Raw genomic sequence first — 55735 nt, 5'->3', positions numbered from 1 at the left:
TGCATATCGAGCAGGGGCCGGTTCTTGAGCAAAATCAGGAAGACATTGGCATCGTCACAGAGGTTGTCTCGCTGTCGCAGATAGAGGTGACCGTGACCGGCGCGGCGGGCCATGCGGGAACAACTCCCATGAATGCCCGAAAAGATGCGATGGTCGGGGCAGCAACTGTTATCGCTCGGGTTCCTGGTATCGTTGCAGAGGTTGATCAAGCAGCTGTCGGCACTGTCGGGCGTATAGTGGCTCAACCAGGTGGTGCGAATGTCATTCCTAACAGTGTCACTTTCAGCGTCGATATCCGGTCTCCGCGGGCGGAAAACGTTGCCGAGATCAAGGACAAGCTTCGCACAGAGTTGAAGCAACTTTCTGATAGCGGTCTTATATTCGTGATCAACGAGAAGATAACCATTCCGTCCACGCCAATGGCCGAAGAGATTCAGAAACAGTTCACTAAAGATGCCGATGCTAGTGGAATAAAGTGGCGTTGGATGCCCAGTGGTGCAGGGCATGACGCTATGATCTTATCGAAGATCACGCAGACGGGATTGATCTTCGTTCCGAGCCGTGATGGCATCTCTCATGCGCCTGAGGAATGGACCGACTACGATAAGCTTGCGAAGGGGATTGAGGTGATTTTTCGAACCGCCAAAGCTCTTTCTGAGTGAAAAATATGCATCACTTTAAATTGCGAGATAATAGAAATATGTTGGCTATCTAGGCGGGGCGGCCTTCTTTAGCGGGTAGGGCGCGCACGTACTGGTCGGCTTGGTTGTAGGCCGCCTGCATGGCTTTATCCCACCCTTTGGTTTCAAGCCCTTTGCCGGTTTGCTTGGCTTCCAGCACAAAGGCGCCGCGTTTATATAAATCAATAATACCGCGGTTTTCGCTGCCATCGGGGTTTTGAATATCCACCCGGCGCTCAAAGGTGTAGGCGTTCTCACTGTTGTCTTTGCAGGCGGGCTCGGGCGTGGGCAGCTCAAGCAGTGTGCAAAGCTGTGCAAGAAATAGCTGATAGTTAGCTTTTCGGTCCCGATGGTGTGCTGCCAGCGCTCAATAAACACATTAACGACATCATTGCTGGCAATGGGGCTGGCGCTTCAAGCATCAACGGGGTTCCTTTGAGGCAGGGGTATGGGGCCGAGTTAAGCAGGGTTAGATGTTAGCATGTTTAATGAAAATGACGGGATGGCCTGAGCATTTCAGAGCCTCGCTAAATAATCGTTGACTTCCTAATATGTTGGTCTTATAAACGCCAGACAACCCCTTGCTTTAGGCCCCCATGTTCCTCCTGATCTCGATTGCCACGCTTTCGATTGCCCTCTCTTTTCTATGTTCCATCCTTGAAGCAGCGCTACTCTCTATTACGCCTAGCCATATCGCTAAGCTAAAAGAAGATAATCCGAAATTACACGCCTCGCTGACGAAGCTAAAAACGAATATTGACCGGCCACTGGCGGCTATTTTGACGCTCAACACGATTGCCCATACCGTGGGCGCAACGGCGGTGGGTGCCCAGGCCGCGGTGGTGTTCGGTGAAGCCTCAATCGCCCTGGTGTCTGCGGTGATGACGATGCTGATTCTGGTGCTTTCGGAGATCATTCCGAAGACTATTGGCGCGACTTACTGGCGTGGTTTATCGCCTTTTCTGCCGCGCTTTTTGAAGCCGATGATTCTCTGCTTGCTACCCTTTATATGGATGTCGGAGCAGATTACGCGCCGGCTAGGTAAGTCAGAGCACGACGTTGATCTGCGCGATGAAATTAAAGTGCTGGCTCGGGTAGGTCTTGAAGAAAATGTTCTGGATGCGGACGAGTCGCGCACCATTATTAATGTGCTTAACTTGCACGATATTGTTGTAAACAACGCCATGACCCCGCGCACGGTGTGTCAAACGGTGCTGCCGAACATGACGGTTGAAGTGTTTGACGAGCAGTATGGTAAAGCGCCGTTTACCCGCTTCCCGGTGATGGATAACGGCGAGCAGGCCTTTGGCTATGTGCATAAATCAGACATGTACCATGCCGATGACACTAAAACCATGCGCGAACTGATGCACCCGATTGGCAGCGTGGATGTATCGCAGAATGTAGAGCAAGTATTTACATCGATGTTGAAAGATCACCTGCACATGCGCGTGGTTTACGATGAGCACGGCACCTTTGTCGGTTTGATTACCTTAGAGGATATTATTGAAACGATCCTCGGCCGGGACATTGTGGATGAGACCGACCACGTCGATAACCTGCGCCAGTATGCCAAACAGCGCTGGTTAAAGCGCATTAAAACTGAAGATAAAAGTAAAAAATAACCAAATAAACAGACGGTTACATGTGTGGTGTTTGTAATGACGGTGCTTTCGAGCACCGTTTTTCTATGCTGGATACGGTGATTGAGAGCCGAGGGATGCGCGCTAGTCGAAAACATCAGGAACCCTGTAAAGATATTGACTGTCTTAGCGCTAAATGTTCTATATTAGGTGTGTTGAAAGATCTATAAAGAATTAAGGTGCTAAATACCCCTAAGCTAAATGTCTACTAAGGAGTAGCGCATGTCATTACGTATCAATGCAGTTGTCCCGGATTTTAAAGCGGACTCTAGCCAAGGCCCGATCAGCTTCCATGAGTGGATTGGCGACAGCTGGGCGATCTTGTTTTCACACCCTAAAGATTTTACGCCAGTGTGCACCACCGAGTTTGGCGCCGTTGCGCAGCTAAGCGCTGAGTGGGAAAAGCGCGCTACGAAAGTAATCGGTGTCTCGGTGGATAGCGTTGAAGATCATAAGCGTTGGGCGACAGATATTGAGACCTACAGCGGCAGTAAAGTCGGTTTTCCGATCATCGCTGACGACAGCCTAAATGTTTCCAAACTGTTCGATATGCTGCCCGCAGAAGCCTATTTGCCCGATGGCCGTACGCCAGCAGATAGCGCCACGGTGCGCTCAGTATTTATCATTGGTCCGGATAAGCAGCTAAAGCTGTCAATGACTTATCCGATGTCAGTGGGGCGTAACTTCGCAGAAATTCTGCGTGCGCTAGATGCATTGCAGGCCACAGCTAAACACGGTGTTGCTACGCCAGCCGATTGGACCGTGGGCCAAGATGTCATTATTCCGCCGAGCGTTTCGGATGAAGATGCCAAGCAGAAGTTTGGTGAGTTTAGTGCCGTGCTGCCGTATTTGCGTAAGACTACTCTGCGCTAACGAGTTGTGGCGCTGTGTTAACTATAACGGTGGTACTGCGTTAAACGACAACGTATTGTGCGCGTCTACTTCTTTATTGATCGCTCACCGGGCTTGTGCTGTCCATGGAAAATACGTTGTTGTTAGGATTTTTAGGTAGTTTAGTCGCCGGCCTTTTAACCGCCGTAGGGGCACTACCGGTGTTGCTTGGCAAAACGCCTAGTCGCGGCTTTCGTGACCTGGCGTTGGGCTTTGCCGCCGGGGTTATGCTGGCGGCGTCGTTCTTTTCGCTGATTATTCCCGCACTGGATGCTGCCGAGATCTACTACTCCGGCGGCCCGGTGCCGGCGGCGATTGTCTGTATTGCTATCTTGCTCGGTATGGGCGCTATCGCGCTGCTGAACGAGCATTTACCTCACGAGCATTTTGCCCAAGGTCGAGAAGGGCCAGAAGCTGCATCGCTGCGCCGGGTCTGGCTGTTTGTATTCGCTATTACTATCCACAACTTGCCAGAAGGTATGGCGGTAGGGGTTGGTTTTGGTGCTAATGGGCTGGAAGGCGGTATGCCGCTGGCCATCGGTATTGGGCTCCAAAATATGCCGGAAGGCCTTGCCGTCGCGGTTGCCTTAATGGGGGAGGGTTACTCGAAGTGGCGCTCCTGGTCGATTGCCGCGCTGACCGGTCTAATCGAGCCCATTGGCGGCCTTTTCGGCGCGAGTATCATCAGCGTTTCTCAAATTCTGCTGCCCTGGGGCCTAGCGTTTGCCGCCGGCGCTATGCTGTACGTCATCAGCCATGAAATCATTCCTGAAACGCACCGTTGCGGCCATCAGAAAAAAGCCACCTTTGGATTGGCAATGGGCCTCGTCATTATGCTGTTTTTGGATGTATGGCTGGGCTAGTTAAGCGTTAGCGTAAAACATCGGCACCGCCGTGTGGTCCCGCTTGGTGGCATAGGCGGTGGTCGCTGAGTACATCAATAATATGGCAATGGCCAATATTGCCTCCTTCGCACTGATGAATCATGCGAGTGAGCTCATCGCGTACCGCGGTCAGCCTCGCGAGCCGCGCCTCAACCTCGGCTAAGTGGCGCTTTGCCAGGGTGTCCACTTCTTCGCATGGCATCGTGGGGTGGTCTGCCATTTGTAATAACTCGCGTACCGCCTCAACTGAAAAACCAAAGTCACGGGCGTGACGAATGAACGTCAGCCGGCGGATGGCGGTGGCTGTATAGCGGCGCTGATTGCCTTCATTACGAGGCGCTGAAGGCAGCAGCCCGATACCTTCGTAATAGCGCACCGTTTCGGGCTTACAGCCTGACTGGCGTGCCAGCTCACCAATACCAATATATTGCTCTGCATTCGCTGGTGGTGGATTTTGATCTGCCATTGCTTGACCCTCTAGTCGCTATAGGTATTAAGCTCTTAAGATAGACGAATCTGGAGCACCATGCGATGAGCGACATTCCACTAGCTAAAAATCAACCGTTCACCTTACGCGTGCAAGGCATGGACTGCGGTGGCTGCGAGCGTAAAGTGGAGTCAGCGTTAAAGCGCTTACGTTACGTTGAGTCGGTCTCAGCGAGCGCCGTGGCGGGATCGGTTCAGTTGACCGCTCAAGACGGCGACGTTTTATTGCGCCAAGAGATTGAGTCTACGATTACGGCCTTGGGCTACCGCATTATTGACGAAACGAGTGCGGCTCATGACGCTGGGGAAGCTACTCCTTGGTGGCAGTCGCCCAAAGGGCGTTTAGTGATCGTTAGTGGTGCCTTGCTGACGCTGGCTTGGGTGCTGAAGTTTGTGTGGCCTGATTTAGGCACATGGCCCTTTGTCGCCGCGACCGTTGTTGGCCTTGTGCCGATTGTGCAGCGCGCGTGGCAAGCGCTCAGATTAGGCAATCCTTTCACTATTGAAATGCTAATGAGCATTGCCGCGCTGGGGGCATTGGCGATCAACGCCGCCGCCGAAGCCGCAGTAGTGGTGTTTTTGTTTGCGGTGGGCGAGATGCTGGAGGGTGTTGCCGCTGCCCAGGCGCGGCGCAGTATTTCTGCGCTCTCAAAGCTGACCCCTTCTACCGCGCGCCTATTAGAGCAAGGTGAAGCGCGTGAGGTCTCCGCTGCCTCTCTTGTGCCCGGCCAGCGGGTGCAAGTCCGCCCTGGCGACCGGCTGCCCTGCGATGGAACAATTGTCGATGGCCGTTCGCATATCGATGAGTCGCCGGTGAATGGAGAGTCGATGCCGCGAGAGCGGGAGCAGGGCGAGTCAGTGTTTGCCGGCACCGTAAACCTTGATGGCGTGCTAGAAGTTGAGGTAACCCGCAGCGCTGAAAATAACACTATCGCCCGCGTGATTAAGCTAGTGGAAGAAGCTCAGGCGGCTAAAGCGCCGGTCGCGCGCTTTATTGATCGCTTTGCCTTTTTCTATATGCCCGCTGTCGTTGCCGTGGCGCTGCTGGTTGCGATTGTGCCGCCGCTTGTCTCGTCGATGCTCTGGTCAGAGTCTATTTATCGTGCGCTAGCCCTGCTGCTAATAGCTTGCCCGTGCGCGCTGGTGATTTCGACGCCTGCGGCGATTGCTGCGGGGCTGTCGGTGGGCGCAAGAAACGGCCTACTAATGAAAGGCGGCGCGGTACTGGAACAGCTAGGCAAGCTCAAGCGGGTGGCGTTGGATAAAACCGGCACGCTTACCGCAGGAATGCCCACTGTCACTGATGTGGAAGGGCTTGAGGCTGACAGTAGTGGTGCCGATGTTCTACGCCTAGCCGCCGCGCTTGAGCAAGGGTCGAGCCATCCGCTCGCCGTTGCGATTGGTAACTATGCTCGGCATCAAGGTGTACAGGTGCCCGCGGTTCAGGCGGGGCATGCCCTATCAGGGCAGGGCGTTGCCGGGCAGGTAGAAGGGCGAGAATTAATGCTGGTTAGCCCGCGCTATCTGCAGCGTTTTGCTGCCCGCCCCAGTGGTTGGGATGCGCGTATTGAGGCGCTGGAAACCCAGGGCAAAAGTCTTGCCGTACTGCTGGAGAATGAGCAGCCCTTAGGCTTAATCGCCTTGCGTGACGAGCCTCGCGAAGATGCACGCAGCGGCCTTCAAGCGTTAGAGCGCCTGGGCGTGTCTGTCGTTATGCTCAGTGGTGACAATGCCCGCACGGTGGCCGCCATCGGTGAGCAGCTGGGAATTGAGGCCGAAGGCGAGCTGATGCCTGAAGATAAGGCTCAGCGAGTGCGTCAGTGGCAGGCCCAAGGGCTGGGGCCGGTCGGTAAAGTAGGCGATGGTATTAACGATGCGCCGGCGCTCGCCGCGGCTGAGGTGGGCATTGCCATGGGCAGTGGCACCGACGTGGCGCTTGAAACCGCCGATGCGGCGCTGCTTAAAAATCGTGTAAGAGGGATTGCCGAAATGATCTCACTCTCACGCGCGACCATGCGTAACGTCAAAACCAATGTGGTGCTGGCACTGGGTTTTAAAGCATTTTTTCTAGTCTCTACCGCGCTGGGTATTACCGGGATGTGGGTAGCCGTTATGGCTGACACCGGGGCAACCGTTCTGGTTACCCTCAATGCGCTGTACTTATTGCGTTATCGTTTTAACGACATTAGCTAGCGCTAACGTACTCCACTAGCGCTTGGGCGAGGAAGTCGGTGGCGCTGCGTTCTCGCCCATGTTTGCCTTGGGTGCAGTGAGTGGGAATTGCTGGTAAGATTTCGCGGTCTATCCATAGGTACCCACAAGTACCATGGACAGGGGATAGGCGTTTTCTTAGCAGCCAGGCATAACGGTAATGACCCGCTCAAACATGACCCGCCTAAAGATAGTATTGGCGCTACCTACATCAGGGCTGATGACTCCGCCCTAGGTTTCCCTCCCCATGCGATACGCCCCGGCAAATCTTGCTGTTACGGCGTTGCGGCAAGCTATTGTTTTTTTTCCGCCTAATGGGCGGGTTTCAGTATTCGATTCCGTCGTTAATGACGTTGTAACCCCAGCGAGCGACGTTTGTTGTGCGCATATTGCGGCGTCACTTCGGCCAGCGGATCGGCTTATCTAGTATTTCAACGGTGGACTCCCATGGCTCTTTTTCGTAAGCAAGAATGGTTTTCCAATATCAAAGGCGACACGCTTTCGGGCATCGTGGTCGCTCTCGCGCTTATTCCTGAGGCAATTGCTTTTTCCATTATTGCCGGCGTCGATCCTAAAGTGGGTCTTTACGCTTCTTTCTGTATCGCGGTGGTGATTGCATTTGCCGGCGGTCGGCCGGGGATGATTTCAGCGGCTACCGGCGCCATGGCGCTTTTAATGGTAACGCTGGTGAAAGAGCATGGGCTTGAATATCTGCTGGCGGCAACGCTGTTAACCGGCGTGCTGCAAATTGTGGCAGGCTACCTAAAGCTTGCCGATCTAATGCGCTTTGTATCGCGCTCGGTGGTCACCGGGTTCGTCAACGCGCTGGCCATTCTCATTTTTATGGCGCAGCTGCCTGAGCTGACTAACGTGACGTGGCATGTCTACGTCATGACTGCCGCGGGCTTGGGCATTATCTATCTGTTCCCTTACTTGCCGATGATCGGCAAAGCAATCCCGTCTCCGCTGGTATGTATTGTGGTACTTACCATCGTTTATATGCTGACTGGCATGGATATTCGCAGCGTTGGTGATATGGGTGAACTGCCGGACACCTTGCCCATATTCCTGTGGCCAGACGTGCCGCTAACGCTAGACACGCTGTGGATTATTTTACCTTACGCGCTAATGCTGAGCGTGGTGGGCTTATTGGAGTCGATGATGACCGCCACTATTGTCGATGATTTGACCGATACGCCAAGTAATAAAAATCGCGAGTGTAAGGGGCAAGGGCTAGCCAATATTGGTGCCGGCTTGATGGGCGGAATGGCCGGCTGTGCGATGATTGGTCAGTCGGTGATTAACATTAAATCCGGCGGTCGGACTCGGCTGTCTACGCTGATTGCTGGCGTTGTGCTGTTAATGATGGTGGTATTTCTAGCCGACTGGGTCTCGCAAATTCCCATGGCCGCGTTAGTCGCGGTCATGATTATGGTCTCTATCGGAACCTTTAGCTGGGAATCGATTCGCGATCTTAGCAAGAATCCGATAAGCACCAATATCGTTATGCTGGCGACCGTTGCCGTTACGGTCAGTACGCATAATCTAGCTATCGGCGTATTTGTGGGCGTACTGCTGGCTGCGCTGTTCTTTGCTAATAAAGTCGGCAATATTCTGTATGTCGGTTCCAAAGAAACGAAGGTCGGCAGGTCGCGCGAGTATCAGGTCGTGGGCCAGGTGTTCTTTGCTTCTTCAGAGCGCTTTACAAATGCATTCGATCTCAAGGAAAGCATTGATAGCGTTACGATTGATCTTTCTAGAGCGCATTTTTGGGATGTGACCGCTGTGCAGGCGCTTGATCGGGTTGTCATTAAGTTTCGCCGAGAGGGTACAGACGTCGCGCTTGTTGGGTTGTCTGAAGCAAGTGCAACCGTCGTTGACCGCTATGCTATTCACAACGATCCGGTAGCCGTTGAGAAGCTGATGGGCGGCCACTAAGCCAACAGGGAGAACACAATGACTGATCAAGTAATGGCCGCCATTGACGGCTCGTCGTTTTCCGAGGGCGTTTGCGACTATGCCGTTTGGGCGAGCCAAGCGCTGGCATCGCCTTTGAACCTGCTACACGTAGTCGACAATCATTCCCCGGTGACCGGCAGCAAGGATTTCTCAGGTAATTTACATCTTGGCGACCGCGAGCGATTGCTGGAAGAGCTTTCGGCGGTTGATGAGCAGCGCGCTAAAGTGAATCGTGAGCTGGGTCAACAAATGTTAGCGAGCGCCAAAGCGCGGGCGATTGACGGTGGCGCGGCGGAGCCCGTTACTCGGCAGTTGAACGGTACGCTGGTCGACACTCTCGTCGGCCTGGAACAAGAGATGCGCCTACTCGTGATAGGTAAATGCGGCGCAGCGGGCCATTCTGCGAGCGGGCACTTAGGCGCTAATCTGGAGCAAGTAGTGCGTGAAATGCACCGACCAATTCTGATGGTGCCGAAAACCTATCAGCGGCCCGAAAAGATATTGATGGCGTTTGACGGCAGCAAAACGGCTCGTAAGGGTATCGAGATGCTGGCGAAAAGTCCGCTATTTAACGGCATTGCCTGCCATATTTTGATTGTTGGCGCAGACACCGCAGAAAATCGCGCTCAGTTAACCTGGGCGCAGGCTACGCTGCGTGACGCGGGCCATGAAGCGCAAGGGGCGATCCGCCCGGGTGAAGTGAATAAAACCCTGCAGGGCTATGAAAAAGAGCACGGCATTGATCTGCTCGTCATGGGCGCCTACGGCCATTCACGCCTTCGACATTTGTTGATAGGCAGCACCACAAAGGCCATGCTGCGTGGCAGCCGCATTCCCATTTTAATACTGCGTTAAAGCATTCTTTTTAAGCCGGCCTTCGTATGCGTTGGCTGGTTTTTTTATGCCCGCTATTTGGTGTCCGGCAACAGTTTACTAGGCACCCAGCGTAGGTAGGCCACCATGCCAAACAGTTCTACCAACGATTGAAATACAATTACCACGACCGCGGCCTGCCAAGCATTAGGCAGCGACAGCGCGATAGGTAGCATGACAAAAGAGTTGCGCGTACCGAAGCTAAAGACCAGCGTTCTGGCGCTCGCGATTGGCAGTCTAAATAGGCGGCCAAGCCCTTTACCCAGCAGTGCCGCAAAGGTTAAAAAGCCTATAAAAATAAACACAACCTGCAATAGCACTGAGCTTAGTCCAATCACCGTATTAATCTGCGAGGCCGCGATAATAAACACCACGAGCGCCAGAAGCGGCACCGGCAGCAGCCCAAGATATTGAACGGCACGTTTGGCGATAGGGTGGCGCTGGGCGATATGCCCGGTTAGCCAGGCTAGCACTAACGGTAGGAGGATAAGACCGAAAAAGGCACTGAGCAGCGGTTTAGAAAGTGCTAGCTGGAACCACTCACGGCCTAAAAAAAGCCACAGATACGCAGGCAATGCGATCATTTGCACCAGCAGCAACAGCGGCGTGGCGGCGACCGCTTTAGCGGTATCGCCCTTGCCTATATGTGTGAAGGTAATAAACCAATCGGTGCAGGGCACCAGTAGCACCAGCAGCATGCCCGCCAGCACGGCGGGAGAGAGCGGAATCCACATCACGATAAGGGCTAAAAAAGCGGGAATAGCAACAAAATTACCGATCATCAGCGCTGTCATAAAGCGCTTATCTTTTATACTGCGGGAAATGTGCAGCAGCGGGATTTGCGTGAAGGTGGCGTAAAGCAGTGTGCCCAGCAAGGGCCACAGCAGTGGCTCAAGGGGCCTGGCCGTGTTTGGCGTGGCGATGCCAAGTGCTAATCCTAAGCCAATAAATAACAGATATAGCCAGGACTGGTGCCTTTCCATCTGGTCGCGCATTACGAGCGGCGCCCTTGTGATGACATACGCTCGCCCAGTAGCGCCGCCCCGAGCCAAAGCGGAACGCTCACCGCTACATAAAGCAAGGCCAACGTAACATGGTGTGTTTGGATAAGATGAAGGGTTTCCAAACTGAACAGTGAAAAGGTTGTGAATCCGCCGCAAAAACCCGCAATAAGAAAGGGTTGCCAGCGTGCAATACGTCCATGTGAACGCCGAGTAGCGGTCGCTGCCAGCCAGCCGATTAACCAAGAACCCGCAACATTAACCACCAGTGTACCCAGTGGAAAGTAACTGCCCAAGGTGGCCAGCGCGCTGAGTGAGACAGCGTAGCGCAACGCACAGCCAAGGCCACAGCCTAGCCCAACCGTTAAATAGCACATCAGCATGGCATTCATATGCTGCCTCCGGCTAGCTGCCAGCCGACGTACACCCCGGCTAACCCCAGTAGCACTGTAGCCACAATATTAACGGCGGCTTGAGCTACGTTGCCGCGCTGCCAAAGCTCAAGCGTTTGCAGACTAAAAGAGGATACCGTGGTATAGCCGCCCAGTACGCCGACCACTACGACCAGCCATAGCGAGTTGTCGGCTGCAGCGTCCGGCAAGCCAAGCGTGCCGAGTAGCCAGCCAGCGGCGATTGAGCCACTTAGATTGACGGCCAGTGTGCCCCATGGAAAAGCGCTGCCTAAATGCTTAGCGAGAAAGCTGGAAATAGCAAAACGCCCCATGCCGCCAACGGCACCGCCCAGTGCCACCAGCAGCATGTTTACGATTGCCTGCCCCATACTGCCTCCTTAGCCACCTAAACTGTTAGATGGCTAAGTTTAGCATGCGCATACCGCTATATATGCAACGGCTGATATAGAGCATGGCGCTAACGCCTGCAGGTGAAAAATAACTAAGCCAATTCACGCTCAGCTTTATGAGAGGCGGCCGTATTGGCTGGATTGGCCGCTAGATTGATACCTGAAATCAGTGCTTTCAGCGAAGCGCTGACCGTATCGCTATCTTCGGCAACGGCGCAGACCCGCTGACCATCGATATTCAGTTGTACAAAGGCAATGGCGTTAGCCTCACTGCTGGCGCCCAGCGAGTGTTCGCTGTAATCAAGAATACTCACGCTGCTACCCGAGTGGGTTTGCCACGCATCGGTGAAGGCTGACATGGCACCATTGCCTTTGCCAGAAAGGCGTAGCGGCTTGTCACCCTCGCGCAGCGTGACTTCAATGCCTTCTTGCTGGCCTTTAGAAAGGCGATAATCGCCCAGCGAGAGCGGCGCTTCCTGGGTGAATTGATCGAACATTACTTGGCGAACCATGGCGCTTGATAGCTCACTGGCGCGCTGTTCACTTTCCTGCTGCACATAGGGAGCCAAGGCCAACATCATCCAGCGTGGCAGGTTAATGCCATAATCGCGCTCAAGCAGGAACGCCATGCCGCCTTTACCTGACTGGCTGTTGACGCGAATGACCGCCTGATAATCGCGGCCAATGTCGTGAGGGTCGATGGGCAGGTAGGCCACTTGCCACGGCTCGTCGGGCTTTTGGTGCTTTAAGGATTTGCGGATCGCATCCTGATGACTGCCTGAAAAGGCGGTGTAAACCATCTCACCCACCCAGGGGTGGCGTGGGTGTATCGCAATGCCCGTACATTCGTTGACTACCTGAATGATTTCATCAGGGTTAGACAAGTCAAGCTCAGGGTCAATGCCCTGGCTGTAAAGGTTCATCGCCAGCGTGACGATATCCATGTTGCCCGTGCGCTCGCCGTTACCCAACAGCGTGCCTTCTACACGTTCAGCACCGGCTAGCAGGGCGAGCTCGGCGGAGGCCGCTGCACCGCCGCGGTCATTGTGGGTATGTACAGATATGATCACGCTGTCGCGACGACTGATGTTCTGGCAGAAATACTCAATCTGATCGGCATGGTGATGAGGGCCCGCCACTTCCACCGTGGTGGGAAGATTGAGAATGCACTTGTTATCAGGCGTTGGCTGCCATACATCCATTACCGCTTCGCAGATCGCCAGCGAGAAATCGATCTCAGTGCTGGAGAAGCTTTCCGGGGTATATTCAAAACACCACTGAATATCAGGGTAGCGATCGGCATAGGTTTTAACCCACGTAGCTCCCTGAACGGCGATATCGACAATGCCCGCGCGATCCATTTCAAATACGCGTTCGCGCTGAATAGTCGAGGTCGAATTATACAGGTGAACAATGGCGCGTTTTGCGCCCACCAGTGAAGCAAACGTCTTTTCAATTAAGTGTTCACGACACTGAACCAGTACCGCAATAGTGACATCGTCAGGAATTTGGTCTTCATCGATTAGCCAGCGCACGAAGTCGTAGTCGGGCTGGCTAGCCGAAGGAAAACCTACCATGACCTCTTTGATGCCTACTTTTACGATCTGGTGCCAGAGGCGTTGCTTCTGCTCAACGGTCATCGGTTCAAGCAGCGCCTGGTTCCCGTCGCGTAGATCTTCACTCACCCAAATCGGCGCATGGTCAAGATCACGATCTGGCCATTGGCGATTGAAGGCGGGAACGCGGGGGGCAGGGCGATATTTGCGATGATCGAAAGCAGACATAGTGATCTTCCTGAAAGTAACCGTTAAATGGATATCGGCTGCGGGTAACGTAAGCCGTTGTTCATCAGTGCTAAGCATCACGGGGGTACTGAAAAGCCGCACTGACGTCGTGACTGCTTTTGGCAGCATACACAGTGTAAATGATCTGCGCCGATAGTTTGTTGCGAAGATGTGTACGTAGAGAGGATAATTGGCAGCTTATATCTTTAAATAATGCTTATTTGGCAGGAGATGCTGGTTATGGCCGTGACGCCGCTTGCTCTGGATCGTTTTGACCGACATATATTAAATATTGTTCAGCAGGAGGGGCGTATCAGTAATCAGGAATTAGCCGATCGTATCGGACTTTCGCCCTCGCCCTGTTTACGCCGGGTGCGTGCGCTGGAAGAAAACGGTTTGATACGCCAGTATCGCGCAGAAGTCGATGCGCGTCAGCTTGGCTACCAGCTAATGGCGCTCTTACATATTTCCATGGACCAACACACGCCTGAACGCTTTGATAACTTCGAACGCCACATCCGTGAGGTTCCTAACGTCATTGAATGTTTGATCATTACCGGTCAAGCCGCTGACTTTCAGCTCAAGTTATTAGTGCGCGATATGGACGATTATCAGCACCTGCTGCTGCACGTGATTAACCGTATTGAGGGCGTGACGGGCGCGCATACCAGCTTTGTGCTGCGACGTGTCTTTGAGCATCGGCCGGTGCCGACAGACCATCTTGGGCAATAAACCATGGTCAATGACAAGCGCATCGGTTTAAACTTATTTTTTTCAACCGGTTAGGAGTTTGCACTATGACTATTCAACGTCACGATACAAAAGCCCGCATGAGCCGTGCCGTTATTCACCAGGGTGTTGCATATCTGTGTGGCCAAGTATGTGGCCCCGAGGTTCGCAATGGCGATATTACGGCCCAAACAGAAAGCATGCTGGCGCGTGTAGACGCACTGTTGAAAGAGATTAAGAGCAGTCGTGAGCAGCTGCTGAGCGCCACCATTTATCTAAAAGAGGGCAGTGACTTTGCCGCCATGAACGACGTGTGGGATGCCTGGGTGCCAGAAGGTTACGCACCAGCCCGCACTTGCGTGTGCGCACCGATGCCGGCCGATGAACTGAAAGTTGAAATTACCGTTACCGTCGCTGTGAGCTGATAACGCTTAGCTGCTAACGGCCACTGCTCACTTTTATTTGGCCGCTTTTTCGATTGGAAAGCGGGTGTCTCGCAGGCTGTCTTTGATTTTTTTGAGATGTGGCAAAAAGTCTTCCCCACGCCTTAACGTCACGCCGGTGGCTAGTGCGTCAATCAGCGTTAATTGAATAACCCGCGAGGTCATCGGCATGTAGTGGTCGGTGTCCTCTGGGGTAGCGACGTCCAGTGTGGCCGTGCACTCTTGAGCCAGCGGCGATTTGGGGGCCGTAATGCCAAGAACGACTGCCCCTGCTTCGCGGGCCAGGCGAGCAATGTCGACCAGTTCCCGAGTGCGTCCGGTGTAGGAAATAATCACCACCACGTCACCAGTATGGCAGGCAGCAGCTACCATGCGCTGCATGAGCACGTCTATGTAGGCCATTACCGGCAGGTTAAAGCGGAAGAACTTGTGCTGCGCATCTTGGGCAACTGCGCCAGAAGCACCTAAACCAAAAAAATGAATTTGCTTAGCCTGGGTGAGATAGTCAACCATGCGCTCTACGGCGGTGATATCGATCTCGCGCTGGGCTTCATCGAGCGCTGCAATCGTGGCGCCAAAAATCTTATGCGTGTACTGGGTCGCAGAGTCCCCGGGTTCTACTGCGCGGGTGACATACGGTGTACCGCCTGCAAGGCTTTGAGCGAGCTTGATTTTGAAATCGGGATAGCCTTTGGCACCAAAGTTGCGGCAAAAACGATTAACCGTAGGCTCACTGACGCTGGCTGACTGAGCTAAGCTTGCGATGCTGAGGCTGGTCGCTAGCGTAGGATCTTCAAGAATGACATTCGCGACTTTGCGCTCCGAGCGGTTGAGTTCTTCCAGTCGTTCGCGTAGGCGGTCCAGCAAGTCATGAGCCATTAACGGTCTCCGTGTCAGTAGTGGAAAAAGGCGGCTTCCATTCGGAACACCAGGTGACAAATTCTTCAGCAGGTAGCGGGCGGGCGTAAAAGTAACCCTGTGCGGCTTCACAGCCCATAGCACGTAAATACGCCGCTTGATCTGCCGTTTCAATGCCTTCTGCTACCACGTCGCAGCCCACGCTGTGGGCAAGCTGCGTGATAGTGCGCGCTAATAGGCGGTCCTTCTCACTGGTGGCCAAGTCCATCACAAAAGCGCGATCAATTTTTAATGTTGAGAAGGGCAAGGTCTTAATGTAGGCCAGCGATGAATATCCCGTACCAAAGTCGTCGATAGCAACGGCAATATTGACCTCTGAGAGTTTCGAAAGCTGCGCTTTGGCGTTGTGTATGTCACTCATTAAGCCTGATTCGGTCACCTCCAGCGCGATAAAACGCTCGGGGATATCGTGTTTGGCCAGCTGCGCTAGCAGGCGCTCGGTAAAATCTTTGCGCGCCAGCTGCCTAGCCGCCACATTGACCGCAATATGAAAATCGTCGCTTAACAGGTCGCGTGCGCGCCATGCCACTATGTACTGCATGGTTTCTTCAAGTACCCACTCGCCAATCGCGAGGATATCACCGCTGGCTTCAGCGAGCGGAATAAAGTCTGCCGGTGAAATATGACCTAGTTCAGGATGGTGCCAGCGCAATAGAGCTTCAGCCCCGATAATTTGCTGGGTGGTTAATGCAATTTTCGGCTGAAAGAGCAGTGACATCTCGCCGCGCTGAGGGGCGCCGCGCAGCGCTTGCTGCAGGTACAAGCGGTGGCGTTGCTGGGCTTCCAGCGCTTCGCAGTAATGCTGGATAGGAGGGCAGTCTTTCTGGGGTAGCGCCAGTGCGGCCATGCGTACAAGCCGCTCCGTTTTAAAGCGGGCCTGCGAACAGCTAATGCCAATACGCGCATTCAGCGGTATTAATAAGTGGTTGAAAGACTGATCATACTCAAAGCAACCCAATAGGCGTTCTGCAAGCTGTTGAAGGCACGCCGGTTCGCTACTGTTCACGATCACCAGTAGCTCGCTGCCACCCCATAAGCCTAGCTCGCTGCCTTGCTCGAGGCAGTCGGCAAGCTGGTGGCTAATATGCATCATTAGCTGGTCAGCAACACTGTAACCATGCAGCCGTACAACGTCGTCAAGCTGGTCAACGGCTACAAATAATAGCCCCGTATCGCCCCCGCCCATTGATGCTTCTCTGAGTCGCTGAGTTAGGGCGCGGCGATTAGGGAGCTGAGTAGTAGGGTCGGTAAGCGATTGGCGGTTGAGTTCTTTGGTGCGCTTTGCGACCATCCGCTCAAGCGTTTCCGCCTGCTGGTCGCGTACTTGGTAGCGCTGTTCAAGGCTGAGCGTGTTGCGGATCCGCTGCAGTACCTCGTCGTGCTTAAGAGGCTTGGTAATAAAGTCTCGCACGCCTAGGTTTAATGCGCGATGACGCGTTTGATCGTCAACTTGAGCAGTTAACACGATTACCGGCGGCATGCGGTGGGCAAAGTGCTCGTGCAATTGATTAATCACTGCATAGCCATCCAAATGCGGCATGCGGATATCAAGTAAAATGAGATCAGGAAGCTGTTGCTGACAGTGCGCAAGTACTAGGCGTGGGTCACTGATACCATGCGTATTTTCAAAGCCATGCTCATCCAGCAGGTCAAGCAGTAGCTCAACATTAACGCTGCTGTCATCTACGATGAGTAGATGTTTATGAACGAGTGTCATGGTGCCTTCCAGGGCTTAGTAGCGGCAGTATAAAGAAAATGATTAAGTGTGAGCGTCAGTTTTTCTATATCAATCGGTTTGGTTAAATAGTCGTTGAAGCCTGCGGCTAGGCCATAACTACGGTCGCGCTCCATGGCATTAGCGGATAATGCAATAACTTTAATATGCTTAAGCTGCGGATCTTTCTGCATGATATCTAGCGCTTGAAAGCCGTTCATGCCGGGTAAATGGATATCCATTAGCACTAAATCGGGCGGAGCGTGGCGCATTATTTCAAGCCCTAGCTCAGCGCTGACAACGGTTTGAAGGCGTATATGGCTGAACTCTTCAATAATGTCGTCCATCAGCCGCTGGTTAGCCGGGTTGTCTTCAATATAAAGCAGCTGAAATTGATGCTGGTGGCTGGCGTTGGCGCCTGCATTCTGAAAGGCAGAGGGCTGTTCTTCTGAGGCGTCTCGTTCGGTTATCGGCAGTGTAAACCAGAACGTTGAGCCGACGTCGGAATGGCTAGTCATACCAATGCGCCCTTGCATACGTTCTACCAGCTCGCGCGTAATAGCGAGGCCGATGCCGGTGCCCTCGATAGAACCATGTTCTGCATCTAAGCGATTGAATGGTTCAAAAAGCTCGTGTTGACGCTCGATGGCTATGCCAGTGCCCGAATCGATAATGCTGATGCGCAGCTCATCATCAAGCGGTTCGGCTGCAATCCTGATCGTGCCGTGCTGGTGGTTGTATTTGATGGCATTAGAAAGCAGGTTGAGTAGTACCTGCTTCGTGCGCGTGTAGTCAGCGGCTACGTACCACGGTTCTGAGAACGGCATGGAGGTGAGCGTAATCCCCGCTGCTTCGATTGTCGCTTCAAGCGTACTGCACACGTCATCAAGCACGTTCTGCATCAATATAGGCTCAATTGAAAACTGTACATGACCCGCTTCAATTCGAGCTAAATCCAGCACTTCATTGATTAAACTGAGCAGGTGCTGGCCGCTTTTTTCTATTTGGCCCACTTGGCGCTGCTGCTTGTCGCTGAGAGGATCGCGGCGCGCCTTACCGAGCAGTTGGGAAAAACCAATAATGGCATTGAGCGGAGTGCGTAGCTCGTGGCTCATCGATGACAGAAATTCGCTTTTAGCTTGATTGGCTTTTTCAGCAAGATCGCGGGCGCTGGCTAGGTCGCTCGTTACCTGTTCGCGTTCGGCCATTTGCCGGTAGAGATTGATCAATAGCGCGCAGGTGTCGGTAAACGGTTGAAGCCAGTCGAGCAACGCCTGATTAAGTGGCTGCTTACTGTTGGCAATGGCGAACATGCCAATCAATTGATCGCCGCTAACAATAGGTACGCCTAAGTAATTGTTAATACGCGGGTGTCCGGCAGGAAAACCGCCGCGTTTGGTATGACGATAAACGTCGTTGGTCATAATCACCTCGCCCGAGGCAAATACCCTGCCTAATAGCGAGTTAGGGTTGGTCAGCGTCATATCGCCGCTGCGCAACTTCTCCATTAGATGCTTAGACTCTTCACTCCATGAAAGGTCGGTCATCGCGTGAATTTTGAGGGCATTAGTGGTGTCGGTGGGCATCACTTCGCCAATCAATGCGTAGTCACTGTCGGTAAGCTCGCGCAGCGCTTCCATGAGAAATGTCCACAGACGCTCGCCCGACATGAGGGCTTGATAATCGGTAATGCCCTGATGGAGTATCTTGAGCAGATTTTCCTCTTTACGAATTCTACGATTAGCGTCGTAAATTTCAGTGAGGTCTGTCAATACGCCCAGGAATTCAACGACACGGCCTTGATCGTTGTGAATGGCGTTAATCGCAAGGTGGACGGGGATGCGGCGGCCGTCTTTGTGCAGCGCTTCGACTTCACGCCCTCGACCAATAACTTTGGGCTCGCCACCGGCAAGATAGTCAGCAATAAACCTGTCATGATGGATCGAAATGTCAGGCGGTGTGAGCACTGCAATGTTTTGCCCGATTAGCTCATTTTCTGTATAGCCAAGCAGGTTTAGCGCAAAAGGATTAATCGCCGCAATATGGCCAGAGCGATCAATCCGTATTTTGGCCGTCGCGCTTTTAGTAAAAAGCGCTTCAAAACTACGCGCTATACGAGTGAGTTCCACCTGTCGCTTGTGTTGACGAAGTAGCTCTTCTACCTGTGCTGCCAAGCTGCCAAGCAGCATTAAATCACGTTCGCTGAAAGGGCGAGGCTGACTGTCGATGAGGCACAGCGTGCCTACTGCCATGCCGTTTAACGGCCGTAACGGATAGCCTGCGTAAAATCGGATATGAGGGGCGTCGTTGACCAGAGGATTATCGAAAAAGCGCTTATCTTTAAGCGTGTCTTCAATTACCAGCGGCGTTTCATGATAAATCGCGTGCGCACAGAAAGACAGTTCACGGCTGGTTTCACAGGCGTCGAGCCCCTGATGCGATTTAAACCATTGGCGCTCTTTATCGACTAACGAGACCAGCGCGATAGGAACGTCAAACAGGTCGCGGGCCAGTTGTGCCATGCGCTCAAATGCCTGGTCTTTAGGCGTGTCGAGTACATGGAGAGCATGCAAAGCCGCCAAACGCTGTGTTTCATTATGAGGGGTGTCGGGGGCTTGCATGATGATTCCGCGGCAGTGAATGAGTAAAAATACCACAAGGTCGCTATACCAATAGCCTATTACCTATCGGTCATTAACGCATAAGCTTTAGCCTAGCCCAATGAGTTTCATGAGCCAGCGCCGATACGGCGGATAGAGCATGTGACTAGGTGTGCGTTTAGCTTGATAAAATACGCCGCGTAAATGACTAAAGCGCTCAAAGCCGTGACGGCCATGATAAGCGCCCATACCGCTTTCGCCTACGCCGCCAAACGGCAGGGAAGGCACCGCGTGATGAAGGAGCGTTGCGTTAAACACCAGAGCACCGGAATGAGTGGTGCGCAATAGCTGCTGTTGCAAGCCCTTATCGTGTGTGAATGCATACAGCGCCAGCGGGTGTGGCCGAGCATTCACGTAGCTTACTGCCGCGGCCATATCGCTAACGCCAATGATGGGTAGGCAGCGGCCAAAAATTTCTTCGCGCATGACCTGCAGTTCTTGGTGAGGATCAATAATCAGTGCAGGTGCATGGGCGCCATGATCAATGATCCTACAGCCGTGGTCGCGGGCTTCTTGCAGCATATGGTCGAGGCGGTCTTGGTGAGTCGTATTGATCGCATGCGTGACGGCATGATCATTAGGGCGCTGCTGCACAATCGCATTGCTTAACGCCGTCACCAAGGCGCTAAGGTGGCGGCTTTCAACCAGCACGTAATCAGGGGCGATACAGGTTTGCCCAGCATTCATACCTTTGCCGAAGATAATCGCGGCGGCGGCTTGGTCCAGATCCACATCGCTGGCCACCATTGCTGGCGATTTACCGCCTAGCTCCAGCGTCGTTGGAGTTAAATTTCGCGCGGCCGCTTGGGCTACCTGGCGCCCAACGGCGCCGGAGCCGGTAAACACTAGGTGGTCAAACGGCAATTCGCTAAAGCGACGCGCCATCTCGACGCCGCCTTCTACCACGCACAGCTCTTCGGGTGTGAAGTATTGCGGGACTAAGCGCTTGAGCAGAGCGCTGGTGTTGGCAGTGTGCTCGCTGGGCTTGAGCATGGCGACGTTGCCAGCGGCAAACGCATCCACGATGGGCATTAACGCTAAGCTCCAAGGATAGTTCCAGGGCGACATCACGCCAATCACGCCCAGCGGCTGAGGCGCAATGCGTGCGCGAGCGAGTAGCAGTCGCAATGGCATGCTTGCCATGCCTGGCCGCATCCAGCGCCATAAGTGGCGCCTGGCATAGCGAATCGCATGCAGCACCGCGCTGATTTCAGCTATACGTATTTCAACGTCACTGCGTTGGCCGAAATCCGTTTGAATTGCTCGTATAATGTCTAGCTGATGGTGCTTAGTCATACGGGCTAAGCGCGCTAGCCGGTCACGCCGAATCTTTAGAGTCGGGTAGGGCTGTTGGTCCGCAGCTTGGCGCTGCGTTTGAAAATCTCCCGTTAGATCGCGCGTCATGGCCCCTCCTTGTGCGCCGTTTTCGGCGTAGGGTGATTAAACCGTTCATATAAAGCGTCTATCTAAACAGTTAGTGTAAAGTGGCACAGGCAAGGGCTTGCAGAGTGGACTGTGCGCTAGCCCTGTGCGCTCTGTAAGCCCTGCACTCACCGGAGATGCTATGTCGTCACGTCCACTTTCGCTCACCATTCTACCCACTATGGCGGCCGTAACGGCAAGCCAATGGGATTCACTGGTAGACGACGACCAGCCATTTTTACGCCACGCTTTTTTGCATGCTTTAGAGGCCAGTGGCTCCGTCAGCATGGCGACTGGTTGGGAGCCTTGCCATCTGAGTGTCTGGCAAGATGAGCAGCTAGTTGCGGCGATGCCGATGTACCGTAAACATCATTCCTACGGTGAGTATGTATTTGATTGGGGCTGGGCGGAAGCCTTAGAGCGTGCCGGTGGCCGCTACTATCCTAAAGCACTCAGTGCCGTGCCGTTCACGCCAGTGCCGGGAGTGCGCACGCTGATCGCAAAGCGGGCCGATACCGGGGCCGTGCGTGATTGTTTGGCGCAGGCGTGGCGGGAGCAGTGCGAGAGTCAGGCGCTTTCCAGCTGGCATTTGTTATTCGCCAACGAGGCTGACGTCGCTGCCTGGCAGGCGCAGTGTCCTGATCTCATCACCCGTGAAGGCGTGCAGTTTCAGTGGCGTGACCGCGGTTTTGGTGACTTTGATGGCTTTCTTGCGACGCTAACCTCTAAGCGTCGCAAGATGATCAAGCGTGAGCGCCGCCTGGTCGCAGACCAGGGCTTAAGCGTGTTACGGCTAGAGGGTGATGCCATTACGTCAGCGGCGATGGCGCATTTCTTTCGCTGCTATACGATGACCTACCATGAGCGTGGACGCGCGCCGTATCTCAACCATGATTTTTTTGAGCGCCTGCGCCAAAGCATGCCGGAGGCGTTGGTATTGGTTCAAGCGCACAGTGAGGGGCGCCCGGTCGCAGCGGCGCTCTATTTTCGTGGCACCGATTCGCTTTACGGGCGCTACTGGGGAAGCGAAGTCGTCGCTGACTGCCTGCATTTTGAAGCCTGTTATTACCAGGGCATCGAGTACTGTTTGCAGCATGGCCTGACGCTGTTTGATCCCGGTACGCAGGGTGAGCACAAATTGGTGCGCGGCTTTACACCGCAGCGAGTGCGCTCACTGCATTACATCAGCCACCCTGGGCTTGCCGCCGGCGTTGGGCAGTTTTGCCACGAAGAGAGTGAGCACGTGCGCGCCTATCGCGCGTCGGCGCATGATGCGCTTCCCTTTAAATAAACGGCGGCTCGCTGGTGTTGCGCCTTAATGGCATAATGCGTTTTTAAATTTAGCGGACCTACAGGAGAGAGCAGCGATGCGTAAATGGCTAGTGATGGCGCTGCTCGCGGTGGTCGCACTGCTTCAGTATGAGCTATGGTTGGGCAACGGCGGCTGGCGAGATTTGCAGAATGTAGAGCACCGAGTCGCGGTACAGGAAGCGAACAATCTGCCTATGCGTGAGCGCAACGCGCGGCTTGCGGCTGAGGTGATGGATTTGAAAACCGGTCTGGATGCGATCGAAGAGCGGGCGCGCAGCGATATGGGAATGGTGCGTACCGACGAGCAGTTTTTCTGGGTGCCCGGTGTGGCGATCAAAAATGAGCTGATCGGCATTAATGCTGGCTTAATCGCTCCGCAAGAGCCGCCGCCGTGAGTCAGACGTGGCTGATAGTGCCTGCCGCGGGTCAGGGTCGCCGCATGGGCGCCAGTAAACCCAAACAGTATTTAACCCTGTCCGGCCAGCCGATACTGGCTCATACGTTAAAGCGCCTACATGGCGCGTTTCCAAGCGCTCGGCTGGTGCTGTGCCTGGATAATGACGACCATTGGTTTGCCCCTGACTGGGTGCCGTTTGCCCATTGGCAGCGGGTGTCGGGTGGCAGTGAGCGGATGGACAGCGTACTGAATGCGCTGCATGCCATGGAAGCTCAGGATGACGATATCGTGATGGTGCACGACGTGGCGCGGCCCTGCATCACGCACGGTGACTTACTGGCACTTTATCGTGCCGCGGCCAATCACCCCGGCGGTGCGCTGCTAGCAATGCCCGTTGCCGACACTATGAAGCGTGGTAATGATCAAGGCCTGAGCGTGCGCACGGAGTCTCGCGATGGGCTGTGGCATGCGCTAACGCCTCAAGGGTTTCGCTATGCCTTGCTGCGTCGTGCCTTGGAAACGGCTCGCCGCCAGAACACGGTAGTGACCGATGAAGCCTCGGCGGTTGAAGCGCTGGGTGAAAGCCCTCAATTAGTCAGCGGCCGGCGTGATAATTTGAAAATAACGCATCCAGATGATTTAGCCCTGGCTACCGCGATTATTGCGTCCCAGGCGCTTGTCTCCCAAATCGATGAAACGTCAGAAAGGTGCCTGTAATGCGTATTGGCCATGGATTTGATGTACACCGCTTCGGCCCCGGCGACCACCTAATGATAGGCGGCGTCAAACTGCCGTTTGAGCAGGGTTTTGTTGCCCACTCAGATGGCGACGTGCTGCTGCACGCCATTAGCGATGCACTTCTAGGCGCGTGCGCACTGGGTGATATTGGTCGCCACTTTCCAGATATCGACCCCGCCTGGGCGGGGGCTGATAGTCGTGACTTGCTGCGTCATGTGGTGAGCCTTGTGAGAGGGCAGGGCTATGACGTGGTTAACCTTGATGCCACGCTGATGGCGCAGGCGCCCAAAATGGCGCCGCATATCGAAGCAATGCGCGCCGTTATCGCTAACGATATTAATATTGCGCTTGGCCAGGTTAACGTTAAAGCCACCACCACCGAACGGCTGGGTTTTACCGGGCGCGGCGAAGGCATCGCTGCGGAAGCCGTGGTGCTGCTAAACCGAATAGAGACGCTTAATGATTAATATGCCGACATGGCAGCGCTATCTTGATGCTCAGTTCGGCCCTCCACAGCCAGGTCAGTACCGCGCTCAGCCAGAAGATTTCTGGGTGGATGAGCAGCTTGATTTTATTCCAGAAGCCCATGGCGAGCATCTGTGGCTGAGAGTAGAAAAGCGTAATCAAACGACATTAGACGTCGTCAATACGCTGAGTCGGCTGTGCGGCGTTACGCCCCGCGATATTGGTTATTCCGGTATGAAAGACCGCATCGCCGTGACGCGCCAGTGGCTAAGCGTGCATCTGCCGGGTCGCGATGCGCCGGCGGATCTGGAGCAATCGCTTAAATCGCTGGGCGTTACGGTCGTCGAGCAGGTGCGCCATCCGCGTAAACTCAAACGTGGCGTTCACCGCACCAATAGATTCGTGCTGCGGATCAGCGGTGAGGCGATTCATCAAGAGGGCTTTATCCGTCGCTGGGAAACGCTTTGCCAGCATGGCGTGCCTAACTATTTTGGCCCCCAGCGCTTTGGCCCCGATGGGCGCAACCTTCAGCGCGCCGAAGCGTTACTTAACCGAGGTTGGCGAAAGCGCGACGACCGGCAGGGTATGATGCTGTCTACCGCGCGCAGCTTCTTATTTAATGAGCTGCTCAGCGAACGCTTGGCGGATGGCACCTGGTGTCAGCCCCTTGCAGGCGACACCCTGATGCTGGACGGTACGCAAAGCGTGTTTAACATTGAGCAAGCCGATGACACGTTGAGTGCCCGTGCTGCCGCGTTAGATATTCATCCCACTGGGATTTTGTGGGGCGTTGGCGAGCCGAGTCAGGGCGAGATCGCCGGCTATGAGTCACGGCTGTTGCAACAATATGCGGCGCTGTGTGAAGGGTTGGAGCGCAGTGGCGTAAAGCAAGCTCGCCGTGCGCTGCGTATGCGTTTATTAGAGCCGCAGCTTACGTGGGAAGCCGAAGCCGTTCGGCTTTCCTTTGCCTTGCCGCGGGGTAGTTTTGCTACTGCCGTCCTGAGTGAACTGATCGCGGTCAGCTGACGGCGATGACTGAACGGCGGCCATTGCCGGTATATCGAGGAGAGCTACAATGCGGCGACTGCTGCTTTCAAATGATGACGGTGTCCATGCCCCCGGTCTGCGTGCGTTGCATGATGCGCTGTTGGCTCACGCTAATATTCGCGTCGTGGCACCTGATCGCGACCGAAGTGGCGCTAGTAATTCGCTTACGCTGTCGCGGCCGCTCTCATTGACGGCGCTGGATAATGGCTTTTATAGCGTCGATGGCACCCCCGCAGACTGTGTTTATTTAGGTGTTCACGGCGTATGGGAGCAAAAGCCTGATTTAGTGATTGCAGGGATTAATCACGGTAGTAATCTTGGCGACGACGTGCTTTATTCAGGAACGGTCGCGGCCGCCATGGAAGGGCGTAACTTGGGTATGACGGCGTTTGCGATATCGCTATGCGGCGAACGCCATTTCGCCACGGCCGCAAGAGTCGCCTCCACGCTGATAGGCGCGGCGGAGCAGCTTTCGCTACCACCCCGTACGCTGCTCAACGTTAATGTGCCCGACATACCCTGGGAAGATATTAAAGGCGTGAAGGTGACGCGCCTTGGGTATCGCGGGCCGGCAGATAAGCCGTTAGAAGTAAAGGATCCGCGTGGGCGGACGCGTTACTGGATCGCACCCGTGGCGGCGAATGCGGATGACGGTGAAGATACCGACTTTGCTGCAATCGAGGCGGGCTATGTGTCGATTACGCCGCTGCAAACCGATCTTACGCGTCATCCTGCGTTAAACGATGTTCAAAATTGGTTGAATGTTTTTGCCTAACTTATTGCCCGATGAGCTGCGCGGTCGTGGAATGACTTCTCAGCGCACGCGTGACCGCATGGTTGAGCGCCTCATGCAGCAGGGGATCAATGATGCCCGGGTGCTGGATGTGATGGCGAATGAACCGCGTCATTTGTTTGTTGATGAGGCGCTGGCTCACCGCGCTTATGAAGACACTGCCCTGCCTATTGGCTACGGGCAAACGTTGTCGCAGCCATGGATTGTGGCGCGCATGACGGAGCTTGTGCTGCGTACAGCACCGCGCCGCGTATTGGAACTGGGCACTGGCTCTGGCTACCAAACATTAATCTTATCGCGCTTAGTGGAGCAGCTGTATTCCATCGAGCGTATTAATGCACTGCATGAACGTGCCGTGGAGCGTTTGCGTCGGCTAGCAGCGCCGGCAATATTAGCGGTCGCCGACGGTGGTTACGGCTGGCCTGAGGTTGCGCCATTTGACGTTATTTTGCTCACCGCCTGCGCGCAAACGTTGCCCGCTTCATTGTTAGAACAGTTGACTCACGACGGCGTACTGATTGCGCCGTTGGAAGAACCCGATGGCAGCCAGTGGCTTACCCAGGTAAAGCGAATTGGTGGTGCCTTTGAAAAACGTCGGCTTGAACCCGTTCGTTTTGTACCTTTACTGCAAGGAGTAGTGGATTGAAGCGGCGACCCTTGGGGATATTTTTGCGTGGTGCTGGAATGGGCGCCGCCGACGCGGTTCCCGGCGTATCGGGAGGCACGATTGCCTTTATTAGCGGAATTTATGAAGAGCTGATTGAAACGATTAAGCGGTTTAGCCCAAGCGCTATCGGCGTGTGGCGGCGAGGGGGCTGGCGAGCCCTAAGTGTGCATTTGAATCTGGCCTTTCTAGTGCCACTCTTGGCCGGCGTTGGGATCAGCCTGTTTAGCGTCGCACATTTAGCGCTATGGTTGATGGAAGCGCACCCACTGCTATTAGACGGCTTCTTTTTTGGCTTAGTGGCGGCATCGGCGTTAGTGGTGGGGCAAGCGAGCAGTGGCTGGAAGCTATGGTACGTATTGCCACTATTGGTTGGCCTATTGTTGGCCCAGGCCTTGCCAGGCATGATGCCGCTGGTCTTGCTTATTGGCAATGAGGCAGTGGTAGTAATGGTCGCAGGCTGCATCGCCATCAGCGCTATGCTGTTGCCGGGCGTGTCAGGTAGCTTTCTATTGCTGACAATGGGACTCTACGGCACCATCATGGGGGCGATACGTAGCCTGGATCTCGGTATTATTGTGCTGTTTGGAATGGGATGTGTGGTCGGGCTGGCGCTTTTTTCGCGGCTGTTATCATGGCTTCTGCGGCGCCATCACACCTCAACCATGCAGCTGCTACTGGGCTTTATAGTCGGCTCGTTACCGGTGCTTTGGCCATGGCGCGAACTGCTGCGCTATCAAATAGGTCCTGAAGGACAAATGATCCCTCTTGAACACCGCTATTTATTACCCGCTGACTATGCCGTATTGACCGGTGCTTCGGCACAAGTAGTTGGCGTTGTCGCGTTAATGGCTTTTGGTGCACTGATCGTGGTGTTACTCAACCGACATGCAGACCGCCAGCCAATCGATAACAAGCCTGGCGCTGAAAAGGAGTAAGACCTACATGCGTAAAGATTATATACATAAAGTGCTTATGCTATCGGCGCTGACCCTGGCCATTGCCGGTTGCGCTAGCCAGCAGGGTGGTTCGCCTCAAGTGCGTGATTTGAGCGACGCGCGTAATGCAGTAGAAAGTTCGCCTCAATACACGGTGAAGGCGGGCGATACGCTGTACGGCATTGCATGGCAACATAATTTAGACTATCGCCAGCTGGCGGCGATGAATAATATCGCCGCGCCCTACCAAATTCGCCCAGGGCAAACAATTGCTCTGCGTGAAGGGGCTGCTCAGTCAGCATCCGTGGCCAGCAGCCAGCCAGCGGCGACGCCCTCAAGTGGCGGCGGTGCTGTCGCGACCGGCTTGAGCCCACAGACTGCCTCCGTCGCTCGCGATGACCAGGAGCTAGATTGGCTGCTGCCCGATGAGTCTGCGATTCAGCGCAATCAGCGACTGACCGCTGAGCGCAATGCCGTAGACGCGGCAGAGCAAGTCGCTGAAGGATCGACAGGCACCTCGCCAGCAGTTGCCTCTACACCTGAACCGGAAGTCGTCGCCGCTGTTGCTGTTGCTGAGCCGGAGCCATCACCTGCACCCGCTGAACAGCCGGCACCTCAACCTGAGGCTAAGCCAGAGCCCAAGCCAGAAGCTGCGCCGGCCACGCAAGCCGCGAGTGTCGATCGTTCCTCACGGACCTATACGCCTGCCGAAAACATAGCATGGCAATGGCCCACGAATGGCAATGTGGTAGGAGAGTTTGGGCAGGGCGATAGCATCACCGCCGGGATTGATATCCGAGGCGAAAAGGGGCAACCTGTCAAAGCAGCGGGTCCCGGCATTGTGGTCTATGCGGGCAGTGGCGTCAGGGGCTACGGTAACCTCATTCTTCTCAAGCATAACGATCAGTTCCTAAGCGCCTATGCGCATAACGATAGTCTACGCGTCAGCGAAAACGACGTCGTGGAAGCCGGTGAGGTGATCGCCGCCATGGGGGATAGCGACGCCGAAAATGTCAGGCTGCATTTCGAAGTGCGCCGTGACGGGCAACCGCAAAATCCTTTGGACTTTTTACCTTCTCGCTAACCCTCTCGCGGGCAACGTGAGACACAAGTGTTTTGCTTGAAAGTTACCCGAATGGCTGTATTCGAGCGTCATATAACAATTGTCACATAACAATATAGTGAGCGCATTCGTGCGTTCACCTTTGGTCTTCTAAATGGCGGGTAGGCGACATCAGGGGGTAGGGCCATGAGTGTGTTGGAGAAAGATCTACAGGAGGTTGACCTGGATGCTGCGGAAGAAGCGCTTGACGATACCGATAATGAGATTGCGGTAGAAGAAGATGCTTTTGAAAAAGCGCTAGGGCGTGAGGATCGGCAATCGACCCAAAGCTTGGATGCTACGCAAATCTATCTCAACGAAATCGGTTTTTCGCCATTATTGACGCCTGAAGAAGAAGTTTATTATGGCCGCTTAGCGCGTAAGGATGACCCGATGGGGCGCTCACGAATGATTGAGTCCAATCTGCGGCTGGTGGTCAAAATCGCACGTCGCTATCTCAATCGTGGCCTAACGTTGCTGGATCTGATTGAAGAGGGCAACTTAGGCCTGATTCGCGCGGTAGAAAAGTTTGACCCTGAGCGCGGCTTTCGGTTTTCGACCTATGCCACCTGGTGGATTCGTCAAACCATCGAGCGTGCGCTGATGAACCAGACGCGCACGATTCGCTTGCCGATTCATGTCGTCAAAGAACTGAATATTTACCTGCGGGCGGCGCGTGAGTTAACGCAGAAATTTGACCATGAAGCCACTGCGGAAGAAATCGCCGACCATCTTGATAAGCCTGTCGAGGCGGTGAAGAAAATGCTCGGCCTCAATGAGCGCGTGTCATCGGTTGATTACCCAATGGGCGGTGAAAGCGATAAACCTCTTATTGATACGTTGGCCGATGATGAGGTGCAAGGGCCGGAAGCCTGCCTAGTTGACGGCGATGTTAAAGAGCATGTCGATCTTTGGCTGGATGAGCTTAGCGAAAAGCAGCGTGAAGTGGTCGTGCGTCGCTTTGGGCTGCGTGGTCATGAGTCGGCAACCCTTGAAGAGGTGGGGGCTGAAATTGGCCTAACCCGCGAACGCGTGCGCCAGATTCAAGTGGAGGCGCTCAAGAAGCTGCGCCGTTCGCTAGAAAAACAAGGTCTTTCTCTGGAAGCTCTGTTCGAGACTTAAGCCGGCTAACCACAGACTAATAATGTTATTTCGCTAAGCCGGGCAAGTGCCATTAGGTGCTTGCTCGGCTTTTTAGTGCTGAATTTTTTACAATGAAGTCACGTCAGAGAGAAAACACATGCGCCCACTCGTCGCTGAGATTGATCTGGATGCATTACGCCATAACTATCAGCTGGCATGTCGCTGTGCGCCTCACAGTCGCTCAGTGGCAGTTATTAAAGCCGATGCCTACGGTCATGGCGCATTAGAGTGCGCCCGTGCACTGGAGAGCCTTGCTCCTGCATTTGCGGTCGCCTGCATCGAAGAAGCCTTGACGCTGCGCGAAGGCGGTATTACGCAGCCGATCGTGCTACTTGAAGGAATATTCACTGCTAATGAGCTGGCCCTGGTGGACGCTCATGGCTTTTGGATTGCTGTTCACAGTCAATGGCAGGTCGATGCGCTGCTAGCGGCTCGCCCCGATCAGCCGATTCCTGTGTGGTTGAAAGTTGACTCAGGTATGCACCGTTTGGGCTTTGCGCCGCATGAAGCCGAGAATATTTGGCGTCAACTTAAGGCCGCACCTAGCGTAGCGGCGCTGCATTTGATGAGCCATTTCGCCAGCGCGGATGCCCTCGATAATCGCTGTTTCAACCAGCAGATGGAGCAGATACAGGCGCTAGCCAGTGCGCTGGATGCGCCACTGTGTTTAGCCAACTCACCGGCCACGTTGGCCTGGCCGGTTGCGCATGGTGACTGGAATCGCCCTGGCGTGATGCTTTACGGCAGCGATCCCTTAGAAGTCGCCAATGAGGTCACCCAGCAGCTGCAGCCGGTAATGACCCTGCGTTCAAAAATCATTGCCCTGCGGGAGCTTGAAGAGGGTGAGCCGGTAGGCTATGGCGGTAGATGGCGGGCGCAGCGGCGCTCGCGAATTGCCGTTGTCGCCTGCGGCTATGGCGACGGCTACGACCGCCATGCGGTAGACGGTACGCCGGTGCTGGTGAACGGTCAGCGCTGCCCCATTGCCGGAAAAGTCTCTATGGATATGCTCACCGTTGATGTCACCGACGTTCCGGATGCGGCGATTGGCAGTGACGTGGTGCTGTGGGGCCGCGCCCAAAATGGTGAAGTGCTGCGGGTTGATGAAGTTGCCCGCTACTGCGATACGATTAGCTATACGTTGCTAACGGGCGTGCTGCCCCGAGCGCCGCGACGTTATCATGAGTGCTCTGTTTAAACGGTTATTTCTATGTCCAAAACACGTTATCCGCGCTCTTTCGCGCACCCCTATTACTGGCCCACCTGGTTGGCCATTGGCGCTATGTACTTTGTCTCCTGGCTTCCATGGCGGTTAAAAATGGCGATTGGCAAAGCGCTTGGGCTTATCGTATGGCGCGTTGCTAAGCGGCGCCGGCATATTACCCGTACCAATATCAAACTGTGTTTTCCTGAAAAGAGTGCTGACGAGCAGCACCAGCTGGTTAAAGACACGTTTATCGCGAACGGTGTGGGTCTGATTGAAACGGCGACCGGCTGGTGTCGCGATGCAGAAGGCTTGCGGCACCGCGTGGCCTATATAGGCCAAGAGCATCTTGCGCGCGCTCAATCTCAAGGGAAAGGGGTGCTGGTCATCGGTATTCATTTCTCGACGCTGGATTTAGGCGGTGCGCTGCACTCGCTATTTTTCCCCGCTGACGTGGTGTATCGCCCGCATAACAATCCGCTTTTTGAGCGGTTTATGACGCGTGCTCGCTCGCGTATTTTTGGCCAGGCGATTGATCGTCATGACCTGCGAGGCGTGGTAAGGCGTATTAGGGCCGGGCACACTGTATGGTATTCGCCGGACCAAGATTTTGGCCGTGATGTCAGCGTATTTGCGCCATTATTTGGGCAGCAGGCATCGACCATTCGTCTTACTGCAAAAATTGCGCGCATGACCGGTGCGCCCGTGGTACCGCTGATGTTTCACCGTAATCCGGATAACCGGACCTACACTATTGAGTGCCTGCCCGCCTTTGATGGTTTTCCAAGCGGCGATGAGCAAGTAGATGCAGCAAGGGTTAATCAGTTTATCGAGCTTGCTATCCGCAAGCATCCGGAGCAGTACCTTTGGTTGCATCGGCGGTTTAAGACGCGCCCTGAGGGCGAGCCCAGCCTTTACTAATCAGCAAGTCACGCGAAAAAAGCCGGCGAAAGCCGGCTTTTGACGTTTGGTCGCCGCGTTTAATCCAGATTGCGGGAGTAAAAGATTTCCAGCATTTCTTTACGCAGGCGGCTCTCAATATCACGCGCTTCTTCAAACGTGATATCACGGCGCGAGGTGCCGAACAGGTAATTGTCCAGCTCAAAGTCTTTGAGCAGCATTTTGGTATGGAACATATTTTCTTGATACACATTAACGTCCATCATCTGATACGCATGCTTCGTGTCTTCAGCAAGGTAGTCTTGAATGGAAGTAATCGCATGATCAATAAACAATTTTTTGCCATCTACGTCGCGCGTAAAGCCACGTACACGGTAGTCCATAGTAACAATATCTGAATCAAAGCTATGGATTAGGTAGTTAAGCGCCTTTAGCGGGCTGATATGGCCACAGGTGGAAACATCGATATCTAGGCGAAAGGTGCTGATGCCGTTATCAGGATGCGACTCAGGGTAGCTGTGAACCGTGACGTGGCTCTTGTCCAGATGGCCGACCACTGTTTCTGGCAGCGGGCCAGGGCCGGGCTTGATCTGATCCGGAGCGGCTTCGTCTAGCTCATGCTCGGCAATCAGAATTGTCACGCTAGCGCCGTGAGGCTCATAGTCTTGGCGGGCAATATTCAGCACGTGAGCGCCGATAATATTGGTGACATCCTTGAGAATCTGCGTCAAACGTTCAGCGTTATAGAGCTCATCGATATAGTCGATGTAGGCTTCTCGCTGCTCTTCAGTTTTGGCATAGCAGATGTCATAAATGTTGAAGCTCAGCGAACTGGTCAGGTTGTTAAACCCGTGGAGTCGGAGACTGTCGGTCATGCCCGAACCTCCTCAATAATCTCAAAAGAGTGAGTGATGTCGACGCCGCCATTGCTCAACATGATCGACGCGCTGCAGTATTTTTCAGCGGAGAGCCCAACAGCACGCTCAACTTGTTTCTCTTTCAGGCCGCGCCCGGTCACCACAAAATGCACGTGGATCTTGGTAAATACGGCGGGCACGTCATCAGCGCGTTCAGCGTCAAGTTCCGCTACGCAGTCAGTGACATCAGCACGTGCCTTATCAAGAATATTAAGCACATCAAAGGCAGTGCAACTGCCCATGCCCATTAGCAACATTTCCATGGGGCGAGGGCCGGTGTCGCGGCCGCCGTGATCCGGCGGGCCGTCGATCACAACGCTATGGCCACTGCCGGATTCCGCCACAAATTGTCGCCCGTCGGTCCATTTTACCCGTGCTTTCACGTGGCTCTCCTCATCTAGGCGCGAAAGGTAAGTCGCGCAGCATAACATTTCTTGGCCTGCGCGCCTCTCTTCACCGTTTCTCTGAATTATTGCCTTCGCGATAGCCGTTTAACGATAGTCGCTTCACGACGTTGGGATATGGCGGCTAGCAGCGTGTAATTGATTTTCCAGCGCTGCAAGTCGCTCCGGTGTTCCTACATCGACCCAATGGCCTGTGTAATGCTCACCACTCACGCGCCCGCCATTGATAGCGTCTTTAAGCAGCGGGGCTAAAGCAAAGGCGCCCGGTACGTGCCCGGCCAGCAGCGCTGGATGAATCACGCTAATGCCGGCGAAGGTTAAGCGCGGGTGGCTGGTTTGATTGACGCGCCCGGCCAAAATCCCAAAATCTCCATCAATGTGATGAGTAGAATTGTCCACGAGCACTAGGTGCGCCAAGTCGTTGCCCTTTAGCGCTTGCGGGCGAGGAAGTGCTTCACACCATACGTCGCCATTGACCAGCAGAAAAGGCGCCTCGCCAAGCAGCGGCAGGGCCTGCTGGATACCGCCACCGGTTTCTAAGGGCGACGTTTCGCGGCTCCAATGAATGCGCAGTCCATAAGAGTCACCGTCGCCCAGTGCCGCAATGACTTGCTCGGCACGATAGCTCACATTGATAACAACGTCTTGAATGCCAGCGCTACGAAGACGCTCAAGATGATAAGCAATCAGCGGTTTGCCTGCGATCGGCAGCAGCGGCTTGGGGCAGTGATCGGTCAGTGGGCGCATACGCTTACCGAGCCCTGCGGCTAAAATCATTGCTTTCATGCGGCTATTTTCATCTGTATTTGCATCCATTGCTATTAATGAGCTTCCGCTAGCCGCTGAATAATCGCAGGGCGCAGGGTGGTATTTACCCAGTGAGCAAAGGCCGCCTGCTCCGGCAGAGCTAAAAGGCTATCTTCAAGATGATCCAAAAAGTGAGGTAGGCGCTCAAGGTAGCCACTTTTTTGATCGCGTAGCGTTAACCGGCAAAAAATGCCCAGTACTTTCAGTGAGCGCTGGGCAGCCATCGCGTGGCACTGGGTCAAAAACAAGGCCGAGTCTACGCTGCTTGAAAGCCTGCCGTCGCGACGCGCTTGGTGATAAAATTCATCTACGAAGCTTGCAAACTGCTCGCCCGTGAAGCGGCAATAGCGTCCTCTAAGGAGAGAAATAAGATCGTAGCTGAGCGGGCCAGCCACAGCGTCCTGAAAATCGATCATATAAAGACGCTGCTGGTGTACCATCAGGTTCATCGCGTCAAAGTCACGGTGTACGCTTACCACTGGCTGCGCTAGAGCATGCTGTATAAGCTGCTCACGAACTGCCTGCCAGCTTTCTGGCGGTGGTATCGCTAGCCAGGTGCTGAGACACCATTGCGGAAACAAATCGAGCTCGCGGGCGAGTAGCGCCGTATCATAGGCGGGTAATAACGCTGAGTTAGCGCGATTTTGCAGCTTGGCGATGAGCATCAGGGCCTGCGAATGGTAAGCCTGTGTAGTCGCATCGTCGATAAACAAGTCTTGTAGCGGCGTGTTGCCCAAGTCGTCTAGCAGCAGAAAGCCCTCGACTAGATTAGCCGCGTGTACTTGGGGCACCGGCAGCCCGGCGCTGTGCCAGCGCTTAGCAATGCTGACAAAAGGCTGCGAGTCTTCTTGCTCAGGAGGGGCATCCATAAGCACTTGGGTGCTGCCGTCGGGTAGCGTTAGGCGGAAATAGCGCCTAAAACTCGCATCTCCTACGGCAGAGGAGAGAGAAATATCGGCCTTAGAAAGGCCGTTTTGTTGGGCAGCCCACGTGGTGAGGGCGTTAATCCGATATGAGGACATGCAAGCTCCTTGCTGGTCGGGCATCATGCGGGCTGTATAATACCGATTCTGGATGCCAAGGATAACGAACATGGGCAAGCGATTTTCGCGCACGTTGCCGGTTGCGCATACTTTAGTGGGCAGTTTGCTCGCTGGCGCCTCGTTTACGGCGGTGGCTCAAGGTCAAACCATGCCCGCTGAAGCGCTGGATTGGCAAGCCTGGGGAGACGCTGAAGCGTCTACCCAGCTTTGCCGTGGGCGTTACGTGATGCCAGATTACCGCTTGCCAGCCGACGATAACCCCGAAGCACTGTCTCTTGAAGCCAGTGATGTCGATTACGCCGCCAACGGCGAATCGCTGCTGCGCGGTGACGTGGTTTTACGGCGCGGTAATGAAGAACTACAGGCCGAGCAAATCTTTTTGCCTGCCGACCGTCAACAGGTCGATGCTGAGGGCAATATTGCGCTGCGCGACGGGCAAGCCCTGATACGCGGCGAAAAGGCCATGTTAAGGCTAAATGAAGATCGGGCGACGCTGAATAACAGCCAATATGTGCTCTATGATCAGCACCTACGTGGAGAAGCTAGCCAGCTGGAGCAGACGGGCGAGGGGCTGTATCGCTTGCAAGACGCAAGCTTTACGACCTGCGACCCAGGTGAAAATAGCTGGCAACTGGTGAGTAGCAATATTGTTCTTGATCAAGCCCAAGGCTTTGGCACCGCGCGCAATGCGCGTTTAGAAGTTAAAGATATTCCTATCTTTTATTGGCCCTGGCTGCGCTTTCCTATCGATGACCGCCGTCATACCGGGCTGCTGTCGCCCTCCATTGGTTTTTCAGCGGACGGTTTTGACTACGCTCAGCCATTTTATTGGAACATTGCACCTAATCATGATGCCACCATCACGCCGCGCTGGATGACCGATCGCGGACTGCTGATGAATGGCGAATATCGCTACCTGTTTTCTGAAAGCGCAGGCACCGTGGAAGGCGGCTACTTAAACAGTGATAACGGCGGCTCGGGTGGTGACGCTAACCGCTTTGAAGGTGATGACCGCTGGTATATTGATGCGCGTCATGCCGGGCGGGTTAACGAACGTAGTAATTATCAGTTACGCTACGGTGCGGCCAGCGACGGGCGCTATTTTGATGACTTTGGCGGTGAGTTTGGTAACAGTGATCGCGTGAGCATGGAGCGATTAGCCCAGGTAGATTACCGCGGCCAGCGCTGGCAGTTAGACGCTCGTGCACAAGGGTTTCAGCGCTTGGAAGACCCGCTTAGCGATAGCGACAAGCCGTTTTATCGGCTGCCTAGCTTAAGCGCTAACGCTGATTGGCAGTTTAACAGCGGGCTGTATACGGAATGGCGCTCTAACGCGACGTATTTCTGGCGGGATGTAGATGAGCGTCGCGTGCCCGAACGCGAAGCGGCAATTGGTAGCCGACTGCATCTAACCCCGGCGGTAGGCTGGCGGTTTGAGCAGCCGTGGGGCTATGTCGAGCCGCGTACAGAGTTTTGGAACACGGCCTACGAGTTGGACTACGGCGAGCGCGAAACGGATCGTGGTACAACGCCTACGCGCAGCATCGCGCTGACGTCTATCGACAGCGGGCTGGTTTTTGAACGTGAGCTTGCCCTCGGTGGACGAGAGTATCGTCAAACGCTAGAGCCACGGCTCAACTATGCCTATGTGCCGCGTACCGATCAGGCCGAACTGCCAGACTTTGATAGTCGTGAGCGTGCATTCTCTTGGGATCAACTGTGGTCAGCGAAGCGCTTTTCCGGCGCCGACCGCGTAGGCGACTTGAATCGGCTGTCTTATGGGGTTCAGTCGCGGCTGCTGGAAGATGCCTCCGGGCGTGACCGGCTCTCGTTTGGCATAGGGCAAAGCGCTTATTTTGATGAGCGCCGTATCGACAGCGACGGTGATCCCAATTCGCTGCCGGATCGGCCTGAAGATAATCCCAACGTTAACCCTGAAAGCCGCTATCAGGCCACGCGGGATCGCTCGCCGGTGGTCTCTCGGCTAGATTGGCAAATCAATGATCGCTGGAGCAGTGGCTATGAATGGCTCTACGATGATCATCGTGAACGTACCGAACGCTCAAGTGTGGATGTGCGTTATCGCCATCCTGAAGGGCACGTAGTGAACCTTGGCTACCGTTGGGAGATCGAAGGGTTCGACCCCGGCGTTTTGCCTGATGATGACGGCTTTCGCGACTACAGTCGTGAAGAGTGGGATTTGTCGTTTGCCTGGAAAGCCAGCCCTAGCATTGATTTGATTGGCAGCTACCTGCACGATCAGACCAATAATCGCCCGCTTGAGCAATTGGCAGGCGTCCAGTGGAATAATTGCTGCTATGGCCTTCAGGTCGTCTGGCGCGAATGGATAGACGACGATGACACCGCCCGCATTGACGACGATTTTAAAGATCGCGGCTTGTTTTTACGCTTCGTATTCCGTGGTTTAGGCGGCGTTGGACAGGACGCAGATAGCTATTTTGAACAGACCATTCCTGGCTACCGTCCGACTGCACTATAACGACATCCATCGATTGGCTAATGAAAGAGACGTTTGTTATGAAAATGAAAAAGCCCCTGCTAGGCCGTATGAAACAGCTCTCTGCCGGCAGCGTACTGGCGCTGTGTGTGGGTGCAGGCGTTGCGCTCGCTCCGCTTACAGTGAATGCGCAAAATTTCCAGTCTACTCAGCGGCAAGCGTTAGATAGCGTGGTCGCGGTGGTAAATAATGACGTCATTATGCGCAGCAATTTAAATGGACGGATGGCACAAGTTGAGCAGCAGGCTCAGGCTCGCGGTGGCAATCTTCCTCCGCGTTCTCAGTTAGAGAGGCAGGTGCTCGAGCGCATGGTGATGGAAGAAATTCAGATGCAGATGGCGGAAGATGCCAATCTCAGCATTAACGATACCGAGCTAAATGCGCAGGTACGTTCGATTGCTGAATCTAACGACATGACGCTAGATGAGTTTGCCGATGCGGTAGAGGCCGATGGCATCACATTAGCTAGCGTGCGCGATGAGGTGCGCCGTGAAATGCTTATGCGCCAAGTGCAGCAGCGTCAAATCAGCAATCGCGTAACGGTAAGTGATCGCGACGTTGACCGCTTCTTAAGCCAGCAGCCTAGCCAGCCGGGCAGCCAGAACTTTATTGAGGAAAGTCGTGCCCGCCATGTGCTGGTTGCACTGACCCCAACGCGCGATGAAAACCAGGCGCGTGCACGGGCTGAAGACGTTCGCGAGCGCTTATCAGGCGGTGCTGATTTTGCTTCATTAGCGCGCGAATATAGTGACGACAGCGGCAGCGCGCTTAATGGCGGTGAGCTTGGCTGGGTTCGCCCCGGTCAGACTGTACCCGCGTTTGAAGAAGCCATGCGCGGTCTTGATATTAATCAAGTATCTGCGCCTGTGCGCTCGCAGTTTGGTTATCACGTGATCCAGGTTGAGGAGCGCCGCCGTCAGGACGTTACCCAAGAAAGCCAGCGTGAGCAGGTGCGCCAAGCGATTTTCCAACGCCGTGCTAATGAAGAGCTGGAAACGTGGCAGCAGGAAATTCGCTCTCAGGCCTTTGTCGATATTCGCCTCTGATGCCTGCTAGTGCATTGACGAAAGCTAGCGCTGCGCCGGTGGTCATCACCACCGGCGAACCGGCGGGCATTGGTCCCGAGCTAACGCTAATGCTGGCGGCGCAGGGCCTGCTGCCCGCCAATGCTGTGGCCATTGGCGACCCGGAGATGCTGCGCCAGCGTGCCGCCTCGCTGGGGTTGGACATCCCGATTGTTGAATGTTCGCCCGGTGAATGCCCGTTGGGCAATCATCGCTTGCCCGTTTGGCCGGTGGCGCTTAGCGCGCCTGTAACGCCTGGCGTGCTCAACCCTGCCAATGCTGACTACGTGTTAGCCACCTTGGCGCTTGCAGTCGATGCCTGCCAGCAAGGCCAGGCGTCGGCAATGGTAACGGCACCGCTGCACAAAGGCGTGATCATTGAAGGCGGGCACGTTGGTTTTACCGGCCATACCGAATGGCTGCGCGATGCCTGCGGTGTTGATGAGGTAGTCATGATGCTCGCTACTGACGCGGCGCTGCATGCAACGTCGCCAAGCTGGCAGGGCAGTGGTGATCTACGCGTTGCGTTAGTGACCACGCATTTGCCTTTACGCAACGTTGCCGATGCCATCACCTATGAGCGAGTTATTCGCATTAGCCATTTGCTCGCGGCGGATTTGCAGCGTCAGTTTAACATTGCTAAACCGCGTATCGCGGTGTGTGGCTTAAATCCCCATGCCGGTGAGGATGGGCACTTAGGGCGCGAAGAGCTCGATATTATTATTCCAGCGCTTGATGCGCTGCGCGCAGAGGGAATGGATATTCACGGCCCGCTGCCTGCCGATACGCTATTTACGCCTAGGCATTTGGCGGGTGTTGACGCCGTGCTGGCGATGTATCATGACCAAGGGTTGGCCGTGCTCAAATATGCAGGCTTTGGCCAAGCTGCCAACATTACCCTGGGTTTGCCGCTAGTGCGCACCTCTGTTGATCATGGCACTGCGTTAGGGTTGGCAGGCAAAGGCTTGGCAGACCCCAGCAGCTTAAAGGTGGCGATTACGCTGGCGCGCCGTTTAGCCGCGCAGCGCGGTGGGGCAGATAGTTAAGATCGTGCCTCGGCTGCTACCCATACTCCTGATTGAAACTGCTTTCCAAGGAACACCGCTTGATGTCTCATGTGCCCCAGCACCGCGCTCGTAAACGCTTTGGTCAAAATTTTTTACGTGATCTTGGTATTATTTCGCGGATTGTACGCGCCGTTGGCCCTCGCTCAACGGACCGTTTAGTTGAAATTGGCCCAGGGCAGGGCGCGCTGACCGAACCGCTGCTTGAAGCCGCCGGGCACCTGGAGGTCATTGAGCTTGACCGTGATCTAATTCCCGGTTTGCGCGTACAGTTTTTTAACTATCCCGATTTTGTTATCCATGAAGGCGATGCGCTCAAGTTTGATTTTGCTGCGCTAAAAGGCGATGGGCCTGCGCTGCGGGTAGTGGGTAATCTCCCTTACAATATTTCCACACCGTTGATTGTGCATTTGCTAGCGGCTGGCGATGCCATTGCCGATATGCACTTTATGCTACAAAAAGAGGTGGTTGAGCGTTTAGCGGCAGAGCCAGGCGGCACCGATTGGGGGCGCCTTTCGGTTATGGCGCAATACTATTGCCACGTTGAACAGCTATTTATTGTTCCGCCTGAAGCATTTGTTCCGCAGCCTAAGGTTGATTCGGCGATTGTGCGCTTAACGCCTCACGAGGCGCTTCCTCACACCGCCGATGATCCGGCGCTATTATTTGAGTTGGTCAAGCTTGCTTTCGGCCAGCGGCGCAAAACGCTGCGCAATAACTTCAAAGGGCGCGTCAGCCCCGCGACACTGGAAGATCTTGGTATTGATCCGGTGCGCCGGCCGCAGACCTTAACGGTGGCCGAGTACGTTGCCATTGCCAATCGTGTGGCTGCGGATGAGCACGCGAGCGGCGACCAGGGCAGCGAAGGGTGAGTGGTCTAGCGATTGAGGTGGGCGTTGATCCGAGCTACCGCGCCGATGAGTCTAATGATGGGGAGCTGCGCTACGTCTTTAGTTATACCGTCACGGTGCATAACCAAAGCCCTCACAGCGTTCAGCTTATGGCGCGCTACTGGAAGATTACTCAGGGCGGCGGAGACTGCCAAGAAGTGCGCGGCAAAGGCGTGGTTGGCCAGCAGCCGTTAATAGGCCCTGGGCAGAGTTTTCGCTATACCAGTCGCGCTATTCTGCAAACCCCGGTAGGGGTGATGGAAGGTGCTTACACATTGTTAGACACCTCCACACAGCGAGTCTTTGAAGTGCCTATTACACCTTTTAGGCTGGCAGCTCCCCTTCAGCTGCATTAATCGTGGCTCGCTGCTGCGAGCGCTTTAGGCGCTCGTCAATCGGCTGTCTAGATGATCGCAAAGGCGGAGTGCCAGTTGAACCAGCGTCAGCGTAGGGTTGGCGTGCCCGACACTGGCAAACACGCTGGACCCCGCGACATAGACGTTATCCTGAGCAAACAGGCGGCAATCAGGGTTGACGATGCCTTGCTCTGCATCCAGGCTCATGCGCGTGCCGCCCATGTGGTGGCGCCCGGCGAGCTCTCCGTCTGAGGGGAGTTGTACTGGCGTCTCTGCTAGCCAATCTGCCAATTGCAGCCGGCCGAGATCATTCTCTCGCAGATATTCCCCCAGCATCAGCATACTTTCGCGAATCGTGTGGCGATCAAGGTCAGACTGCTGCCATACCAACCGGCTGCGCGGTACGCCCAGGCTATCAACATCATCACTCAGCTCGATATGATTGTCATAGCGAGGCTCTTGTTCCCAGGCGGCTCTTAACACTGCGCCGTGCATCACGCGCCCTTGAGCTTGCCAGGTATGTAGTCGCCCAGCTAGCATCGGTGCTTGCTCAGCAAGCTCATCCACTAATGTTTGGGTGGCCTCAGTGTTCATGCGGTGCAAGCGCAGCCCGCAGTTTAGTATCTGGCGTGAGGCGATGGCCTGTGCATCCGGAGAAAGAAACACATTGTACTCGTCTTCCAAGCCCAGAGCCGCAGGCTCGAACATGAGTGCCTTGCCCACCGTGGCATGCGGGTGCTCCATCCAGTAGCGGCCTAGCGTAGCATCTTGAGGGATTAGCTGACCGTTTGCCTGTTGATTGCACCACAGCAGTAGGCGAGAATTTTCTATGCCACCGCAGGCCATTACAAAGAAGCGCGCCCGCACTTGGCGAGAGTCGCCGGCGTAGTTTTTAAACGTTGCGCTAGTGACTGCGCCGTCAAGCGTTTCCAGCGCTACCAAGTTGGCCGTTAGGCAGCACTGAAGAGTGGCTGATTCGCTAAGCGTGGCGGCATATTTTTCTTTTAGGCGCGTTGGATTGCCGAGCGAAAAGTAGATGCGTTTAAATCCTGACCCAGCGATGGGCTGGTCGGCAGGCAGCGGTGCTAAATCCAGTATGCTGGCAGCGGTGCTGTAATAAGGCGAGATTGCGTCGCGCGCAATTGGCCAAGCTGTCTCGCAGGAAGCCGACTTAGCGGTAAAGTCGTAGCGATCAAGCGGGCGACAAACGCCGCCCCAGTGGTTGGTTGACCCGCCTAAATAGCGTAAGCGCGCGCCATAAAGAGGAATATAAGCGTCGCCGACCGTTTCACCTCGATAGCTGTCCTGGGAGCGCTCGCTGTAGTCGGCATCGCCACCCTCGCAGAGCAATACGCGGTGCCCGCGTTCTGCCAGCGTGACTGCCATTGCAATGCCCGCTGCGCCAGCGCCAATAATGCACACGTCGATTGCGTCACCGTGCTCGCTAATGTCCTCAAAATCAATATACATTAGCGATCACTGTCATTAAGAAGCCAGCCTTTCACCATCATCGGCGTGGGGCGCGCAGACGTTTTAGCGGCAGCGTTGGCGGCAGGCAGTAGTGTGGTGCCGGGTAGCAGTGCCGCACCAATGCCAGCCAAAGTGGCAGCGCGTAGTAGTCCGCGGCGAGTATAGTCCAGGGTCATTTGAGTATCGTTTTCCTTAACGGTCGCTGCGTGTAATGACGATAAGTTTACTATGACTATATAGTGGCGCAGGTGCCGCTTTTTCACCAGTTCATTTGATCAATGCTTAGCCAAAAGAGTGAGCGAGCGTCGCATGCAAGCAGCAGGTGAGATGGTAGTATTTAGGGTAGTATTTAGCCCACTTATTTCATAAAAGGCCTCCCGCATGAGCACCTATGCGATCGGCGATTTACACGGCTGCCACGTTGAATTCGTGACGCTACTAGAACGCATCAGCTTTAATCCCGCGCGCGATACACTTTGGTTAGTGGGTGATTTGATTAATCGTGGCCCCGGATCACTAGAATGCCTGCGCGAAGTACGGGCGCTGGGCAATGCCGCGCGAAGCGTATTGGGTAATCACGACTTTCATTTGTTAGTGCTAGCTCGCGGTGGCGGTAAGCTTAAAAAAAACGACACCTTTAGCCAATTGCTGGACGCCCCTGATCGCGAGGCGCTGTTGGATTGGCTACAAAGCCTGCCGCTTAGCGTTTGTGAAAATAATACGCTGATGACGCACGCCGGCGTGCTGCCCCAATGGAGCGTGGCACAAACCGAGTTGCGAGGGCTAGAGGTCCAGGCCGTGCTAGCGAGTGAAACATCTGGCCAGTTCTTGGCGGCGCTATTTGGCAATCAGCCGGATACGTGGCAAGACGACATCGACGGCATCGATCGACTTCGTTTGATTGTTAATGTGTTAACAAGAATGCGCTTTATCGATGCTCAGGGGCGCTTGGACTTCGCCGCTAAAGAAGGGCTAGACAGCGCTCCGGCAGGGTTTTTACCCTGGTTTCAGTACCCGAGAGACGATGATGCGCAGCTACTTTTTGGCCACTGGGCAGCGCTAGAAGGTAAAACGCCACAGGCGAAAATTTCCGTTGAGGCGCTTGATACCGGTTGCGTATGGGGAGGACGCTTGACCGCGCTTAATCTAGACAGCGGCGAGCGAACTAGCGTGGCGTGCGCTGAAGCCCTCGCATGCTCAGACCGTGCACAGAGCAAGCCGAGGTGGTGATGAAAGAGCAGCATGCCGACCCGCGCTTGGCGGGCCTAAACGTATATCGCGTCGGTGGCGCGGTGCGTGATGCACTGCTGGGTTGGCCGGTGGTTGATAATGACTGGGTGGTTGTCGGTGCAACGCCCGATGACATGCGCAAACGCGGTTTTAAGCCGGTGGGGCGAGACTTTCCAGTGTTCTTACACCCGGAGAGCGCTGAGGAGTACGCCCTGGCGCGCACCGAGCGTAAGTCTGGTCATGGCTATGCTGGCTTTGAAGTGCATGCAAGCCCCGATGTTACGCTGGAAGAAGATCTATTGCGGCGCGATTTAACCATTAATGCCATCGCGCAAAGTCGCCAAGGTGAATTGACCGATCCGTTTAATGGTCAGGGCGATATTGAGCAACGGCTACTGCGGCATGTTTCGCCAGCGTTTAGCGAAGACCCGCTGAGAGTGCTGCGCACGGCGCGCTTTTTGGCCCGCTATTGCTTGCTTGGCTTCACTATTGCTCGCGATACGCTGGCTCTGATGCGTCAAGTGAGCCTAAGTGGCGAGCTTGAGCACCTTGCCGCTGAGCGTGTATGGGTGGAAACCGAAAAAGCGCTGGGTGAGCCAAGCCCTGATATTTATTTCACAGCGCTTGAGCGCTGTGCAGCGCTAGCTGTTTGGTGGCCCGAGCTATCCGGCCAAGCGTTAGAGAAGGGCCTTGCGGCACTGGCTCATACTCCCGCAGGGAGTGCATTAGCCGTGGCCCACTGGCGCTATGCCCAGCTGGTGTCGCCCCTTAGCGTTAATGATCGTGAGGCTCTGGCCGTACGGCTAAAGCTGCCTAACGCGGTGGCCCAGCTGGCCCGCCATACGGCGCTTACCCATGGAATGCTTGGCGATAGATTGGATGGCCCGGGCGTGCTGCACTGGCTGGAGCGCTTGGACGCCTGGCGCAAGCCTTCTCAGGTTGAAGAACAGCTGGCGCTGGTTGCTTTGCTAGCGCCAGAGCACCAGGCGCAGCTTGAGCGCGCTTGGCAAGCCGCTTGCAAGGTAAGCCCGCAGTCGCTCATCGCCCAAGGCTATCAGGGGGCGGCGCTTGGTGGCGCCTTGCGAGAGCACCGCGGCCAGGCTGTGTCGCTAGCCATCACTGCGTGATATGACCCGGCCTCGCCAGGTGAAGTTGATCGGCCACAGGCGCTGCTCACCTAGCTCAAAGGCTTTCCATAGCGCTGCATAAGGGGTGCCGCAGAGAGGGTGGCATTCATTCGGAAGTAGCTCAGCAAGCGGCTGCAAAACAAAGGCGCTATTGGTGATCTCGCTTCGTGGGAGCGATACGCTATCGACAATGCCGCAGGCGTCACCAACGGTTAGCAGATCAATATCGAGCGTTCGAGGGCTCAGTTTAACGGTGCTAGGCAGACGGCCATGCTCAGTTTCAAGCTGTTTGCCCCACGCCTGTAATTTGCCTGGTGCCCAGTCGCTGTAAAAGGCCACTACCGCGTTATAGAAATGGCGGCTGTCGGCAAAGCCGATCGGCTCACTCTCAAATACACGTGAGATGGTAAGTGGGCCGAAGGTGTCAGTCAGTGCATCAAGGCAGCAGCGAATATGCCGAGTTGGGCTAATGTTGCTGCCTAAGCTGACGGTCACCAAGTTCATGCGCGTGGCTCCTGCGTTACCTCTGGCAGGCTGCCACGAGTAATTTCCAAGCCGACGCTGGCAGCGTTGGGAACGGCGCCGGGTTTACGTACCCTTAAACGTAGCCAGGTGATCGAAAACTCCGTTCGCAGGCACTCTGACAAGCGTTCGGCGAACGTTTCGACCAGGGCGAACTGATGCGCATCGGCAAACTGCTGAATACGCTGACAGATAGCCGCGTAATCTAGCGTGAGCTGCAGATCATCGGTGGCGGCTGCAGCGCGAATATCGGTCGCCAGCGTAAGATCTAGGCTCAGCGTTTGCTGAATAGAGCGCTCCCAGTCGTAGGCGCCAATGACGGTATCGACTGTTAACGCTTCAATTAAAATGCGGTCCATCTCACGATCCCCTGCTGCAACAAGCGAGCGATTGTACGTTAGGATGGGGTTTAACGACAGCGAGCCAGGCCACAAAGCGAGCACAGAGCGATGGGGTGGATTGTGGTGGGCTACTTAAGCGGTAGTTGGTTGGCAGCGCTAAGCGTTTGCCGCTGGGCGGGCGTGGGCGATCCCCGCCGACACGGCTCGTTTAACCCTGGATTCTCCAACGTACTGCGTCTGTACGGCCCCCGCTTAGCAACCGCTACATTGTTGCTGGATGCCCTGAAAAGCATGCCGGCGGTGCTGGGCGCGAAGCTGATGAGCTGCCCGGTGTGGCTGCAAGGATTAGTCGGGCTGGCGGTGCTGCTGGGCCACAGCTTTCCATTATGGCATGGTTTTCGCGGCGGAAAGGCCGTGGCGAGTGCGTTTGGCGTGCTGCTGGTATTGGTGCCCAGCGTTGCGTTATTGAGCGCCGTGCTGTGGTCATTATTAGCATGGCGGCTAAGAGCAGCCGCGCTGGCGTCACTCATGAGCGCGCTCATCGCGCCGCTCGCCTGCGGCTGGCTGGCGCCTGACTATGTGATGGTAGTGGGCGGTTTTAGCCTACTGGTGCTGGCCCGTCATGGCCTTAATATTCGACGCCTGAGGCGGGGCGAAGAGCCGCCTTTACGCGGCTCCTAACGCTATGGCTGACTAGCGGATGTCGTCGGTGGTGTCAGCTTATCCAGTGGCCAGCGGGGGGTTGCTTGCATCATTCCTTGGATATCATGCTCGCCTGCCGCCAGCCGCTGAGCACCGACGTAGGCAATCATGGCGCCATTGTCAGTACAGAATCGTCCACGTGGATAGTAGGCGCGCGCCTGGCGTTTTTCACACTCGGCTTGAAGCCGTTCACGCAGCCGCTGATTAGCACTCACACCGCCCGCCACTACTAGGCGCTTAAGGCCCGTTTGATCCAGCGCGCGGCGGCATTTAATGACCAGCGTATCAACAACGGCTTCTTCAAAGGCGCGGGCTACGTCGGCGCGCGCTTGATCATCGAGCTCGCTGGCGTCGTTTAACTGGCGAATGGCCGTCATGGTATGCGTTTTTAAGCCTGAAAAACTGAAGTCTAGCCCTGGGCGATCCGTCATTGGGCGCGGAAAGCGAAAGCGTTTGGGATTGCCCTTTTCCGCTAACTTGGCTACCTCGGGACCGCCAGGGTAGGTGAGGCCAAGCATTTTGGCCGCTTTGTCAAAGGCTTCACCGGCCGCATCATCTACTGACTCGCCAAGCAGTTGATAGCAACCTAGCCCCTGCACTTCGACCAGCTGGGTATGGCCGCCAGATACCAAGAGAGCGACGAATGGAAACTTGGGCGGGTGCTCCTCCAGCATCGGTGCCAGCAGGTGCCCCTCCATATGATGCACGCCAAGCACCGGAATATTTAAGGCGCGCGCCATGCCGTGAGCCGTGCTGGCACCGACCATCAGTGCGCCGACAAGGCCCGGGCCTGCGGTATAGGTGATACCGTCCAAATCATTGCGCGTCAGTTTGGCATCGCTCAGCACTTGCTCAATCAGCGGCAGCAGTTTGCGCGTGTGGTCTCTCGACGCGAGTTCGGGCACGACGCCACCAAACTCAGCGTGCATGGCGATCTGGCTATACAGCGCATCGGCGAGCAGCCCCTGGCCACCTGTTTTCGACGTGTCATATAGTGCGACGCCAGTTTCGTCGCAGGACGTTTCAATGCCCAGTACGCGCATAAAAAGGGACTCTTTGTCGGTATGAAGGTAAAAAATGATGAGAGCGCTAGTTTAGCATTGTCGCTGCGGACGGGCGTAAGCATTTGCAAAGATAGCCAGCGGCGACTAGACTACTGTGCGCTGTAAAACTGGGTCGTGCACTGTGTTCTTGATTGCGATGTAAATCGCTATTTTCGCTGTGTACGTACTATCCGAACTCAAAATTTTAAGGTAGGTGAGTGCTTAATGCCTTCTGTAAAAGTACGTGATAACGAGCCGTTTGACGTCGCCCTGCGTCGCTTCAAGCGTTCTTGCGAAAAAGCTGGCGTTCTTTCTGAAGTACGTCGTCGCGAGCAATATGAGAAGCCGACTGCTGAGCGTAAACGTAAAGCGGCAGCTGCCGTGAAGCGTCACGCTAAGAAAGTCCAGCGTGAAACTAAGCGTTTCGAACGGCTCTATTGATCCGTACCCGAGGGGGCCGGAGCAGTTAGCTGGTCGTCTCAAGAGGGATGCCAAGCGGCCGCCACTAGGTGGCCGTTTGTTTTTCGGCATATTTAATGCCGTTCAAGTCCAACGCTGTTTAAGGTGATCTGGCAGTGGGTCTGATGACCCTAAGCAGTGTCTTAAAAGCTCTGTCTTAAAAGCTCTGTCTGAAATGCTCTGTCTCTAATGTCAGCGAATCAGCGCGATGCGCGAGGATGCCCGTAGTTCATGGCAGGCCAAATTCCACAGCGTTTTATTGATGACCTGTTAGGCCGCGTCGATGTGGTCGAGGTGGTCGGTGAGCGTGTGCAGCTTAAAAAGGCCGGCCGTAACTATTCTGGGCTCTGTCCCTTCCATCAAGAGAAAACGCCATCCTTCACGGTCAGTTCGGATAAGCAGTTTTATCACTGCTTTGGCTGCGGAGCCAATGGTAATGCACTACGCTTCTTGATGGAGTACGACAAGTTGCCGTTTCCCGAGGCCATAGAGCAGCTAGCGGGGCGTTTGGGTATTGAGGTGCCCCGCGAGGGGGCTGATGATCCGCGTGCTCAGCAGCGTGAAAAAAAGCGTAAAGAGGGCGTTAACCTGCTTGAACTCGCCGCGAGTTTTTATCGCGAGCGATTGAAAATGCAGGAAGGTAAGTCGGCCCAGCGTTACTTATTGGATCGCGGGCTCTCGGACGATGTAATCAAGACCTATGGTATTGGCTATGCCCCGGCGGGATGGGAGGCGCTCAAGCAGCACCTCAGCGAGCGTGGAATTGGTGAACCTGTTCAGGTGGAATACGGCCTGCTGATTCATCGTGAAGATACTGGGCGTACCTACGATCGTTTCCGCGACCGGGTGATGTTCCCGATTAGGGATTTGCGCGGGCGAACCATTGCTTTCGGCGGCAGGGTCATGGGCGATGATCAGCCCAAGTACCTCAACTCGCCTGAAACGCCGGTGTTCCATAAAGGCCGCGAGCTGTACGGTTTGTTTGAGGCGCGTCAGGCATCGAACAAGCTCGAGCAGCTGGTGATCGTCGAGGGCTACATGGACGTGGTGGCGCTGGCGCAGTACGACATCCATAACGTCGTGGCAACGTTGGGCACTGCTACCACCGAAGATCATTTGACTCGCCTGTTTCGGCTGGTGAGCCGCGTGGTGTTTTGTTTCGATGGTGATCGCGCCGGCCGCCAGGCAGCTAGCCGGGCGTTGGAAACGGCGCTGCCGCAAATGCTCGATGGCCGTGAAGCGCGCTTTTTGTTTTTGCCAGAAGGTGATGACCCGGACTCGTTAGTACGTCGCGAAGGCACGCAGGCATTCCAAGATCGCGTGACCTGTGCCATGCCGCTGTCGGAGTTTTTGTTCGAACAGGCGGCTCAGGGGCGTGACTTAAATACGGTCGAAGGGCGCGAGCGATTTGCCAGTCAAGTGCTGGAAGCATTGAACAAAGTGCCCGAAGGGATGCTCAAATCGTTACTGCTTGAGTCGTTGGCCCAGCGCAGCGGGTTGGCCCAAGAGCAGCTGAAAGTGTTGCTCGAAAAGCGCGCTCAAGCGGCCCAGCAGCATGCGTTGCAGAAAGCACCGCCTGTTGATCCGTCGGAAGCCGAATCAGTGTCATCAGCTGTGCCGAATGTTTCACATGCTGCGCCTGATCGATCATCGCTCTCACGCTCTCAGGCGCTTTCGCCCGTGGGGCGTGTGGTGCAGCTGTTGCTGCACGAGCCTAGTTTGGTAGGCGCGTTACCGGATCATTTGGATTGGCTGCCTGACGATGATGATGCACCGCTATGCCAAGAGCTGATTACGCTGCTCAAGGCGGGGCGCTATCGCAGTCCGCAGGTGGTATTGGCACATTTTCAGGGTAGTCAGCAGGGGCAGGCGTTGGCTGCCTTCGCTAAGCGAGATTTGTTAATCGCAAAAGCGGATCGAGAGGCCGAGCTGAATGGCTTGGTAGAGCACTTGCAGTACGTTCATCGCCAGCGTTCTCCGCAGGAGGAGTACGAGGCGTTGCTGGCGCAGGAGCGCGCCGGGCAAAAGCTAGATAAGGAGCAGCGCCAGCGTTTGGCAAGCTTGATAATGGAGCTTGCGCAGCGCCAATAAGGCGGTGTTTTAAGCGATAGGGGTTGAATTCTTACCGTTTCAGCACCAGATATGAGGTCAGCCACTTAGCGCTGGCCTAACCAAACAACCTAACACACCTGAATGGTTGCGCAAATACGTTTTGCTGGAAAAAAACCGGCTATTTACGCTATACTACGTCGCTTGTTGAGTTTAATCGATTCAGCGCTCCAGGTGTTTCATTCTTCTTCGTCGAGATAGGGTTTCTATGGCTGGAAATGCGCAGCAGCAGACACGTCTGAAGGAGTTGATCGCACGCGGCAAGGAACAGGGTTACCTGACCTATGCCGAGGTCAACGACCATCTACCCGAGGATATTGCCGACCCGGATCAAGTGGAAGAAATCATTGGCATGATCAACGACATGGGTATAAGTGTCGCTGAAGAAGCGCCTGATGAAGACACCTTGATGATGTCGGATCATTCCGCGGACGAGTCCGCTGCGGAAGAAGCCGTAGCCGCGCTCGCCGCGGTGGATAGCGACGTGGGCCGCACCACTGACCCAGTGCGCATGTATATGCGCGAGATGGGTACGGTTGAGCTTTTGACCCGCGAGGGCGAAATTGCAATCGCCAAGCGGATCGAAGAGGGTACCCGTGAAGTGATGTCGTCCCTGGCATATTTGCCGGGTGCCGTCGCCTCTATTCTGAATGCCTACGATGCTACCCAGGATGAAGAAGCGCCTGGGCGACTTTCGGACCTGTTTTCTGGCTTCATCGACCCTGATGAAGGTATTCCTGGCGTTGCCGAAGCCGAAGTGCCTGAGCCTGAGCCCGAGCCCGAAATTGAAGAGGGTGCCGAAGGCGAGGATGAGGACGACGATTCTACGGCCAGCGAAGGCGGTCCGGACCCTGAAGAAGCGCGTGCGCGTTTTGAGCAGATCCGTGAGCAGAATGCCCTCGTTGAAGCCGCTTTTACTAAGCATGGCCGCGGTAGCGCCGAGCTGAAATCAGAGCAGACGCGTTTGGCAGTACTGTTTTCACCGATCAAGCTGGTACCTAAGCACTTTGAGCGCCTAGTGGGCCAAGTGCGTATCAGCGTTGAGCAGGTGCGCGCCCAAGAAAAAGCGGTGATGCAGCTGTGTGTGAAAAAAGCCAAGGTGCCGCGTAAAACGTTTATCAAGTCGTTTCCTGGTAACGAGTCGCGTAAGGCGTGGCTAGATGACTTTCAGGCAGCGCAGAGCAAGTACGCTGATCGCCTTGAGCCACTGCGCGCCGATATTGCACGTGCTCAGCGCAAAATCGCCTTTGAAGAGGACATGGTGCAACTTTCCGTTGCCGACCTTAAAGAGGTGAACCGCAAGCTCTCTATTGGTGAGGCAAAAGCTCGTCGCGCTAAGAAAGAGATGGTTGAGGCCAACCTGCGCTTGGTGATCTCGATTGCTAAGAAGTATACCAACCGTGGTTTGCAGTTCTTGGATTTGATCCAAGAAGGCAATATCGGCTTGATGAAAGCGGTCGATAAGTTCGAATATCGCCGCGGTTATAAGTTCTCGACCTACGCCACGTGGTGGATTCGTCAGGCGATTACTCGTTCAATTGCCGACCAGGCACGCACTATTCGTATTCCGGTGCATATGATTGAAACGATTAACAAGCTTAATCGCGTGTCGCGCCAGATGCTGCAGGAAATGGGCCGTGAACCGACGCCGGAAGAGCTTGGCGAACGCTTAGAAATGCCGGAAGAGAAGGTGCGCAAGGTCCTGAAAATCGCTAAAGAGCCGATCTCCATGGAGACGCCGATTGGTGACGATGATGACTCGCATCTGGGCGACTTTATCGAAGACGGCACTATGCTGCTGCCTATCGATATGGCGACCGGTGAAGGCTTGATCGAAGCGACCCGCAACGTGCTAGGTGGCTTGACCGCCCGCGAAGCAAAAGTGCTGCGCATGCGTTTTGGTATTGATATGAATACCGATCATACGCTTGAAGAGGTTGGCAAACAGTTTGATGTAACGCGTGAGCGAATTCGTCAGATTGAGGCCAAGGCGCTGCGCAAGCTGCGCCATCCTAGCCGCTCTGAGCCGCTGCGTTCATTCCTCGATGAGTGAAGGTCAATAAGCGCTAAGTAGCCGTTAAGATAAAAAAGCCCGGCGTTCAATGAACGCCGGGCTTTTTGCGTTCTATCGTCTAAGCGCTTACAGCGTGTAATAGGTGGCTGAGCCGGGGCCAACGGGCAGGCCTAACAAGAACACCCAGACAAAGAACAGCAGACTCCAGCCAATCAGCATAAAGAGCGTATAGGGCAGCATGATGGCGATCAGTGTTCCGATACCTGAGTCTTTACGATAGCGTGCCGCAATCGCCATGATTAATCCGAAATAGCTCATCATGGGCGTAATCAGATTGGTGACTGAGTCGCCGATCCGATAGGCGGCTTGAATGACTTCTGGCGCGTAGCCCATCAGCATTAGCATGGGTACAAAAATCGGTGCCGTTACGGCCCACTGAGCAGATGCGCTACCAAGCGATAGGTTGATAATCGCGCACATCACAATGAACAAGGCAAATAAGCCCGGCCCGCTTAAGCCCAGCGATTCTAATAGGCCTGCTCCCGCGACGGCAGTGACGGTGCCAAAATTACTCCAGTTGAATAGCGCCACAAACTGAGCGGCAAAAAACACCAGGACAATATACAGACCTAGGCTGCTCATGCTCTTAGCCATGGCGTTTACGATATCGCGATCATTATGCATAGTGCCGGCAAGCCGGCCATATACGAAGCCGAGTACGGTGAATAAAACCGCCACAATAACCACAATGCCGCGTAAAAAAGGCGAGCCGCTGACAAGGCCTGTTTCCGGATCGCGTAGAATCCCGTTCTCAGGGGCTATAGTGGCAATGAGCAGCGCAACAATCACCAGCATCGCCAGGCCAGTCCCTTTCAAGGCTCGTTTTTCAGTGCTGGATAGCCCTTCCATACGCTGCTGGTTGATGTCATCTTCAGCGTAAGCAGGATCAAATTTGCCTAGTTTGGGCTCCACAATGTACTCGGTTACCAGCCCACCAATGATGGTGACAAAGAAGGTGCTGACGAACATAAAGAACCAGTTAGCCTCGGCGCCGACCATATAGCTCGGATCTAACAAATGCGCGGCTTCTTGCGTAATCCCAGATAGCAACGGATCAACCGTGCCGATGAGCAGGTTGGCACTATAGCCTCCGGACACGCCGCAGAATGCCGCTGCTAAGCCAGCCAGTGGGTGGCGTCCCAACGAGTGGAAAATCATGGCGGCCAGCGGGATTAGAACCACGTAGCCAAGCTCTGCGGCGGTGTTGGACATGATGCCTGCAAAGACCACCGCGTAGGTAACAAGGCGCGGTGAGCGGTTAAGCACTAGGGCGCGCATGCTGGCGGAAAGTAGCCCCGAGTGTTCGGCCACGCCAACGCCCAGCATGGCCACGAGTACCGTGCCCAGTGGGGCAAACCCGGTAAAGTTAGTTACCATCTCGGTGATTAGACGGCGCAAGCCTTCGGCATTCAGCAATGAGTTGACGGTAATCCATTCACCCGCGTTGGCGGGCCTCGGGTCGGCCACAGAGACGCCCAGCGCCGCGGCAATTCCGCTAGCCACTACGACCAATACGCACAGTATCGCAAAGAGCGTGACAGGGTGAGGCAGCAGGTTACCTAGCCACTCGATGCTATCTAAAAAACGCGTAAAAAAGCTTCGTTGCAGGTTGTTTCTATCATTTTCGGTTTTATTCATAAGGTTTATATCGTCAATGTGGGTTTTTTTAGTAAAGACGTGCCGAAATAGCCTAGCGAGCGACACTACGTTGAAGCGCCGCGGCTCGCAAATGGCTTTTTGCATGACGAGATTTGAAAAATGAAACGCCGCCTTGGAAAGCCCAAGGCGGCGTTTAGAAGCCTAGGAAGGAAACTGTTAGTTGGACACGTGGCGCGCTTTATAAATGCGGCGAGCAAGCAGCAGTAGCTCAAGCGTGGCAAATAAAATTAAGCTGTAACCTAGCAGCTCCACTACCTCTTCTGCTATGTCTTTGATGTCACGAAGGTAATTATCTTCGAGTACGGCGCGCCAAAAAATTTGCCGCCCATAGAGGCGTGAAAAAACGTAAGTGGTGAGTAACCCAGCGGCAAACAGCCCGAAGGAAAACGTGTTGCTGTAGTAAATGAACTCTTCCATAAAGCGGCGGCGTTGAATGACCACCCACGCAATAGCAGGGATGGCGATGAGCGATACCAGAACTTTCCACGCATCGTGTCCAACGTATTTATCAAAAAAATAATCTTGCTCGCGCACCAGCGAAGCCGCAATAAATGCGAACAAAAGCAGCGTCACCGTTGGCCATACTTTTAGCACCTGGCGTACGTAAAGCAACATCAGGCAGCAGGCCACCAGAATAATCGTTTGCGTAAACTCGGTGAATCCCAGCTCGGTAAAACGCACCGACGGTAGATATATGGCTTCTAGATAAGCGCCTTGAGCGATGGCGCCAATAAACAACACATAAAGGGTCGCACGTAGCAGGGTCGTACGAAAACAGATGGGCAAAGCGGGAAGGGAAGACATACGACATCCTTATCTAGAAGAAGCGCCTTTGCAAAACAAACATGCATAGTTGAATGTTCATTATATCGTCACACTTATTTGCTTGCACGTCGGTATTGCGGTTAATCACTCGACGTTTTGTGGTTTGCCCTGCACAGTACCTCACAGGTAAGCAATAACACCCTTGCGAGGCGTATCAGCTATGGCTATCAGTGTATTTGATCTTTTCCGAATTGGTATTGGTCCTTCAAGCTCACATACCGTAGGCCCTATGCGTGCAGCGCGAGATTTTGCCTTAACACTGAGTAAACAAACCGTCGTGACTCGGCTCGCTGTTAGGCTGCACGGATCGTTGGCTGCTACCGGAATAGGCCATGGTACAGATCGCGCCGTTATTATGGGGTTGATGGGAGAAGTGCCTGAAAGCATTGATCCTGACAGCATTGATGTGCGGCTTAACGCTATCGATGAAGGGGCCCTTCTGATACTTGCGAACGGGCAGCAGGTCACTTTCTCGCGCGCCGATGATGTGCAATGGGATGAGGCCTGCCTGCCATTTCATCCTAACGCCATGGTCTTAAGCGCTTACTGCGATGACGCGCTGGTAGCGACTAATACGTTTTATTCCCTAGGCGGCGGCTTTTATGTCGATCAGGCGAAAGCGGATCAAGGTGAGGTCGGAGAAGACAGCACAGCGCTGACTTATCCTTTTAATACGGCCGCTGAGTTGCTTGGCCTGTGTCAGCAGCACCAGCTGCGCATTAGCCAGCTAATGCTCGCGAACGAAAAAGCCTGGCGTAGCGAAGCGGCTATTCGTGAGGAGCTGCTCAGTATTTGGCATGCTATGAGTGACAGCATCGAGAATGGCTTGCGCGCGACAGGGCATTTGCCGGGTGGCCTAAATGTGCGCCGGCGTGCGCAGCTACTGCATCAGCAGTTGCTGCATCCGCCTGAAAACCAGCGTCTGATTGTATCGAGCTTTACGGTGATGGATTGGGTCAACGTCTTTGCGCTGGCGGTGAACGAAGAGAATGCTGCCGGGCGGCGTATGGTCACCGCGCCCACCAACGGTGCGGCAGGCATTGTACCCGCTGTGTTGGCGTACTATTTGAAATTTGAGCCCGAGGCCAGTGAGGCTGACGTAGTGGACTTCCTGCTCACCGCCGGCGCCGTGGGTATTTTGTGCAAAAAGAACGCCTCAATTTCCGGTGCTGAGGTTGGCTGCCAAGGCGAAGTAGGCTCAGCCTGCGCCATGGCCGCTGCCGGGCTTGCTGAAGTGCTGGGTGGCTCCCCTGGGCAGGTGGAAAATGCCGCAGAGATCGGCTTGGAGCATAATCTTGGCTTAACCTGC

54 protein-coding genes (2 of these 54 running past the window's edge) are annotated in these 55735 nt (G+C 54.8%); 33 read left to right on the top strand and 21 right to left on the bottom strand.

The genetic code is table 11. The annotated features are described in order from the left end of the window. Positions 1-662: the 3' portion of a Zn-dependent hydrolase gene (locus ACT3TR_RS11450; RefSeq protein WP_444625149.1), read on the top strand. Its footprint begins 577 nt before the window's first position; the window shows 662 of its 1239 coding nt (coding positions 578-1239); the start codon falls outside the window, past its left edge; the stop codon is at positions 660-662. 49 nt (positions 663-711) lie between these two features. Here the strand turns inward: ACT3TR_RS11450 and ACT3TR_RS11445 are convergent, their stop codons facing one another. Then, positions 712-1044, bottom strand: a complete 333-nt coding sequence (locus tag ACT3TR_RS11445) for a type IIL restriction-modification enzyme MmeI (protein WP_318781522.1) — start codon at positions 1042-1044, stop codon at positions 712-714. Between the two features lie 232 nt (positions 1045-1276). Between ACT3TR_RS11445 and ACT3TR_RS11440 the strand changes: the two genes are divergently transcribed. From ACT3TR_RS11440 to ACT3TR_RS11430, 3 genes are all read left to right on the top strand, one after another. Next, the gene (locus ACT3TR_RS11440; RefSeq protein ID WP_096278439.1) at positions 1277-2305 is read left to right on the top strand and encodes a CNNM domain-containing protein; all 1029 of its coding nucleotides are present in this window, start codon (positions 1277-1279) and stop codon (positions 2303-2305) included. Between the two features lie 240 nt (positions 2306-2545). Continuing rightward, positions 2546-3196: a peroxiredoxin gene (locus tag ACT3TR_RS11435; protein WP_444625150.1), complete on the top strand. Its 651-nt coding sequence runs from the start codon at positions 2546-2548 to the stop codon at positions 3194-3196. 104 nt (positions 3197-3300) lie between these two features. Continuing rightward, complete coding sequence (locus ACT3TR_RS11430; protein WP_441684281.1) at positions 3301-4077, top strand: ZIP family metal transporter; 777 nt, start codon at positions 3301-3303, stop codon at positions 4075-4077. Positions 4078-4084: 7 nt separating this feature from the next. On the opposite strand, the gene ACT3TR_RS11425 is transcribed toward ACT3TR_RS11430, so the two are convergent. Further along, positions 4085-4564 carry a MerR family transcriptional regulator gene (locus ACT3TR_RS11425; protein ID WP_096278445.1) on the bottom strand — a complete coding sequence of 160 codons (480 nt, stop codon included), beginning with the start codon at positions 4562-4564 and terminating at the stop codon, positions 4085-4087. Positions 4565-4629: 65 nt separating this feature from the next. Here ACT3TR_RS11425 and ACT3TR_RS11420 point away from each other — a divergent pair, with 65 nt between their 5' ends. From ACT3TR_RS11420 to ACT3TR_RS11410, 3 genes are all read left to right on the top strand, one after another. Beyond that, positions 4630-6777, top strand: a complete 2148-nt coding sequence (locus ACT3TR_RS11420; RefSeq protein WP_096278447.1) for a heavy metal translocating P-type ATPase — start codon at positions 4630-4632, stop codon at positions 6775-6777. A gap of 465 nt (positions 6778-7242) precedes the next feature. After that, positions 7243-8733, top strand: a complete 1491-nt coding sequence (locus ACT3TR_RS11415) for a SulP family inorganic anion transporter (protein WP_096278449.1) — start codon at positions 7243-7245, stop codon at positions 8731-8733. An 18-nt stretch (positions 8734-8751) separates the two neighbouring features. Then, complete coding sequence (locus ACT3TR_RS11410) at positions 8752-9609, top strand: universal stress protein (protein WP_444625151.1); 858 nt, start codon at positions 8752-8754, stop codon at positions 9607-9609. Between the two features lie 53 nt (positions 9610-9662). On the opposite strand, the gene ACT3TR_RS11405 is transcribed toward ACT3TR_RS11410, so the two are convergent. From ACT3TR_RS11405 to ACT3TR_RS11390, 4 genes are all read right to left on the bottom strand, one after another. Next, positions 9663-10622 carry an arsenic resistance protein gene (locus tag ACT3TR_RS11405; protein WP_096278453.1) on the bottom strand — a complete coding sequence of 320 codons (960 nt, stop codon included), beginning with the start codon at positions 10620-10622 and terminating at the stop codon, positions 9663-9665. Beyond that, positions 10622-11020, bottom strand: coding sequence for a fluoride efflux transporter FluC (locus ACT3TR_RS11400; protein ID WP_444625152.1), 399 nt, complete (start codon positions 11018-11020; stop codon positions 10622-10624). The genes ACT3TR_RS11405 and ACT3TR_RS11400 overlap by 1 nt, the downstream gene beginning before the upstream one ends. After that, on the bottom strand, positions 11017-11409 hold the full coding sequence (crcB, locus tag ACT3TR_RS11395) for a fluoride efflux transporter CrcB (RefSeq protein WP_444625153.1): 393 nt from the start codon (positions 11407-11409) through the stop codon (positions 11017-11019). Before crcB ends, ACT3TR_RS11400 begins: the two co-directional genes overlap by 4 nt. A 113-nt stretch (positions 11410-11522) precedes the next feature. Further along, positions 11523-13214: a 2-isopropylmalate synthase gene (locus tag ACT3TR_RS11390; RefSeq protein ID WP_444625154.1), complete on the bottom strand. Its 1692-nt coding sequence runs from the start codon at positions 13212-13214 to the stop codon at positions 11523-11525. 240 nt (positions 13215-13454) lie between these two features. On the opposite strand from ACT3TR_RS11390, the gene ACT3TR_RS11385 reads away from it, so the two are divergent. Beyond that, on the top strand, positions 13455-13946 hold the full coding sequence (locus ACT3TR_RS11385; protein ID WP_444625155.1) for an Lrp/AsnC family transcriptional regulator: 492 nt from the start codon (positions 13455-13457) through the stop codon (positions 13944-13946). Between the two features lie 65 nt (positions 13947-14011). Beyond that, positions 14012-14368, top strand: a complete 357-nt coding sequence (locus tag ACT3TR_RS11380; RefSeq protein WP_441669875.1) for a RidA family protein — start codon at positions 14012-14014, stop codon at positions 14366-14368. A gap of 33 nt (positions 14369-14401) precedes the next feature. Here ACT3TR_RS11380 and ACT3TR_RS11375 read toward each other — a convergent pair whose 3' ends face one another. From ACT3TR_RS11375 to ACT3TR_RS11360, 4 genes are all read right to left on the bottom strand, one after another. Further along, on the bottom strand, positions 14402-15265 hold the full coding sequence (locus ACT3TR_RS11375) for a MurR/RpiR family transcriptional regulator (RefSeq protein ID WP_096278465.1): 864 nt from the start codon (positions 15263-15265) through the stop codon (positions 14402-14404). Next, positions 15255-17021, bottom strand: a complete 1767-nt coding sequence (locus ACT3TR_RS11370) for an EAL domain-containing response regulator (RefSeq protein WP_444625156.1) — start codon at positions 17019-17021, stop codon at positions 15255-15257. Before ACT3TR_RS11370 ends, ACT3TR_RS11375 begins: the two co-directional genes overlap by 11 nt. Next, complete coding sequence (locus ACT3TR_RS11365) at positions 17018-19639, bottom strand: GAF domain-containing protein (protein ID WP_441684272.1); 2622 nt, start codon at positions 19637-19639, stop codon at positions 17018-17020. The genes ACT3TR_RS11370 and ACT3TR_RS11365 overlap by 4 nt, the downstream gene beginning before the upstream one ends. Before the next feature lie 87 nt (positions 19640-19726). Next, positions 19727-21082: an aldehyde dehydrogenase family protein gene (locus tag ACT3TR_RS11360; RefSeq protein ID WP_444625157.1), complete on the bottom strand. Its 1356-nt coding sequence runs from the start codon at positions 21080-21082 to the stop codon at positions 19727-19729. Between the two features lie 160 nt (positions 21083-21242). Between ACT3TR_RS11360 and ACT3TR_RS11355 the strand changes: the two genes are divergently transcribed. From ACT3TR_RS11355 to lpxL, 12 genes are all read left to right on the top strand, one after another. Continuing rightward, on the top strand, positions 21243-22391 hold the full coding sequence (locus ACT3TR_RS11355; RefSeq protein ID WP_096278473.1) for a GNAT family N-acetyltransferase: 1149 nt from the start codon (positions 21243-21245) through the stop codon (positions 22389-22391). A 76-nt stretch (positions 22392-22467) separates the two neighbouring features. Beyond that, the gene (gene ftsB, locus ACT3TR_RS11350; protein WP_096278475.1) at positions 22468-22806 is read left to right on the top strand and encodes a cell division protein FtsB; all 339 of its coding nucleotides are present in this window, start codon (positions 22468-22470) and stop codon (positions 22804-22806) included. After that, positions 22803-23525: a 2-C-methyl-D-erythritol 4-phosphate cytidylyltransferase gene (gene ispD, locus ACT3TR_RS11345; RefSeq protein WP_096278477.1), complete on the top strand. Its 723-nt coding sequence runs from the start codon at positions 22803-22805 to the stop codon at positions 23523-23525. The genes ftsB and ispD overlap by 4 nt, the downstream gene beginning before the upstream one ends. Next, positions 23525-24013 (top strand): 2-C-methyl-D-erythritol 2,4-cyclodiphosphate synthase, encoded by a 489-nt coding sequence (gene ispF, locus ACT3TR_RS11340; protein ID WP_441684269.1) that lies wholly within the window; start codon positions 23525-23527, stop codon positions 24011-24013. Before ispD ends, ispF begins: the two co-directional genes overlap by 1 nt. Continuing rightward, on the top strand, positions 24006-25037 hold the full coding sequence (truD, locus tag ACT3TR_RS11335; RefSeq protein WP_096278481.1) for a tRNA pseudouridine(13) synthase TruD: 1032 nt from the start codon (positions 24006-24008) through the stop codon (positions 25035-25037). The genes ispF and truD overlap by 8 nt, the downstream gene beginning before the upstream one ends. A 49-nt stretch (positions 25038-25086) precedes the next feature. Continuing rightward, entirely contained in the window at positions 25087-25833 is a 747-nt protein-coding gene (gene surE, locus ACT3TR_RS11330) for a 5'/3'-nucleotidase SurE (RefSeq protein WP_441684268.1), read from the top strand. Continuing rightward, a complete protein-coding gene (locus ACT3TR_RS11325; protein ID WP_096278485.1) occupies positions 25820-26497 on the top strand; it encodes a protein-L-isoaspartate(D-aspartate) O-methyltransferase in 678 nt (225 codons plus the stop codon). The genes surE and ACT3TR_RS11325 overlap by 14 nt, the downstream gene beginning before the upstream one ends. Next, positions 26494-27453 (top strand): DUF368 domain-containing protein, encoded by a 960-nt coding sequence (locus tag ACT3TR_RS11320; RefSeq protein ID WP_444625158.1) that lies wholly within the window; start codon positions 26494-26496, stop codon positions 27451-27453. The genes ACT3TR_RS11325 and ACT3TR_RS11320 overlap by 4 nt, the downstream gene beginning before the upstream one ends. A 7-nt stretch (positions 27454-27460) precedes the next feature. Then, positions 27461-28537 carry a peptidoglycan DD-metalloendopeptidase family protein gene (locus ACT3TR_RS11315; RefSeq protein ID WP_444625159.1) on the top strand — a complete coding sequence of 359 codons (1077 nt, stop codon included), beginning with the start codon at positions 27461-27463 and terminating at the stop codon, positions 28535-28537. Positions 28538-28702: 165 nt separating this feature from the next. Then, complete coding sequence (rpoS, locus tag ACT3TR_RS11310; RefSeq protein WP_096278491.1) at positions 28703-29677, top strand: RNA polymerase sigma factor RpoS; 975 nt, start codon at positions 28703-28705, stop codon at positions 29675-29677. A 118-nt stretch (positions 29678-29795) separates the two neighbouring features. Then, on the top strand, positions 29796-30896 hold the full coding sequence (alr, locus tag ACT3TR_RS11305) for an alanine racemase (RefSeq protein ID WP_444625160.1): 1101 nt from the start codon (positions 29796-29798) through the stop codon (positions 30894-30896). 12 nt (positions 30897-30908) lie between these two features. After that, positions 30909-31823: an LpxL/LpxP family Kdo(2)-lipid IV(A) lauroyl/palmitoleoyl acyltransferase gene (gene lpxL, locus ACT3TR_RS11300; protein WP_444625161.1), complete on the top strand. Its 915-nt coding sequence runs from the start codon at positions 30909-30911 to the stop codon at positions 31821-31823. Positions 31824-31882: 59 nt separating this feature from the next. Here the strand turns inward: lpxL and speD are convergent, their stop codons facing one another. The 4 genes from speD to ACT3TR_RS11280 all read right to left on the bottom strand — a co-directional run bounded on the left by speD (position 31883) and on the right by ACT3TR_RS11280 (position 34952). Next, a complete protein-coding gene (gene speD, locus ACT3TR_RS11295) occupies positions 31883-32677 on the bottom strand; it encodes an adenosylmethionine decarboxylase (protein WP_096278497.1) in 795 nt (264 codons plus the stop codon). Beyond that, positions 32674-33102 carry an OsmC family protein gene (locus ACT3TR_RS11290; RefSeq protein WP_096278500.1) on the bottom strand — a complete coding sequence of 143 codons (429 nt, stop codon included), beginning with the start codon at positions 33100-33102 and terminating at the stop codon, positions 32674-32676. The genes speD and ACT3TR_RS11290 overlap by 4 nt, the downstream gene beginning before the upstream one ends. Before the next feature lie 123 nt (positions 33103-33225). Further along, on the bottom strand, positions 33226-33909 hold the full coding sequence (murU, locus tag ACT3TR_RS11285) for an N-acetylmuramate alpha-1-phosphate uridylyltransferase MurU (RefSeq protein WP_444625162.1): 684 nt from the start codon (positions 33907-33909) through the stop codon (positions 33226-33228). Positions 33910-33944: 35 nt separating this feature from the next. After that, positions 33945-34952 carry an aminoglycoside phosphotransferase family protein gene (locus ACT3TR_RS11280; protein WP_444625163.1) on the bottom strand — a complete coding sequence of 336 codons (1008 nt, stop codon included), beginning with the start codon at positions 34950-34952 and terminating at the stop codon, positions 33945-33947. A 70-nt stretch (positions 34953-35022) separates the two neighbouring features. On the opposite strand from ACT3TR_RS11280, the gene ACT3TR_RS11275 reads away from it, so the two are divergent. The 5 genes from ACT3TR_RS11275 to apaG all read left to right on the top strand — a co-directional run bounded on the left by ACT3TR_RS11275 (position 35023) and on the right by apaG (position 40865). Next, positions 35023-37473 carry an LPS-assembly protein LptD gene (locus tag ACT3TR_RS11275; protein ID WP_096278504.1) on the top strand — a complete coding sequence of 817 codons (2451 nt, stop codon included), beginning with the start codon at positions 35023-35025 and terminating at the stop codon, positions 37471-37473. 38 nt (positions 37474-37511) lie between these two features. Further along, positions 37512-38537, top strand: coding sequence for a peptidylprolyl isomerase (locus ACT3TR_RS11270; RefSeq protein WP_096278506.1), 1026 nt, complete (start codon positions 37512-37514; stop codon positions 38535-38537). Then, a complete protein-coding gene (pdxA, locus tag ACT3TR_RS11265; RefSeq protein ID WP_441684285.1) occupies positions 38537-39601 on the top strand; it encodes a 4-hydroxythreonine-4-phosphate dehydrogenase PdxA in 1065 nt (354 codons plus the stop codon). Before ACT3TR_RS11270 ends, pdxA begins: the two co-directional genes overlap by 1 nt. A 62-nt stretch (positions 39602-39663) precedes the next feature. After that, on the top strand, positions 39664-40491 hold the full coding sequence (gene rsmA, locus ACT3TR_RS11260) for a 16S rRNA (adenine(1518)-N(6)/adenine(1519)-N(6))-dimethyltransferase RsmA (RefSeq protein ID WP_444625164.1): 828 nt from the start codon (positions 39664-39666) through the stop codon (positions 40489-40491). Next, positions 40488-40865, top strand: a complete 378-nt coding sequence (apaG, locus tag ACT3TR_RS11255; RefSeq protein WP_441684259.1) for a Co2+/Mg2+ efflux protein ApaG — start codon at positions 40488-40490, stop codon at positions 40863-40865. The genes rsmA and apaG overlap by 4 nt, the downstream gene beginning before the upstream one ends. Positions 40866-40889: 24 nt before the next feature. Here the strand turns inward: apaG and ACT3TR_RS11250 are convergent, their stop codons facing one another. Both ACT3TR_RS11250 and ACT3TR_RS11245 read right to left on the bottom strand, forming a co-directional pair. After that, positions 40890-42335: a GMC family oxidoreductase gene (locus ACT3TR_RS11250; RefSeq protein ID WP_444625165.1), complete on the bottom strand. Its 1446-nt coding sequence runs from the start codon at positions 42333-42335 to the stop codon at positions 40890-40892. Then, positions 42335-42511 (bottom strand): hypothetical protein, encoded by a 177-nt coding sequence (locus tag ACT3TR_RS11245; protein WP_176483375.1) that lies wholly within the window; start codon positions 42509-42511, stop codon positions 42335-42337. Before ACT3TR_RS11245 ends, ACT3TR_RS11250 begins: the two co-directional genes overlap by 1 nt. A 205-nt stretch (positions 42512-42716) precedes the next feature. Between ACT3TR_RS11245 and ACT3TR_RS11240 the strand changes: the two genes are divergently transcribed. Beyond that, positions 42717-43565 carry a symmetrical bis(5'-nucleosyl)-tetraphosphatase gene (locus tag ACT3TR_RS11240; protein WP_444625166.1) on the top strand — a complete coding sequence of 283 codons (849 nt, stop codon included), beginning with the start codon at positions 42717-42719 and terminating at the stop codon, positions 43563-43565. Then, entirely contained in the window at positions 43565-44692 is a 1128-nt protein-coding gene (locus tag ACT3TR_RS11235) for a polynucleotide adenylyltransferase (protein WP_096278516.1), read from the top strand. The genes ACT3TR_RS11240 and ACT3TR_RS11235 overlap by 1 nt, the downstream gene beginning before the upstream one ends. On the opposite strand, the gene folK is transcribed toward ACT3TR_RS11235, so the two are convergent. Both folK and folB read right to left on the bottom strand, forming a co-directional pair. Further along, positions 44675-45196, bottom strand: a complete 522-nt coding sequence (folK, locus tag ACT3TR_RS11230; RefSeq protein ID WP_096278519.1) for a 2-amino-4-hydroxy-6-hydroxymethyldihydropteridine diphosphokinase — start codon at positions 45194-45196, stop codon at positions 44675-44677. The genes ACT3TR_RS11235 and folK overlap by 18 nt on opposite strands. Continuing rightward, positions 45193-45573 carry a dihydroneopterin aldolase gene (folB, locus tag ACT3TR_RS11225; protein WP_096278521.1) on the bottom strand — a complete coding sequence of 127 codons (381 nt, stop codon included), beginning with the start codon at positions 45571-45573 and terminating at the stop codon, positions 45193-45195. Before folB ends, folK begins: the two co-directional genes overlap by 4 nt. A 90-nt stretch (positions 45574-45663) precedes the next feature. Here folB and plsY point away from each other — a divergent pair, with 90 nt between their 5' ends. Beyond that, positions 45664-46236 (top strand): glycerol-3-phosphate 1-O-acyltransferase PlsY, encoded by a 573-nt coding sequence (gene plsY / locus ACT3TR_RS11220; RefSeq protein WP_096278523.1) that lies wholly within the window; start codon positions 45664-45666, stop codon positions 46234-46236. Positions 46237-46238: 2 nt separating this feature from the next. Here the strand turns inward: plsY and tsaD are convergent, their stop codons facing one another. After that, entirely contained in the window at positions 46239-47300 is a 1062-nt protein-coding gene (gene tsaD / locus ACT3TR_RS11215) for a tRNA (adenosine(37)-N6)-threonylcarbamoyltransferase complex transferase subunit TsaD (protein ID WP_096278525.1), read from the bottom strand. A gap of 225 nt (positions 47301-47525) precedes the next feature. On the opposite strand from tsaD, the gene rpsU reads away from it, so the two are divergent. From rpsU to rpoD, 3 genes are all read left to right on the top strand, one after another. After that, positions 47526-47741, top strand: coding sequence for a 30S ribosomal protein S21 (gene rpsU, locus ACT3TR_RS11210; protein WP_096278527.1), 216 nt, complete (start codon positions 47526-47528; stop codon positions 47739-47741). A 249-nt stretch (positions 47742-47990) separates the two neighbouring features. Further along, positions 47991-49850 carry a DNA primase gene (gene dnaG, locus ACT3TR_RS11205; RefSeq protein ID WP_444625167.1) on the top strand — a complete coding sequence of 620 codons (1860 nt, stop codon included), beginning with the start codon at positions 47991-47993 and terminating at the stop codon, positions 49848-49850. A 226-nt stretch (positions 49851-50076) separates the two neighbouring features. After that, on the top strand, positions 50077-51921 hold the full coding sequence (rpoD, locus tag ACT3TR_RS11200) for an RNA polymerase sigma factor RpoD (RefSeq protein WP_096278531.1): 1845 nt from the start codon (positions 50077-50079) through the stop codon (positions 51919-51921). Between the two features lie 87 nt (positions 51922-52008). Here rpoD and ACT3TR_RS11195 read toward each other — a convergent pair whose 3' ends face one another. Together ACT3TR_RS11195 and ACT3TR_RS11190 are read right to left on the bottom strand one after the other, a co-directional pair. Then, on the bottom strand, positions 52009-53580 hold the full coding sequence (locus tag ACT3TR_RS11195; RefSeq protein WP_444625168.1) for an AbgT family transporter: 1572 nt from the start codon (positions 53578-53580) through the stop codon (positions 52009-52011). 177 nt (positions 53581-53757) lie between these two features. Beyond that, complete coding sequence (locus ACT3TR_RS11190; protein ID WP_096278533.1) at positions 53758-54405, bottom strand: hypothetical protein; 648 nt, start codon at positions 54403-54405, stop codon at positions 53758-53760. 181 nt (positions 54406-54586) lie between these two features. Between ACT3TR_RS11190 and ACT3TR_RS11185 the strand changes: the two genes are divergently transcribed. Then, a protein-coding gene (locus ACT3TR_RS11185; protein WP_192535925.1) for an L-serine ammonia-lyase crosses the window boundary here: on the top strand, positions 54587-55735 show its 5' portion. 222 nt of this gene lie beyond the right edge of the window; the window shows 1149 of its 1371 coding nt (coding positions 1-1149); its start codon is at positions 54587-54589; the stop codon falls past the right edge of the window.

The organism is Halomonas sp. AOP12-B1-6 (assembly GCF_052379225.1).
In the GTDB taxonomy this organism is placed as follows: Bacteria; Pseudomonadota; Gammaproteobacteria; order Pseudomonadales; family Halomonadaceae; genus Vreelandella; species Vreelandella casei.
Note: the sequence above shows the minus strand (reverse complement) of the source record. Positions and strands in the feature narration are given on the sequence as shown.

Excerpts from the sequence above, each read along its gene's own strand:
- ACT3TR_RS11415 (WP_096278449.1), top strand. The coding sequence starts at position 7,243 with ATGGCTCTTTTTCGTAAGCAAGAATGGTTTTCCAATATCAAAGGCGAC.
- ACT3TR_RS11355 (WP_096278473.1), top strand. The coding sequence starts at position 21,243 with ATGTCGTCACGTCCACTTTCGCTCACCATTCTACCCACTATGGCGGCC.
- ftsB (WP_096278475.1), top strand. The coding sequence starts at position 22,468 with ATGCGTAAATGGCTAGTGATGGCGCTGCTCGCGGTGGTCGCACTGCTT.
- tsaD (WP_096278525.1), bottom strand. The coding sequence starts at position 47,300 with ATGCGCGTACTGGGCATTGAAACGTCCTGCGACGAAACTGGCGTCGCA.
- ACT3TR_RS11280 (WP_444625163.1), bottom strand. The coding sequence starts at position 34,952 with ATGTCCTCATATCGGATTAACGCCCTCACCACGTGGGCTGCCCAACAA.
- ACT3TR_RS11195 (WP_444625168.1), bottom strand. The coding sequence starts at position 53,580 with ATGAATAAAACCGAAAATGATAGAAACAACCTGCAACGAAGCTTTTTT.
- pdxA (WP_441684285.1), top strand. The coding sequence starts at position 38,537 with ATGCCTGCTAGTGCATTGACGAAAGCTAGCGCTGCGCCGGTGGTCATC.
- ACT3TR_RS11435 (WP_444625150.1), top strand. The coding sequence starts at position 2,546 with ATGTCATTACGTATCAATGCAGTTGTCCCGGATTTTAAAGCGGACTCT.
- folB (WP_096278521.1), bottom strand. The coding sequence starts at position 45,573 with ATGGACCGCATTTTAATTGAAGCGTTAACAGTCGATACCGTCATTGGC.
- surE (WP_441684268.1), top strand. The coding sequence starts at position 25,087 with ATGCGGCGACTGCTGCTTTCAAATGATGACGGTGTCCATGCCCCCGGT.
- rpoD (WP_096278531.1), top strand. The coding sequence starts at position 50,077 with ATGGCTGGAAATGCGCAGCAGCAGACACGTCTGAAGGAGTTGATCGCA.
- ACT3TR_RS11410 (WP_444625151.1), top strand. The coding sequence starts at position 8,752 with ATGACTGATCAAGTAATGGCCGCCATTGACGGCTCGTCGTTTTCCGAG.
- speD (WP_096278497.1), bottom strand. The coding sequence starts at position 32,677 with ATGACCGACAGTCTCCGACTCCACGGGTTTAACAACCTGACCAGTTCG.
- ACT3TR_RS11245 (WP_176483375.1), bottom strand. The coding sequence starts at position 42,511 with ATGACCCTGGACTATACTCGCCGCGGACTACTACGCGCTGCCACTTTG.
- ACT3TR_RS11390 (WP_444625154.1), bottom strand. The coding sequence starts at position 13,214 with ATGTCTGCTTTCGATCATCGCAAATATCGCCCTGCCCCCCGCGTTCCC.
- rpsU (WP_096278527.1), top strand. The coding sequence starts at position 47,526 with ATGCCTTCTGTAAAAGTACGTGATAACGAGCCGTTTGACGTCGCCCTG.
- ACT3TR_RS11190 (WP_096278533.1), bottom strand. The coding sequence starts at position 54,405 with ATGTCTTCCCTTCCCGCTTTGCCCATCTGTTTTCGTACGACCCTGCTA.
- ACT3TR_RS11365 (WP_441684272.1), bottom strand. The coding sequence starts at position 19,639 with ATGCAAGCCCCCGACACCCCTCATAATGAAACACAGCGTTTGGCGGCT.
- ACT3TR_RS11315 (WP_444625159.1), top strand. The coding sequence starts at position 27,461 with ATGCGTAAAGATTATATACATAAAGTGCTTATGCTATCGGCGCTGACC.
- ACT3TR_RS11385 (WP_444625155.1), top strand. The coding sequence starts at position 13,455 with ATGGCCGTGACGCCGCTTGCTCTGGATCGTTTTGACCGACATATATTA.
- ACT3TR_RS11420 (WP_096278447.1), top strand. The coding sequence starts at position 4,630 with ATGAGCGACATTCCACTAGCTAAAAATCAACCGTTCACCTTACGCGTG.
- ACT3TR_RS11380 (WP_441669875.1), top strand. The coding sequence starts at position 14,012 with ATGACTATTCAACGTCACGATACAAAAGCCCGCATGAGCCGTGCCGTT.
- truD (WP_096278481.1), top strand. The coding sequence starts at position 24,006 with ATGATTAATATGCCGACATGGCAGCGCTATCTTGATGCTCAGTTCGGC.
- plsY (WP_096278523.1), top strand. The coding sequence starts at position 45,664 with ATGGGGTGGATTGTGGTGGGCTACTTAAGCGGTAGTTGGTTGGCAGCG.
- ACT3TR_RS11425 (WP_096278445.1), bottom strand. The coding sequence starts at position 4,564 with ATGGCAGATCAAAATCCACCACCAGCGAATGCAGAGCAATATATTGGT.
- folK (WP_096278519.1), bottom strand. The coding sequence starts at position 45,196 with ATGAACTTGGTGACCGTCAGCTTAGGCAGCAACATTAGCCCAACTCGG.
- ACT3TR_RS11430 (WP_441684281.1), top strand. The coding sequence starts at position 3,301 with ATGGAAAATACGTTGTTGTTAGGATTTTTAGGTAGTTTAGTCGCCGGC.
- ACT3TR_RS11240 (WP_444625166.1), top strand. The coding sequence starts at position 42,717 with ATGAGCACCTATGCGATCGGCGATTTACACGGCTGCCACGTTGAATTC.
- rsmA (WP_444625164.1), top strand. The coding sequence starts at position 39,664 with ATGTCTCATGTGCCCCAGCACCGCGCTCGTAAACGCTTTGGTCAAAAT.
- ACT3TR_RS11375 (WP_096278465.1), bottom strand. The coding sequence starts at position 15,265 with ATGGCTCATGACTTGCTGGACCGCCTACGCGAACGACTGGAAGAACTC.
- ACT3TR_RS11400 (WP_444625152.1), bottom strand. The coding sequence starts at position 11,020 with ATGAATGCCATGCTGATGTGCTATTTAACGGTTGGGCTAGGCTGTGGC.
- crcB (WP_444625153.1), bottom strand. The coding sequence starts at position 11,409 with ATGGGGCAGGCAATCGTAAACATGCTGCTGGTGGCACTGGGCGGTGCC.
- ACT3TR_RS11440 (WP_096278439.1), top strand. The coding sequence starts at position 1,277 with ATGTTCCTCCTGATCTCGATTGCCACGCTTTCGATTGCCCTCTCTTTT.
- ispF (WP_441684269.1), top strand. The coding sequence starts at position 23,525 with ATGCGTATTGGCCATGGATTTGATGTACACCGCTTCGGCCCCGGCGAC.
- ACT3TR_RS11275 (WP_096278504.1), top strand. The coding sequence starts at position 35,023 with ATGGGCAAGCGATTTTCGCGCACGTTGCCGGTTGCGCATACTTTAGTG.
- lpxL (WP_444625161.1), top strand. The coding sequence starts at position 30,909 with ATGTCCAAAACACGTTATCCGCGCTCTTTCGCGCACCCCTATTACTGG.
- alr (WP_444625160.1), top strand. The coding sequence starts at position 29,796 with ATGCGCCCACTCGTCGCTGAGATTGATCTGGATGCATTACGCCATAAC.
- murU (WP_444625162.1), bottom strand. The coding sequence starts at position 33,909 with ATGAAAGCAATGATTTTAGCCGCAGGGCTCGGTAAGCGTATGCGCCCA.
- ACT3TR_RS11235 (WP_096278516.1), top strand. The coding sequence starts at position 43,565 with ATGAAAGAGCAGCATGCCGACCCGCGCTTGGCGGGCCTAAACGTATAT.
- rpoS (WP_096278491.1), top strand. The coding sequence starts at position 28,703 with ATGAGTGTGTTGGAGAAAGATCTACAGGAGGTTGACCTGGATGCTGCG.
- ACT3TR_RS11360 (WP_444625157.1), bottom strand. The coding sequence starts at position 21,082 with ATGACGCGCGATCTAACGGGAGATTTTCAAACGCAGCGCCAAGCTGCG.
- ACT3TR_RS11250 (WP_444625165.1), bottom strand. The coding sequence starts at position 42,335 with ATGTATATTGATTTTGAGGACATTAGCGAGCACGGTGACGCAATCGAC.
- ACT3TR_RS11370 (WP_444625156.1), bottom strand. The coding sequence starts at position 17,021 with ATGACACTCGTTCATAAACATCTACTCATCGTAGATGACAGCAGCGTT.
- ACT3TR_RS11270 (WP_096278506.1), top strand. The coding sequence starts at position 37,512 with ATGAAAATGAAAAAGCCCCTGCTAGGCCGTATGAAACAGCTCTCTGCC.
- ACT3TR_RS11405 (WP_096278453.1), bottom strand. The coding sequence starts at position 10,622 with ATGCGCGACCAGATGGAAAGGCACCAGTCCTGGCTATATCTGTTATTT.
- dnaG (WP_444625167.1), top strand. The coding sequence starts at position 47,991 with ATGGCAGGCCAAATTCCACAGCGTTTTATTGATGACCTGTTAGGCCGC.
- ACT3TR_RS11325 (WP_096278485.1), top strand. The coding sequence starts at position 25,820 with ATGTTTTTGCCTAACTTATTGCCCGATGAGCTGCGCGGTCGTGGAATG.